Annotated in this window: 35 protein-coding genes and 1 pseudogene; 24 read left to right on the top strand and 12 right to left on the bottom strand. The window is 70.4% G+C overall.

What is annotated here, in order from left to right; genetic code table 11:
* Window positions 1-126 precede the first annotated feature (126 nt).
* From ABZ910_RS21750 to ABZ910_RS21715, 8 genes are all read right to left on the bottom strand, one after another.
* Window positions 127-540 carry a rhodanese-like domain-containing protein gene (locus ABZ910_RS21750; protein WP_361367415.1) on the bottom strand — a complete coding sequence of 138 codons (414 nt, stop codon included), beginning with the start codon at window positions 538-540 and terminating at the stop codon, window positions 127-129.
* Window positions 537-1121, bottom strand: coding sequence for a cysteine dioxygenase (locus ABZ910_RS21745; RefSeq protein ID WP_361367413.1), 585 nt, complete (start codon window positions 1119-1121; stop codon window positions 537-539). The genes ABZ910_RS21750 and ABZ910_RS21745 overlap by 4 nt, the downstream gene beginning before the upstream one ends.
* Before the next feature lie 80 nt (window positions 1122-1201).
* Complete coding sequence (locus ABZ910_RS21740; protein WP_309544753.1) at window positions 1202-1273, bottom strand: putative leader peptide; 72 nt, start codon at window positions 1271-1273, stop codon at window positions 1202-1204.
* Between the two features lie 136 nt (window positions 1274-1409).
* A complete protein-coding gene (locus ABZ910_RS21735) occupies window positions 1410-3035 on the bottom strand; it encodes an FAD-dependent monooxygenase (RefSeq protein WP_361367410.1) in 1626 nt (541 codons plus the stop codon).
* Between the two features lie 178 nt (window positions 3036-3213).
* Window positions 3214-4113 (bottom strand): amino acid ABC transporter permease, encoded by a 900-nt coding sequence (locus ABZ910_RS21730; protein ID WP_361367407.1) that lies wholly within the window; start codon window positions 4111-4113, stop codon window positions 3214-3216.
* Window positions 4110-4775 (bottom strand): amino acid ABC transporter permease, encoded by a 666-nt coding sequence (locus ABZ910_RS21725; protein WP_361367404.1) that lies wholly within the window; start codon window positions 4773-4775, stop codon window positions 4110-4112. The genes ABZ910_RS21730 and ABZ910_RS21725 overlap by 4 nt, the downstream gene beginning before the upstream one ends.
* Before the next feature lie 79 nt (window positions 4776-4854).
* On the bottom strand, window positions 4855-5685 hold the full coding sequence (locus ABZ910_RS21720) for a glutamate ABC transporter substrate-binding protein (protein ID WP_361367401.1): 831 nt from the start codon (window positions 5683-5685) through the stop codon (window positions 4855-4857).
* 128 nt (window positions 5686-5813) lie between these two features.
* A complete protein-coding gene (locus tag ABZ910_RS21715; RefSeq protein ID WP_361367398.1) occupies window positions 5814-6590 on the bottom strand; it encodes an amino acid ABC transporter ATP-binding protein in 777 nt (258 codons plus the stop codon).
* Between the two features lie 295 nt (window positions 6591-6885).
* Here ABZ910_RS21715 and ABZ910_RS21710 point away from each other — a divergent pair, with 295 nt between their 5' ends.
* Window positions 6886-7575, top strand: coding sequence for a response regulator transcription factor (locus ABZ910_RS21710; protein WP_361367395.1), 690 nt, complete (start codon window positions 6886-6888; stop codon window positions 7573-7575).
* Window positions 7576-7584: 9 nt separating this feature from the next.
* The gene (locus ABZ910_RS21705) at window positions 7585-8982 is read left to right on the top strand and encodes a HAMP domain-containing sensor histidine kinase (protein WP_361367392.1); all 1398 of its coding nucleotides are present in this window, start codon (window positions 7585-7587) and stop codon (window positions 8980-8982) included.
* 33 nt (window positions 8983-9015) lie between these two features.
* Here ABZ910_RS21705 and ABZ910_RS21700 read toward each other — a convergent pair whose 3' ends face one another.
* Window positions 9016-10014, bottom strand: coding sequence for a TAXI family TRAP transporter solute-binding subunit (locus tag ABZ910_RS21700; protein ID WP_361367389.1), 999 nt, complete (start codon window positions 10012-10014; stop codon window positions 9016-9018).
* A 177-nt stretch (window positions 10015-10191) separates the two neighbouring features.
* On the opposite strand from ABZ910_RS21700, the gene ABZ910_RS21695 reads away from it, so the two are divergent.
* The 6 genes from ABZ910_RS21695 to ABZ910_RS21670 all read left to right on the top strand — a co-directional run bounded on the left by ABZ910_RS21695 (window position 10192) and on the right by ABZ910_RS21670 (window position 15751).
* Window positions 10192-10611, top strand: a complete 420-nt coding sequence (locus ABZ910_RS21695) for a MazG nucleotide pyrophosphohydrolase domain-containing protein (RefSeq protein ID WP_361367386.1) — start codon at window positions 10192-10194, stop codon at window positions 10609-10611.
* Window positions 10612-10675: 64 nt separating this feature from the next.
* Window positions 10676-11425 (top strand): protein phosphatase 2C domain-containing protein, encoded by a 750-nt coding sequence (locus tag ABZ910_RS21690; protein WP_361367384.1) that lies wholly within the window; start codon window positions 10676-10678, stop codon window positions 11423-11425.
* Window positions 11426-11601: 176 nt separating this feature from the next.
* Window positions 11602-12861: an FAD-dependent monooxygenase gene (locus ABZ910_RS21685; RefSeq protein WP_361367381.1), complete on the top strand. Its 1260-nt coding sequence runs from the start codon at window positions 11602-11604 to the stop codon at window positions 12859-12861.
* 28 nt (window positions 12862-12889) lie between these two features.
* Window positions 12890-13168: a hypothetical protein gene (locus ABZ910_RS21680; protein ID WP_361367379.1), complete on the top strand. Its 279-nt coding sequence runs from the start codon at window positions 12890-12892 to the stop codon at window positions 13166-13168.
* Window positions 13169-13326: 158 nt separating this feature from the next.
* On the top strand, window positions 13327-14856 hold the full coding sequence (gene miaB / locus ABZ910_RS21675; RefSeq protein WP_361367376.1) for a tRNA (N6-isopentenyl adenosine(37)-C2)-methylthiotransferase MiaB: 1530 nt from the start codon (window positions 13327-13329) through the stop codon (window positions 14854-14856).
* A gap of 175 nt (window positions 14857-15031) precedes the next feature.
* Window positions 15032-15751: a class III extradiol dioxygenase subunit B-like domain-containing protein gene (locus ABZ910_RS21670; protein WP_361367375.1), complete on the top strand. Its 720-nt coding sequence runs from the start codon at window positions 15032-15034 to the stop codon at window positions 15749-15751.
* 110 nt (window positions 15752-15861) lie between these two features.
* Here ABZ910_RS21670 and ABZ910_RS21665 read toward each other — a convergent pair whose 3' ends face one another.
* On the bottom strand, window positions 15862-16137 hold the full coding sequence (locus ABZ910_RS21665; RefSeq protein WP_361367372.1) for an antitoxin: 276 nt from the start codon (window positions 16135-16137) through the stop codon (window positions 15862-15864).
* A gap of 448 nt (window positions 16138-16585) precedes the next feature.
* Between ABZ910_RS21665 and miaA the strand changes: the two genes are divergently transcribed.
* From miaA to ABZ910_RS21615, 10 genes are all read left to right on the top strand, one after another.
* Complete coding sequence (gene miaA / locus ABZ910_RS21660) at window positions 16586-17524, top strand: tRNA (adenosine(37)-N6)-dimethylallyltransferase MiaA (protein ID WP_361367369.1); 939 nt, start codon at window positions 16586-16588, stop codon at window positions 17522-17524.
* Between the two features lie 108 nt (window positions 17525-17632).
* Entirely contained in the window at window positions 17633-18136 is a 504-nt protein-coding gene (locus ABZ910_RS21655; RefSeq protein ID WP_361367437.1) for a hypothetical protein, read from the top strand.
* A gap of 131 nt (window positions 18137-18267) precedes the next feature.
* Window positions 18268-19137 (top strand): diaminopimelate epimerase, encoded by an 870-nt coding sequence (gene dapF, locus ABZ910_RS21650; protein WP_361367366.1) that lies wholly within the window; start codon window positions 18268-18270, stop codon window positions 19135-19137.
* Between the two features lie 307 nt (window positions 19138-19444).
* Window positions 19445-21721 (top strand): HD domain-containing protein, encoded by a 2277-nt coding sequence (locus tag ABZ910_RS21645; RefSeq protein ID WP_361367363.1) that lies wholly within the window; start codon window positions 19445-19447, stop codon window positions 21719-21721.
* An 83-nt stretch (window positions 21722-21804) separates the two neighbouring features.
* Window positions 21805-23403, top strand: coding sequence for a M1 family metallopeptidase (locus ABZ910_RS21640; protein ID WP_361367360.1), 1599 nt, complete (start codon window positions 21805-21807; stop codon window positions 23401-23403).
* A 223-nt stretch (window positions 23404-23626) separates the two neighbouring features.
* A complete protein-coding gene (gene hflX, locus ABZ910_RS21635) occupies window positions 23627-25120 on the top strand; it encodes a GTPase HflX (protein WP_361367357.1) in 1494 nt (497 codons plus the stop codon).
* Between the two features lie 304 nt (window positions 25121-25424).
* The gene (locus tag ABZ910_RS21630) at window positions 25425-26747 is read left to right on the top strand and encodes an aminotransferase class III-fold pyridoxal phosphate-dependent enzyme (protein WP_361367434.1); all 1323 of its coding nucleotides are present in this window, start codon (window positions 25425-25427) and stop codon (window positions 26745-26747) included.
* A 208-nt stretch (window positions 26748-26955) separates the two neighbouring features.
* Entirely contained in the window at window positions 26956-28881 is a 1926-nt protein-coding gene (locus tag ABZ910_RS21625) for an IucA/IucC family protein (protein WP_361367354.1), read from the top strand.
* Between the two features lie 153 nt (window positions 28882-29034).
* The gene (locus ABZ910_RS21620; protein ID WP_361367431.1) at window positions 29035-29832 is read left to right on the top strand and encodes a GNAT family N-acetyltransferase; all 798 of its coding nucleotides are present in this window, start codon (window positions 29035-29037) and stop codon (window positions 29830-29832) included.
* Window positions 29833-30014: 182 nt separating this feature from the next.
* Window positions 30015-31991, top strand: coding sequence for an ATP-dependent DNA helicase (locus tag ABZ910_RS21615; protein ID WP_361367351.1), 1977 nt, complete (start codon window positions 30015-30017; stop codon window positions 31989-31991).
* Between the two features lie 135 nt (window positions 31992-32126).
* Here the strand turns inward: ABZ910_RS21615 and lexA are convergent, their stop codons facing one another.
* Window positions 32127-32906 (bottom strand): transcriptional repressor LexA, encoded by a 780-nt coding sequence (gene lexA, locus ABZ910_RS21610; RefSeq protein ID WP_361367348.1) that lies wholly within the window; start codon window positions 32904-32906, stop codon window positions 32127-32129.
* Between the two features lie 596 nt (window positions 32907-33502).
* On the opposite strand from lexA, the gene nrdR reads away from it, so the two are divergent.
* The gene (gene nrdR / locus ABZ910_RS21605) at window positions 33503-34054 is read left to right on the top strand and encodes a transcriptional regulator NrdR (RefSeq protein WP_361367346.1); all 552 of its coding nucleotides are present in this window, start codon (window positions 33503-33505) and stop codon (window positions 34052-34054) included.
* 162 nt (window positions 34055-34216) lie between these two features.
* A complete protein-coding gene (locus tag ABZ910_RS21600; RefSeq protein WP_361367344.1) occupies window positions 34217-37111 on the top strand; it encodes a vitamin B12-dependent ribonucleotide reductase in 2895 nt (964 codons plus the stop codon).
* Window positions 37112-37195: 84 nt separating this feature from the next.
* On the opposite strand, the gene ABZ910_RS21595 is transcribed toward ABZ910_RS21600, so the two are convergent.
* Window positions 37196-37729, bottom strand: coding sequence for a TerD family protein (locus ABZ910_RS21595; RefSeq protein WP_361367341.1), 534 nt, complete (start codon window positions 37727-37729; stop codon window positions 37196-37198).
* A gap of 147 nt (window positions 37730-37876) precedes the next feature.
* Between ABZ910_RS21595 and ABZ910_RS21590 the strand changes: the two genes are divergently transcribed.
* The 4 genes and pseudogenes from ABZ910_RS21590 to ABZ910_RS21575 all read left to right on the top strand — a co-directional run.
* Entirely contained in the window at window positions 37877-38482 is a 606-nt protein-coding gene (locus ABZ910_RS21590; RefSeq protein WP_361367338.1) for a YdbC family protein, read from the top strand.
* Between the two features lie 143 nt (window positions 38483-38625).
* Complete coding sequence (locus tag ABZ910_RS21585) at window positions 38626-39285, top strand: histidine phosphatase family protein (RefSeq protein ID WP_361367335.1); 660 nt, start codon at window positions 38626-38628, stop codon at window positions 39283-39285.
* Window positions 39286-39297: 12 nt separating this feature from the next.
* Window positions 39298-40206 (top strand): ADP-ribosylglycohydrolase family protein, encoded by a 909-nt coding sequence (locus ABZ910_RS21580; protein WP_361367332.1) that lies wholly within the window; start codon window positions 39298-39300, stop codon window positions 40204-40206.
* Window positions 40207-40319: 113 nt separating this feature from the next.
* Window positions 40320-40604 (top strand): annotated as a pseudogene (locus tag ABZ910_RS21575) (transposase); the annotation flags it as partial.
* Between the last annotated feature and the right edge of the window lie 170 nt (window positions 40605-40774).

The raw sequence follows: 40774 nt of genomic DNA, 5'->3' as shown, positions 1-40774 counted from the left end.
GGGCGAGGGGCGAGGGGCGAGGGGCGAGGGGCGAGGGGCGAGGGGCGAGGGGCGAGGGGCGAGGGGCGAGGGGCGAGGGGCGAGGGGCGAGGCGCCGGGCACGGAAGCGCCCGGCGCACGACGGACTCAGCGCGTCACCGGGAGCCCCGCCGCCTTCCACGCCTGGAAGCCGCCGACCAGGTCCGTGGCCCGGTGCAGGCCCAACTGGTGCAGGGAGACGGCCGCGAGGCTGGACGCGTAGCCCTCGTTGCAGATCACCACGATGCGGAGGTCGTGGCCGGTGGCCTCCGGAACGCGATGGCTGCCCCGGGGATCCAGCCGCCACTCCAGCTCATTGCGCTCCACGACGAGCGCGCCGGGAATCAGCCCGTCCCGCTCGCGCAGGGCGGCGTACCGGATGTCGACCAGCAGGGCCTCCCCGGTTCGCGCCGCGTCGTACGCCTCCCGTGGCTCGATCCGCCGGTAGCCGTCGCGCACCCGCTCCAGCAACGCGTCGATGCCGGGCGGCTGTTCACCGGTCCCGCGTCCCGCCCCGCTCACTGCCAGTCCTGCGGGCGCTCGACCTGCTCCAGGCGCAGCACCTGGCCCGCCCTGCTGTAGCGGCGGATCTGCGGCAGGGGCGGGTAGTAGGCGTGCACGGAGATCGCGTGCCGATCGGTGGACTCGTTGAGCACCTCGTGGACATGGTGTTGCCCGAAGTCCCGGCCCTGCCCGGCCGGCAGGCGCCGCTCACGGTCCACGCCGTCGGTGAGTTCCAGGGTCGTCCAGCCGTCGGTGGGCAGCCGGGCGGCGAGCGAGTTCTCCGTGAGCTCGCCGGACGCGGTGACGAAGGCGCCGACCGATTCGGCGTGGTCGTGCCAGCCGGTACCGGTTGCGGGTGGCCAGCCGATCAGCCACGCCTCGCTGCCACCGGGACCGTCGAGCCGTACCCAGGTACGCCCCTCCGGGTCGAGCGGAAGCGAGGAGATCAGCTCGGTGTCGGCGGCCGTACGCCGCACGAAGTCGAGGAGTTCGGCCTGCGTGGGTGACGAGGCGACAGACGCGGCGGCCGGCGAGGCGACAGTCGGTGAGTCAGACCGGGAGGCGGCGGGAGAGGTAGACGGGAAGGGAGAGACAGACACGTGCACCGTCCTGATGTGCGTTCGCGGAGGGGCCGCGCGGCGACGCGGAAGCGGCGCGCGGCAAGGAGAGGGATGCGAGATCAGCAGGACGGACGACACACGCAGCCCGCGTAGCGGACGAGGTCCATATGGACCCTCCGCCACAGGCGCACACAGGTGTCGGTCACGAAGCGGAGTACACCACGCCGGTGTACCCCGGTCAACTCACCGTCACCATGTGGACCGGAGCGTGCAACCGCATTCCCCGCGCATTCCCAGCGCACCTCGAACTCCACCTCACCGCGCGGCTCACCGAGCACCGGAACCCCCTCCCGCCGCTGCTCCCGCCCGCGCCCGAGCCTCCGTCGTCGCCGCGCCACCGAGCGTCGCCTCCGCGGCCGCGTAGAGGTCGGCCGGGCGGACGCCGCTGAGCGCGGTGACCAGATGGCCGTCGGGGCGCACGAGGAGCACGGTGTGCGCAGGCGCGCCCGGGTAGCTCTCGGTCACCAGCAGTTCGGCGGGGTGCGGCAGCGCGGTCACGGCGGCCGCCAGGCGGGGCATGATCCCGGCGGTCACCCAGTGCTTGCGGTCCCAGACGCCGGTGCCCGGAGCGACGAGGACGACCAGCAGCGCCCCGCGACCGAGCCGGCTGTGCAGCCGTACGAAGGAGCCGTCCTCCGCCGTGACCCGCACGTCGGCGACCTGCGCGCCGGGCGGGGTGTCGACCGGGACCTCCGCCTCCAGATGCCGGGGCGCGAGCGGTGAGCCGGCGTACGCTCCCGGCGCGCCGAGCGCCCCGCGCCCCAGGTGACCGTCCGTGAGCAGTGCGTCGTGGCTCCGGCCCGTGCCGGGGACGTACCCGCGCAGGGCGCCACCGCCGCGCAGTATCGGCAGCGCCTGGTCGGCGGCGCGCAGCCGGGCGGCGACCACCGCGCGCCGCTCCGCCTGGTAGCTGTCGAGCAGCGCCTCGCTCGGGCCGTGATGCCAGGCCGACGCCAGCTTCCACGCGAGGTTGTCGGCGTCCCGGAGCCCCTCGTCGAGGCCCTGCGTGCCGAGCGCGCCGAGCAGATGGGCTGCGTCCCCGGCGAGGAAGACCCGGCTGTCGCGCCACCGGCGGGCGAGCCGGTGGTGCACGGTGTGGACGCCGGTGTCGAGGAGTTCGTACGGCGGTGTGGAGCCGTCCGTCCAGCCCGCGAGGGTCTCGCGGACGCGGGCCACCAGGTGTTCGGGCGTGACGAGGTCCTTGCCCGGCGGCAGCAGCCAGTCCAGGCGCCACACGTCGTTAGGGAGGGGGCGGGCGGTCACCTCCCCGGCCGAGGGCGCGGACGTCCGCCACGGCGGCATCCGATGGAGCAACGCCCGGCGGGGCCACGGAAGTTCCGTGCGCAGCGCGGCGACGGCGTGCCGTTCCACCGCCGTACGGCCCGGGAAGCGGATGTCCTGGAGCTTGCGCACCGTCGACCGGGGGCCGTCGCAGCCGACCAGGTAATTGCCGCGCCACCAGGTGCCCTTGGGGCCACGGGTGTGTGCGGCGACCCCCGTCGGCTCCTGCTCGATCGTGTCCAGGCGGCTGTCGGGGGCGAACTCGACCAGCGGTTCCCCGGCGACGGCGGTGCGCAGGGCGGCCGTCAGCACATGCTGGGCCAGGTGCAGCGGGGCGGCATCGGTGTCGTCGAAGACGATCTCGCGCATCACCTGCTTGCGCCGCACCGACCGCCATCCGGCCCAGCGCACGCCCCGCTCGGCGAGTGCGACACCGGTCAGCCGCTCCAGCAGCGCGGAGGTGTCCGCGCGCAGGACGACCGTGCGCGCCGCACGCGCCTCGTCCTTGCCGGGCCCCTCGTCGAGGACGACGGACGGCACCTCCTGGCGGGCCAGGGCCAGGGCGAGCGTCAGCCCGACGGGCCCCGCCCCGACGATGATCACCGGGTCCACGGCGTGGTGCCCCCTGCCCGCAGCGGTGTCCTGGCGGACGCGTGTGAACAGGAAGTTGGCGCAAGGTGCACGATCACAGAACGTATGCAACCCATTGCCGGTGTTGGCGTCAAGCGATGGAGGCAGTGGCGATCATGCCACTGCCTCCGGGGTGTTGTCGCCTCGTCAGATCATCGGGTCAGGAGGTCTTCGCCAGGTCCTCGTGCTCACCCGGCGCGGACAGTTCGGCGACCGCGTCGACGCCGACCACCGCACCGGTGGACTTCTTGCCCCGGCGCAGCCGGCGCTCGAGCCAGCTCGCGAAGGACGTGAGCGAGAAGTTGATCGCGATGAATATCGCCGCCACGACGGTGAAGCACGCGATGGTGTTGGCGCCGTAGTAGGCGCTCATCGTGTTGGCCGAGGCGAGCAGTTCGGGGAAGGTGAGGACAGCGCCGCCGAGCGCCGTGTCCTTCACGATGACGACGAGCTGGCTGACGATCGCCGGGAGCATCGCGGTGACGGCCTGCGGCAGCAGGACGATCCGCATCGTCTGGTTCTTGCGCAGCCCGATCGCCATGGCCGCCTCCCCCTGCCCCTTGGGCAGCGACAGGATGCCCGCGCGGACGATCTCCGCCAGGACCGAGGCGTTGTACAGCACGAGCCCGGTGACGACCGCGTACAGCGGGCGCTCGTCCGAACCGACGTCGGTGTACTGGGCATACAGCGCGAGCCCGAAGATCATCAGGACCAGCACCGGGATGGCCCGGAAGAACTCGACGAGGACCGAGGCCGGCACCCGCACCCACGCGTGGTCCGAGAGCCGGGCGATACCGAGCACGGCGCCCAGCGGCAACGCGATGATCATGGCCAGCGCCGCGGCCTCCAGCGTGTTCTGCAGGCCGGGCCAGATGTAGGTCACATACGCCTCGGCGCCGAAGAACGGCTTCCACTTCTCCCAGGCCAGCTGCTCCTTGTCGGCGAGCGTGCTGAACACCCACCACAGCAGCGCGGCCATGGCGACGGTGAAGACCGCCGTGTAGAGGACGTTGCGCCGCTTGGCACCGGGGCCCTGGGCGTCGTACAGGACCGAACTCATCGCTTCACCGCCACCTTCTTGCCCACCCAGCCGAGGATCAGGCCGGTCGGCAGCGTCAGGCAGCAGAAGCCGAAGGCGATGATCGCGGAGATCAGCAGCAACTGCGCCTCGTTCTCGACCATTTCCTTCATCAGAGCCGCCGCTTCCACCACACCGATCGCGGCAGCGACCGTCGTGTTCTTCGTCAACGCGATCAGGACGTTCGTCAGCGGGCCGACGGCAGCGCGGAAGGCCTGCGGCAGCACGACGAGGCCCAGCACCTGCGTGAAGCCGAGCCCGAGGGCCCGGGCCGCCTCCGCCTGCCCGACCGGCACCGTGTTGATGCCGGCCCGCAGGGCCTCGCACACGAAGGCCGAGGTGTACGCGGTCAGACCGAGCACGGCCAGCCGGAAGTTGATCGTCTCGACGTCCGCCGCACCGAGGCTGACGCCCAGCGTCTGGTTGAGGCCGAGCGACGCGAACAGGATGATCACCGTGAGCGGGATGTTCCGCACGATGTTCACGTACGCGGCCCCGAAACCGCGCATCAGCGGCACCGGGCCCACCCGCATGGCGGCCAGCAGGGTGCCCCAGATCAGGGAGCCCACGGCGGACAGCAGGGTCAGCTGCACCGTCGTCCAGAAGGCTCCCAGCAGGTCGTAACCTTCAAGAAAGTCGAACACGATCTCCCGCGCTTCCGCGTGTAGGGGTGCGTGCCCCGGTGCGCCGCCCCGGGGGACGGCGCACCAGCAGGGCGCTGCCTCAGCTCTTGACGTCGCCGATCTTCGGAGCGGGCTCGTTCTTGTACTGGGCCGGGCCGAAGTTCTTGTCCACGGCCTTCTGCCAGGACTTGTCGGAGACCATCTCCTCCAGCGCCTTGTTGATCTTGGCCTTGAGGGGGCTGCCCTTCTTGACGCCGATGCCGTAGTTCTCGTTCGTCATCTTGAAGCCGCCGAGCTTGAACTTGCCCTTGAACTGGGGCTGGGCTGCGTAACCGGCGAGGATCGAGTCGTCGGTGGTCAGGGCGTCGAGGGCCTTGTTCTGCAGACCGGTCAGACAGGCCGAGTACGTCGGGTAGTTCTGCAGCTGGGCCTTAGGGGCCAGCTTGTCCTTGATGTTCTGCGCCGAGGTCGAGCCCGTCACCGAACACAGCTTCTTCTTGTTCAGGTCGGCCGGCGACTTGATGGAGTTGTCGTTCGAGCGCAGCAGGACGTCCTGGTGGGCCAGCAGGTACGGGCCCGCGAAGTCGACCAGCTTCTCGCGCTCCGGGGTGATCGAGTAGGTGGCGGCGATGAAGTCGACGTCACCGCGCTTGAGCATGGTCTCGCGGTCGGCGCTCTTCGATTCCTTCCACTCGATCTGGTCGGGGCTGTAGCCGAGCTTCTTGGCGACGTACGTGGCCACGTCGACGTCGAAGCCCGCGTAGCCCTGCGGGGTCTTCTGGCCGAGGCCGGGCTGGTCGAACTTGATGCCGATGGTGATCTTCTTGCCGCCGGAGGCGCCGTCGTCGCTCTTGCCGCCGCCGCAGGCCGTGGCGGAGAGGGCGAGGGCGAGCACGGCGGCCGAGGCGGCGGTGACCTTGCGGAGCTGCATGGGGAACATCCTTCGAGGAAGAACGAGTGGTGAGGAAACGCCGGCCGTCACCGGACGGTTGATCCGACGAGTGGGCCGACGGTCGAGCCGGCTGCTGATCCGTCTGCGAGGGGCGCGGAAGGGCGTCGTCAGTGGTGCAGGATCTTCGACAGGAAGTCCTTGGCACGGTCGCTGCGCGGATTGCTGAAGAACTGGTCGGGCGCGGCCTGTTCGACGATGCGGCCGTCCGCCATGAAGACCACCCGGTTCGCGGCCGACCGCGCGAAGCCCATCTCGTGGGTGACGACGATCATCGTCATGCCGTCACGGGCGAGCTGCTGCATGACCTCGAGGACCTCGTTGATCATCTCGGGGTCGAGGGCCGAGGTCGGCTCGTCGAAGAGCATCACCTTCGGGCCCATCGCCAGGGCCCGCGCGATGGCGACGCGCTGCTGCTGACCACCGGAGAGCTGCGCGGGGTACTTGTCGGCCTGGCTGCCCACACCGACCCGGTCGAGCAGCGCGCGGGCCTTCTCCTCGGCTTCCTTCTTGTCGGCCTTGCGAACCTTGACCTGACCGAGCATCACGTTCTCGAGGACGGTCTTGTGCGCGAAGAGGTTGAAGGACTGGAAGACCATCCCGACGTCCGCCCGCAACCGGGCCAGCTCCTTGCCCTCCTGGGGCAGCGGCTTTTCGTCGATCGTGATGGTGCCCGAGTCGATGGTCTCCAGGCGGTTGATGGTGCGGCACAGCGTGGACTTTCCGGACCCGGAGGGTCCGATGACCACTACGACCTCACCGCGGGCGATCGTCAGATCGACATCCTGGAGCACGTGCAACGCACCGAAGTGCTTGTTGACATCCTTCAGGACGACCAGATCGCCGGTCGCGGCCACGTCTTCCTTGGCCACCGATACTTCGGTCATCGCTCTCGGGCTCCGTCCTCCTTGGTTCCGGAGGACAGTAGTAACCCTATGCGACCAGCGTCATTACATCTGAGGTGAATCTGAGCATCACGATCCGGTAGCGACCGGCCACCAGTCGTAGCGGCGGTGACCAGGGCGCGTATCGGCCGCATAACGGAAGCGGCGGGCGGCCCGAACCCTCTTGACGCCGTCCTTGTCCATCGGCGTGACTGCCATGGTGCACGCGTGCGTGCACGTGTTTTCCGCAAGTTCTACAAGCCCGGGCCGTACGCGTGCTGAACAGGAGGGGGCCGAAATGAGACTGCTGCTCGTCGAGGACGACAACCACGTCGCCGCCGCCCTGTCCGCGATCCTCGCGCGGCACGGATTCGACGTCACGCACGCCCGCAGCGGGGAGGAGGCCCTCCAGGCGCTCGTCGCCGAGAGCGACGGCTTCGGGGTGGTCCTGCTCGACCTGGGCCTGCCCGACCAGGACGGCTACGAGGTCTGCGGCAAGATCCGCAAGCGCACCGCCATCCCGGTGATCATGGTCACCGCGCGCTCCGACGTCCGCTCCCGCATCCACGGCCTCAACCTCGGCGCCGACGACTACGTGGTGAAGCCGTACGACACCGGGGAACTGCTCGCCCGCATCCACGCCGTCAGCCGGCGCACCGTCCACGAGGACGCGGCGGCCGGAGCGGAGGGGAGCGCGCTGTGCCTCGGCCCGCTGTCCATAGAGCTGCCCACCCGCCAGGTCACCGTGGGCGGTGCGGTCGTCCAGCTGACCCGCAAGGAGTTCGACCTCCTCGCGCTGCTCGCCCAGCGTCCCGGAGTGGTCTTCCGGCGGGAGCAGATCATCAGCGAGGTGTGGCGCACCAGTTGGGAGGGCACGGGGCGCACGCTGGAGGTGCACGTCGCCTCCCTGCGCGCCAAGTTGCGCATGCCCGCGCTCATCGAGACCGTGCGCGGCGTCGGCTACCGGCTCGTCGCCCCGGCCGCGTAGCGGGCACGGGTGCGCACACGTCTCCTCCCGCTGCTCATCGTCCTGATGGCGGCCGTCCTGCTCGCGCTCGGCGTCCCGCTCGCCGTCAGCGTGGCCGGCGCCCAGCAGCAGAAGGCGGTCGTCGACCGCATCGACGACACGGCTCGCTTCGCGGCGCTCGCCCAGTTCGTCACCGACGGGCCGCGCACCGGATCCCGCCGCACCAACGAGGACGAGCGCAAGGAGACCCTGCGCCGCGAACTCACCAGCTACTACGGCGTCTACGGCATTCGCGCGGGCGTCTTCTACGCCAACGGCACCGCGATGGCCAACGCTCCCGACGACTGGCTGCTGCCGGAAGCGGGGGAGGTGCGGGACGCCTTCGCGGAGGCGCTGCTCAGCCGACGCAGCCACGACCCGGCGCAGGTCTGGCCCTGGCAGCGCAGCCGCCTCGTCGTCGCGTCACCGGTGATCCGCGACGGCGACGTCGTGGCCGTCGTGGTCACCGACTCGCCCACCGGGGCGATGCGGTCGCGGACACTGCGGGGCTGGCTGCTCATCGGCGCCGGCGAGTTCGCGGCGATGCTGCTGGCCGTCGGCGCCGCGCTACGGCTGACCGGCTGGGTGCTCAGGCCCGTACGCGTCCTCGACGCCACCACCCACGCGATCGCGAGCGGACGCCTGAAGTCCCGGGTCGCGGCGGCCGGCGGCCCGCCGGAACTCCGCAGACTGGCCCGCTCGTTCAACGAGATGGCGGACAACGTCGAAGAAGTGCTGGAGCAGCAGCGCGCCTTCGTCGCCGACGCGTCGCACCAGCTGCGCAACCCGCTCTCTGCGCTGCTGCTGCGCATCGAGCTGCTCGCCCTCGAACTGCCCGAGGGCAACGAGGAGATCGCCTCGGTCCGCACGGAGGGCAAGCGCCTCGCGCGCGTCCTGGACGATCTGCTCGGCCTCGCGCTGGCCGAGCACGCCGAAGCGGACCTGCGGCTGACCGACGTCGGCCGGCTCGCCGGCGAGCGCGTGGCCGCCTGGGCGGCGGCCGCCGAGGCCAAGGGCGTACGGCTGACCGGCGACTGCCCGCCCACCACCGGGTGGGCCGACCCCGTCACGCTGTCCAGCGCCCTGGACGCGGTGATCGACAACGCGGTGAAGTTCACGCCCGAGGACGGCACCGTCGAGGTGGCCGTCGCCGCCCACGGCGACAGCGCGACGGTCGTGGTCACCGACACCGGCCCCGGTCTCACCGACGAGGAACTCGCCCGCGTCGGCGACCGCTTCTGGCGCAGCGGCCGCCACCAGAACGTCAAGGGCTCCGGCCTGGGCCTGTCCATCACCCGGGCCCTGCTCTCGGCGGGAGGCGGCTCGATCGCCTACGCCCACCACGAGCCGCGGGGACTGCGGGTGACGGTGACGGTGCCGAGGAACTGACCCCGGTCCGGGAGGCGTTCGGCTGCGGGGCCGTCACGGCTTGACCGACCGGTAGTAGCGCCGTGCCCCTTCGTGCAGCGTGAGCGGATCGGTGTAGATCGCCGTCCGCAGGTCGACCAGCTGCGCGGAGTGCACGTGCGCGCCGATGTCGTCGCGGCTCTTGATCACGGTGCGGGTGACCCACTCCGTCAGCCGGGGATCCATGTCCTTGCGGGTCATCAGCAGGTTGGACACCGCGATCGTCGCCACGGTGGACCCCTGCTGGGCGGACGGGTAGGCCGACTCGGGCATGTTGGTGGCCCGGTAGTAGCGCGCCGCGTCACCCTGGTCGTGCAGTTTGGCCACGAGGTCGTCCTCGATCGGGACGAACCGGAAGTCGAACCTCCTGGCCAGATCGACCAGACCGTTGGTGGGCAGCCCGCCCGACCAGAAGAACGCGTCGATCTTGCCCTGCTTCAGCCGCTCGGGCCCGGTGTCGATGCCCTCGGACCTCGCCGTGATGTCCTTCGCGGGGTCGATCCCCGCGGCCCTGAGCACCCGGTTCGCGATCAGGCGCACGCCCGAGTCGGGCACCCCGGTCGCCACCCGCTTGTGCCGCAGGTCCGCGACGGTCCTGACGTCCGAGTCACGCGGCACGATGAGCTGCACGTAGTCGTCGTAGAGCCGGGCCACGCCGCGCAGGCGCCCCGCGCCCTTGCGGCCTCCCAGTTCGTACGTCTCCACCGCGTCGGCCGCCGCGATGGTGAAGTCGGCCTCGCCGCTCGCCACCCGCTGTACGTTCTGCTGCGAACCCGCGCTGTCCCGCAGCTTCACGTTCAGGCCCGGCATGTCCCGGTTGAGCGCGCCGCGCAGCCGCTCGCCGTACTCCTGGTAGACCCCGTGAGGCGTTCCCGTGCTGAAGGTGATCGTCCCGCTCGGCGCCTCCTCGCCCAGGGGCACCAGCCACCACAGCAACAGCCCGAAGGCGACGAAGCCGGCGGCCGAGCCCTGGAGGGCTCGGCGCCTGCCGATACGGGGGAGCACCTTGGACACGCCCGCGATCCTGCCAGCCCGCCCGCGGTCCTGACCAGGGTCTCCGGGGCTGTGCGTTCATCCCGGGGCCGTACTGTCACGGACCGGGCCCGGCCGTACTCACGAATCGGGCCTGGCCGTGCGCTCAGGGACCGGGACGGTCGGAGACGGCCATTACCGGCCGTTACAGTCGGGCGTATGACCTCCTCGCCCGCCCACCTCGTCCGTGAGTTCCACCGCGCCTTCGGCCTCGACGTCCGCAGTACGCCGACGGAGGTGTCCGCCGAGCTGGCCGCGCACCGTGGCGAGCTGCTCGCCGAGGAGGCCGCGGAGGTCGCCGAGGTCTCGGTCGCCGGCCCGCTCGACCGGCTCGCGCACGAACTGGCCGACGTCGTCTACGTGGCGTACGGCACGGCGCTGGTCCACGGGATCGACCTCGACGCGGTGCTCGCCGAGGTCCACCGCTCCAACATGAGCAAGCTGGGCCCCGACGGCCAGGTCGCCCGCCGGGCCGACGGCAAGGTGCTCAAGGGCGACCACTACGAGAAGCCGGACGTGTCGGCCGTCCTGCGCCACCAGGGGTGGGCCCCGGGCGCGTTGCCTACCCTGGAGGCATGACCGGCCGCGGCGACCGGAGCCCGTCAACGGGTGTTCGGGCGCTGCCGGAAGGCGGTGGCGTTCCTTGCCGTACCTCGCTGTGAGTGCGCTGAGCCATCCCGGGCTGCTCCGCGAACGGAACGAGGACAGCCTGGTCGTCGGCCCGTGGACGCTGTGCGCGACCGTGACCGAGAATCCGCAGACCCTGGTCTTCCCGCTCGGCACCCCCCTCGTCGTCGCCGTCGCCGACGGACTCGGCGGGCATCCCGGCGGCGACGTGGCCAGCGCCCTGGTCGCCCGCCGGATCGCCTCGCTCGGCCCCCTCCTCACCAGCGAGGACGCCGTCCGTGACGCCCTGAACGCCTGCAACCGCTTCCTCTACGAGGCCGCCGGCGGCGACGAGGAGAGCGAGCTCACCGGCATGGGGACGACGATCGCCGGAGTCGTCGTGCAGCCCGACTCGGTCATGGTGTTCAACGTCGGCGACAGCAGGGTCTTCGCGGTCTCGGACGATGCCGTGCGCCAGGTGAGCGTGGACGACAGCCCCCCGCTCGAACCCGGGCAGCGCACCACGTCCCTCGTCACCCAGTGCCTGGGCGGAAGCCCGAGCTACCGCCCCATCCGCCCCCATGTGAAGGCCGCGCCCCTCTCACCCGGCGACCGCTGCCTCATCTGCACCGACGGCCTGACCGACCCGCTGACGACGGACGTCCTCGACGACGTGCTGCGCGTGCACGACGATGGCCGGGCGGCCTTCGAACTGTGGAAGGCCGCCATCGCGGCGGGCGGCCCCGACAACATCACGCTGGCGGTCGTACGCCTCGGGGAGGAGTAGAGCAGGCCCCTGCGGGGAGCGTCCGGGCGTATCCCGCTGCGGTGCGCGAACCAGGGCAACAAAAGGCTGAAAACACGCGCTACGTGTGCGCCCCGCCCGTTGCTAGCTTCGATGGTCGTGAAGCCTGTGACGGCCATGACGGCCATGACGGCCATGACGGCCATGACGGCCTCGCGATGAGCAGGTCGCGCGTTCAGGTCGCCGTCGTGGGTGCAGGGCCCGCGGGCCTCGTGCTGGCCAATGTCCTCCACCGGGCCGGGGTCGGCGTGCAGGTGTGGGAGAGGCATCGGCGGGCGCACGTGGAGCAGCAGGCCCGGGCCGGAGTGCTGGAACACCGCGTCGTCGCGTACCTGCGCGAGCAAGGACTCGCCGACCGCCTCCTCACGGAGGCGAGCCGGCATGGCTGGTGCGACATCGTCTGCCTCGGGGAACGCATCAGGGTCGGCTACGGAGAGTCCTCCGGCGGTGCGCATCACTGGGTTTATCCACAGCAACTGCTCGTGCGGGATCTGATCGCAGAACTGGCCCGATCCGGGTGCCCGATGCACTTCGTGTGCCCGGTCACCTCGGTCACGCACGACACCGGCCACCGGCCGGTCGTCCATACCGCGGAAGGAGACGTCGAGAGCGACTATGTGGTGGGTTGCGACGGCGCCCAGGGGATCGTGGCCGACACCTTTCCCTCGCATGCGGTCCGTGCCGTTCAGCGGCGCTACCCCTACGACTGGATCACCGTTCTCGCCGAGGCCACGCATCCGGTCGGGGGCGTGCTGTACGCCGTCCACGCGTGCGGTTTCGCGGGCATGATGCCGCGGGCCGGGAACATCGCCCGGCTGTATCTGGAAGCACCGCAGGACGTCGATCTCGCGCACTGGCCCGAGCAACGCGTTCTCGACGAACTGGCCGTCCGCCTCACGCCGGGCCCGTGTGACCCGGCGGTCACGCGTGTGCTGGAGGCCGGCGTGCTGCGGCTGCGCAGTCGTGTCATGAGCCGCCTGCGGCACGGGCGACTGTTCCTGGCCGGCGACGCCGCCCACGTACTGACCCCCTCCGGAGGCAAAGGGCTCAACCTCGCCGTGGCCGACGCCGCCGACCTCGCCCAGGGCCTCATCCACGCCTGCCTGCACGAAGACACCGCCGCTCTGGACGGCTACGAGGAACGGCGGCTGTCCGGGGCCTGGCGGACGCAGGAGTTCTCGGACCGCCTCCTCGGCCTGCTGCACGTGCCGCAACGCGACGCCGCCGACCGCGAGTTCGAGCTGCGGCTGCGGCTCGACCGGATCCGTCGGATCAGTGAGCCGGGGCCCGCCGCCACAGCGTTCGCAAGGGAGTACGCCGGTTCCGGCACCCTCTACGAACCCGATCCGGGAACCCTCCACCTGGAACCGACCCGTGCCGAGCCCCCAGACCATGATCATGGTCCGTCCCGGAGCTGAGAGCTGGGCGACCGCCTACGGTGGAGACATGAGCGAGATCGTCGTCTACGAACTCGACAAACCAGTGGCAACGCGCCACTCGCCGGGACCGCCGAGTGGGGCGGAACGGCGTGTCCGCCGGGTGCACGCGGCACCCGCGGCCCCGGGGGCGCGCACCACTGCGGGACCTCGGACCCTCTGCGGCAAGGACACCTTCGCCATGGAGACGGCTCGCTGGAATCCCTCTGGGCACCCTGGAGAGCCCTGGTATCCCATGGAGTACGCATCCCTGGTCTGCCCGGACTGCGACGCCGTGATCGAAACCTGACCGGAGTAGCGGCTGCCGGACGTCGCCGCGCCCGGTGTGTTCCTTCCGCTCACGCGCGAGCGCAGCGCGGCGCCTCTGAGTGGCGACACCCTGCCGACCGAGGAAGCCCCTGAGGGAGCGCGGAGAACGGTTCTCCGGTCAGCACCTACCCTTGACCCATGACCAGCAGCAGCGACCGGAGCCCCGCAGTGGACGTTCAGGCCCCCAAGACCTACGAAGTACGCACCTACGGGTGCCAGATGAACGTCCACGATTCCGAGCGCTTGTCCGGACTGCTCGAAGAGGCCGGTTACGTGCGTGCGCCCGAGGGTTCGGACGGTGACGCCGACGTCGTCGTCTTCAACACCTGCGCGGTGCGGGAGAACGCCGACAACAGGCTGTACGGCAACCTCGGCCGCCTCGCGCCGAAGAAGGCGAGCCGTCCCGGGATGCAGATCGCGGTCGGCGGCTGCCTCGCGCAGAAGGACCGCGACACCATCGTGAAGAAGGCGCCCTGGGTGGACGTCGTCTTCGGCACGCACAACATCGGCAAGCTGCCGATCCTGCTGGAACGCGCGCGCGTGCAGGAAGAGGCGCAGGTCGAGATCGCCGAGTCCCTGGAGGCGTTCCCCTCCACGCTGCCGACGCGGCGCGAGAGCGCGTACGCGGCCTGGGTGTCGATCTCCGTCGGCTGCAACAACACCTGCACCTTCTGCATCGTCCCGGCGCTGCGCGGCAAGGAGAAGGACCGCCGCCCCGGCGACATCCTCGCCGAGGTCGAGGCGCTGGTCGGCGAGGGCGTCTCCGAGATCACGCTGCTCGGCCAGAACGTCAACGCCTACGGCTCCGACATCGGCGACCGCGAGGCCTTCAGCAAGCTGCTGCGCGCCTGCGGCAACATCGAGGGCCTGGAGCGCGTCCGCTTCACGTCCCCGCACCCGCGCGACTTCACCGACGACGTCATCGCCGCCATGGCCGAGACGCCGAACGTGATGCCGCAGCTGCACATGCCGCTGCAGTCCGGTTCGGACACCGTCCTGAAGGCGATGCGCCGCTCCTACCGTCAGGAGCGCTACCTCGGGATCATCGAGAAGGTCCGCGCCGCCATCCCGCACGCGGCGATCACGACCGACATCATCGTCGGCTTCCCCGGCGAGACCGAGGAGGACTTCGAGCAGACGATGCACGCCGTGCGCGAGGCCCGCTTCACCCAGGCGTTCACCTTCCAGTACTCCAAGCGGCCCGGTACCCCCGCCGCGACCATGGAGAACCAGATCCCCAAGGAGGTCGTCCAGGCGCGTTACGAGCGTCTCGTCGCCCTTCAGGAGGAGATCTCCTGGGAGGAGAACAAGAAGCAGGTCGGCCGCACCCTGGAGCTGATGGTCGCCGAGGGCGAGGGCCGCAAGGACGGCGCCACCCACCGCCTCTCCGGCCGCGCCCCCGACAACCGCCTGGTCCACTTCACCAAGCCGGAGCAGGAGGTGCGCCCCGGCGACGTCGTCACGGTCGAGATCACGTACGCCGCACCGCACCACCTCCTCGCCGAGGGCCAGGTCCTCGACGTGCGCCCCACGCGCGCGGGCGACGCCTGGGAGAAGCGCAACGCCGCTGAGGCCGCCAAGCCGACCGGCGTGATGCTCGGGCTCCCGAAGATCGGTGCCCCCGAGCCGCTCCCGGTCGCCACGGGCAGCGGCTGCGGCTGCGACTGAGGCACCGCACCGGCATCTGCTGACGTACGGCCAGGCCGTGCGTTCCCCGGCCCCGCTGCCATAGCCCTGGCAGCGGGGCCGGTCGCTGTCGCACCGTCTTCCGCACCTGGGAGGGGGGTGAGGCATGGCGGCCTGGAGTGCCGTCTCGTCGCCGTAGGGGGTTACGCTGCCGATCATGCTTGTCGCCGCCGCAGTCTGTCCCTGCCCACCGCTCCTCGTGCCCGATGTCGCCGAGGGTGCCGCATCCGAGCTGGACGCCGCGCGTGCCGCGTGCACGGACGCGCTCGGCGTGCTGGCAGCCGCCCGCCCCGACCGGCTGGTCGTCGTCGGGCCCGCCGAGCAGAGCGGTCGCGGGGCCCATCCCCAGGGCACCCCGGGATCTTTCCGCGGCTTCGGGGTGGACCTCGACGTACGGCTGGGCCGGGACACCGGAACGACCGCGCCGTCCGAGCGCGAGCTGCCGCCGTCCCTGGCCGTCGCCGCCTGGCTGCTGGAGCGCACCGGCTGGGCAGACGCCCCGATCGAGGGACTCGGCGTAGGGGAATCGCTCGACGCCGAGCGGTGTAGTGAAGTCGGAAGGGAGATCGGCGCACAGGCCGCGCGGGTGGCACTGCTGGTGATGGGCGACGCCAGCGCATGCCGCACGGTCAAGGCGCCGGGTTATCTCGACGAACGGGCGGCGCCTTTCGACGCGGAGGTCGCGCGTGCGCTGGGCGCGGCGGACGTGGCGGCACTCAAGGCACTGGACGCCGAGCTGGCCCACGAGCTGAAGGCCTCAGGCCGCGCTCCCTGGCAGGTCCTCGCGGGCGCGGCCGAGGGCGCCGACCTGACCGGCGCGCTGCTGTACGAGGACGCGCCGTACGGGGTGGGCTACATCGTCGCCTCCTGGTCGTAGGCCGACTTCGGGGGAGGGGCCTGGGGAGAGGGAGAGGGGCAGGAAAACGGCAACGGCCGGGAGCGTCGCGCTCCACGGCCGTCCGTTCACCGGTCGCTGTGCCGTTCGGTTCAGGAAGTCGGCGGCGGTGGCGTGTCCGGGGGCGTGGGGTTCGTGCCGTGGCTCGCCTCGTGACCGTCATTGTGCGCAAGCCGGTCCATGGCGTGCTTGGCCTTGTCGGAGCCCGTGTGGATCTTCTCGCTGTACTTGCCCTTGGTCTTCTCGTCGACGACGTGCGCTGCCTTGTCGATGCCGTGCTGGATCCTGTCGCCCTGCTGGTGGGCGAGATCCGACATCTTCTCCCTGACCGGACCGATTTTGGCCTTCAAATTGTCGAAAAGGCTCATGGTTCACCTTCCCTCGCGGGACAGTTGCGTACGGCGCCTTCACGGTCCGCGCTCCCGGCCGCCGGCCGCGTCGCCGGCGATCTCCGCGCCTGACCGCTGTGCGGGGGCCGGGAGTCCCGGAGCTTCGGCGCCCTCGCTCGGCGACGGGCACAGCGGGTGCGACGCCTGTGACGGCCAATGCCGTGCCGTGCCGTGCCGTTCCGGCTCCGCCGCCGTGTCCTCGGTCGTCTACCCTCGGCCGCCCGCAGCACACCAGCCGACTCCTCCGCGGCTTCCCACGCCCTTCCCGAGCGGTCCTGCGAAAACGCCCATACCCGCTCATTACGTTACTCGTGCGGACGAAATCCCGCGTTGCCCTGGGGATTCCCGATCGGGCGGTACCAGGGGCCCGAAGAGTTCTCCGTCCGGGCCGCTCAAGGCAGCGTCCGGGGTTTGCGAGACTGGTGCGGTGAGCAGTGCATCCTCCGCCCCCCGAGTCATCGCCGTCGTCGGACCCACCGCGGCCGGAAAGTCCGATCTGGGCGTTTTCCTGGCTCAACAGCTCGGTGGCGAGGTCATCAACGCCGACTCCATGCAGCTGTACCGAGGGATGGACATCGGTACCGCCAAGCTGACGCTCGAGGAGCGCGCCGGCGTTCCGCACCACCTCCTGGACATCTGGGACGTCACCGTCACGGCATCGGTCGCCGAGTACCAGAAGCTGGCCCGCGCCCGGATCGATGCACTGCTCGCCGAGGGGCGCTGGCCGATCCTGGTCGGCGGTTCCGGCCTGTACGTCCGGGGAGCGGTCGACAACCTGGAGTTCCCCGGTACCGACCCCGAGGTCAGGGCCCGGCTGGAGGAGGAACTCGCGCTGCGCGGCTCCGGCGCGCTGCACGCGCGTCTCGCCGCCGCCGACCCCGAGGCCGCGCGCGCGATCCTGCCCGGCAACGGCCGCCGTATCGTCCGGGCCCTGGAGGTGATCGAGATCACCGGCCAGCCCTTCACCGCCAACCTCCCCGGCCACGACTCCGTCTACGACACCGTGCAGATCGGCGTCGACGTGGCCCGCCCCGAGCTCGACGAGCGCATTGCGCTGCGTGTCGACCGGATGTGGGAGGCCGGGCTCGTGGACGAGGTGCGCGGGCTGGAGGCGCGGGGCCTGCGCGAAGGGCGTACGGCGTCGCGTGCGCTCGGCTACCAGCAGGTGCTCACGGCGCTCGCCGGGGAGTGCACCGAGGAGGAGGCGCGGGCCGAGACCGTACGCGCCACCAAGCGCTTCGCGCGCCGTCAGGATTCATGGTTCAGGCGCGACCCCCGGGTGCACTGGCTGAGCGGGGCCGCGGCGGACCGCGCGGAACTTCCACACCGTGCGATGACATTGGTCGAAGGGCCGGTTACAGCCTGATCACGTGATGGCATCGGGATGCGCCGCCGGTCATCGAGGCCTTCGGCGCCGTGCCATCATCGACCTTCGATCGACCAAGTGGAGTCCGAGTTGGGAGGGCGCGTGGCGATGGAGGCCGGCCCTCGCGACACCGCACAAGGCACCGAGCACGTCACCACCGACGCAGGCGAACCGGAGCAGGGCGAGGACAGCCTGAGCTCCGACGGCCCCGACGAGACGCCGGGTGGCGTCACCGACGACGGTCCTCGGCCCGAGGAGATGTTCGCGGGCGGCCCGGAGTTCGAGGTCGAGCTGCGCCCGCAGCGCCGCCTGCGCCTCTGGCAGCTCGCCCCCATCGTCGGCCTGGCCGCACTCGGCTCGCTGATGTTCGCCTTCCCGCTGGCCTTCGACTTCGGCGACAGTGGCGCGGTCGTCGCCATGCTGGGCCTGCTGATCTGCAGCTGCGCGGCAGGCTGGGGCATGATGGCCGCCCGCCGCGTCGGCTACACCTGGCCCGGCCTGCCCCCGCGCGGCTCCGGACGCCGGCCCGACTGGCGGGTCGTCCTCGGCTACGGCCTCGTGGTGGCCGTCGTCGCGATCCTTGCCGTGTGGCGCGTGGCGCGCCTGCGCTGAGCAGCTTGCGGCCCAGCGCGTGGCCCGCCTGTGTTGAGCGGCGTGCGGCCCGCGACCGCGCCACGGGCGGCTGACTGGTGCGGAGCCCGCTGACGAGTGGGGATGTCGCACCGAGCCCGTACGATCGAGGAATGAGCACGCGGATCGCATTCCTCAAGGGGCACGGCACCGAGAACGACTTCGTGATCGTCCCGGACCCCGAGAACGCCCTGGACCTGACTCCGGCCGCCGTCGCCGCCCTGTGCGACCGCCGTGCCGGCATCGGCGGTGACGGGGTGCTGCACGTCGTGCGCTCCTCCGCGCATCCGGAGGCCCGGGCGATGGCCGACGAGGCGGAGTGGTTCATGGACTACCGCAACGGCGACGGCTCGATCGCGGAGATGTGCGGCAACGGCACGCGTGTGTTCGCGCGCTACCTCCAGCACGCGGGACATGTGGCCGAAGGGGACATCGCGATCGCCACGCGCGCGGGAGTGAAGACGGTGCACATCGCCAAGGACGGTGACATCACCGTCGGCATGGGCAGCGCCCGCCTCCCCGAGGGCGACGTCACGGTGAGCGTCGGCGAGCGCAGCTGGCCCGCACGGAACGTGAACATGGGCAACCCGCACGCGGTCGCTTTCGTCGACGATCTTGCGCACGCGGGCACCCTGTTCACCCCGCCGCCCTTCAGCCCGGCCGACGCCTACCCGGAGGGTGTGAACGTCGAGTTCGTCGTCGACCGCGGCCCCCGCCACGTCGCGATGCGCGTGCACGAGCGCGGCTCCGGTGAGACCCGCTCCTGCGGCACGGGCGCGTGTGCCGTCGCCGTGGCTGCCGCGCGGCGTGACGGTGCCGACCCGGCCGCCACCGGGACCCCGGTGACGTACACCGTGGACCTGCCCGGCGGGAGCCTTGTCATCACCGAGCGGGCCGACGGCGAGATCGAGATGACGGGCGCCGCGGTGATCGTCGCCGAGGGCGAGATCGACGCCGAGTGGCTGGAAAACGCGGTCCGCTGACCTGGTGCATCCCGGTCTCGACCTGGTGAATCACCGCTCCGGCGGTCTTGGACGCGCGTATCCGCGGTGGCGAGACCGCCGGGGAGGCTTCGAAACCACGGCCCACCGCCGGGCCCGTGGCGCAAAACCGTAAACCTCCCGCCTCGTCGCTCGAATGGGTGATCCGTTTCACGCTCGGCGAGAGGCGGTCAGTCGCACGTGATGGGCTCGGTAGCATCAAGCACCGGCACGGACGGGGGAACGTAGCCTTCCCCGAGTCGCGCACGCCCCGAGGCCCCGTCCGCCGGTCCACGAGCCGGAGGTGCCCATGAGTGCGGAGGCCACGAACCCTGCGACCCCTGGCCCTGTAGCCCCTACAGCGCCCCGCAGGAAGGCCCGCCCCCGGATCGACCTGCGCCGCCTCGGCCGGGCCGCGCTGCTCGGCACCACCTCCCGCGACAGGCTCCCCGACGCCATCGGCCACGTCGTCGAGGCCCACCGCGCCCACTACCCCGACGCCGACCTCGAACCGCTGCGCCGTGCCTACGTCCTGGCCGAGTCCTCGCACCGCGGCCAGATGCGCAAGAGCGGCGAACCGTACATCACGCACCCCCTCGCGGTGACCCTGATCCTCGCCGAACTCGGCGCCGAGACCACGACGTTGACGGCCTCGCTGCTGCACGACACCGTCGAGGACACGGACGTGACACTCGATCAGGTGCGGGAACAGTTCGGCGAGGAGGTCCGTTATCTCGTCGACGGGGTGACGAAGCTGGAGAAGGTCGACTACGGGGCGGCCGCCGAGCCCGAGACCTTCCGCAAGATGCTCGTCGCCACCGGCAGCGACGTGCGCGTGATGTCGATCAAACTCGCCGACCGCCTGCACAACATGCGCACGCTCGGCGTGATGCGGCCCGAGAAGCAGGCCCGCATCGCCAAGGTCACCCGCGACGTCCTCATTCCGCTCGCCGAACGCCTCGGCGTCCAGGCCCTCAAGACCGAGCTGGAGGACCTCGTCTTCGCGATCCTCCACCCCGAGGAGTACGCCCACACGCGCGGGTTGATCGACGACAACGCTGCGCGCTCCGACGACCCGCTCGCGGCGATCGCCGACGAGGTACGCACGGTCCTGCGCGATGCCGACATCCAGGCCGAAGTCCTCATCCGGCCCCGGCACTTCGTCTCCGTGCACCGGGTGGCACGCAAGCGCGGGCAGTTGCGCGGCGCCGACTTCGGCCGTCTGCTGGTGCTGGTGAACGAGGACGCGGACTGTTACGGCGTCCTGGGCGAGCTGCACACCTGTATGACGCCCGTCGTCTCGGAGTTCAAGGACTTCATCGCCGTACCGAAGTTCAACCTGTACCAGTCGCTGCACACCGCCGTCGCGCGCGCGGACGGACAGATCGTCGAAGTCCTCATCCGCACCCACCAGATGCACCGGGTCGCCGAGGCCGGAGTCGTCGCGCTCGGCAATCCCTACGCTCCTCCTTCGGAGGAGCAGTCGGCGAGCGACGGCGAGCGCGCCGACCCCACCCGCCCCGGTTGGCTCTCCCGCCTCCTCGACTGGCAGGAGGCCGCGCCCGACCCCGACACCTTCTGGTCCACCCTGCGCGAGGACCTCGCCCAGGACCGCGAGATCACCGTCTTCCGGCCCGACGGCGGCACGCTCGGCCTGCCCGAGGGCGCCACCTGCGTGGACGCCGCCTACGCCCAGTACGGCGAGGACGCGCACGCGTGCATGGGCGCCAGCGTCAACGGCCGTCTGGCGACGCTCAGTACGGTCCTCAGGGACGGCGACACGGTCCAACTCCTCATGGGCCAGGACCCGGCCTCCGAGCCGTCGAGGGAGTGGCTGGAGCACGCCCACACCCCGGCCGCGCGGATCGCCATCCAACGGTGGCTGGCAGCACATCCGGCGGGCGCCGACGGCGAGACGACCGTGGCAGGCGAGACGGGAGCGGCAGGAGCGGGAGGAACGACGGAAGAGGCAGGAAAGACGGGAGAAGCGAGCGAGGCGAGCGGGTCCGGCGCACACGGCCCACGCAACACACACGGCACGAACCGAGCCACCGCCCCCCGCGGCCCACACGCCACCCACGCCCACCCGCCTGCCGGCACGCCCCTCAGCCGCCCGGCGTCCGCCCGCCCCCGCTCCGCCAGCGCCGTCGTGGACCGGCCGGGCGCGACCGTACGTCTCGCCGGATGCTGTACGCCCGTACCGCCCGACGAGGTCACCGGGTTCTCCGTGCGCGGGGGAGTGGTGACGGTGCACCGCGCGGAGTGCGCCGCGGTGGCGCACATGAGGAGCGGGGGGCGTGCCGAGATCGGTGTGCGCTGGGGTGACACCACCGCGTGCCGGGTCACGCTCGTCGCCGAATCGTTCGGCCGCCCGCATCTGCTCGCCGACCTCACCGAGGCGATCGCCCTGGAAGGCGCCGAGATCGTCTCCGCGACCGTCGCGCCGCCGAGCCAGCAGCGCGTCCGCCACACGTACACCCTCCAGCTCCCCGACGCGGCCCGCCTCCCGGCCCTCATGCGCGCGATGCGCAACGTGCCCGGCGTGTACGACGTGGCCCGGGCGCAGTACCAGGCCCCGGCCTCCTGAGGGACGCGCCCCGACCCACCCCTTCGGGTGGATTGGGCGCGCGTCGTCGCCGGAGCGCCCGCGCGCGCTGGTAGCGGTGGTCCATGTTGCTCACCCCCCGCGTCCGGCCGTCCCGGCCGACCAGCAGGTTCTCCCGGCGCCGCGCGGCGGCGCTGCTCGCCTCCGCCGTCTCCGTCAGCCTCCTCGCCGCGAGTGCCCCCGCCGTCCCCCTGGGGATCGGCGACCGGATCTTCCCGTACCTGGGCAACCCCGGATACGACGTCGCGTCGTACGACCTCTCCCTCACCTACCCGGGCACGAACGACAAGCCCCTGAAGGCCGTCACCACCATCGACGCCTGGACGACCGCGTCCCTGGAGCGCCTCAACCTCGACTTCGCGCACGGCAAGGTCGAGTCCGTCGAGGTCGACGGCCGGCCCGCCGCCTTCACCAGCGCGGGCGAGGACCTGGTCGTCACCCCGAGCAGGAGGCTGCTCAGAGGCAGCTGGACGCGGATCACCGTGCACCACACCAGCGACCCGGTGTCCGCCAAGGACCAGGACGGCGGCTGGGTGCGCACCTCCGACGGTCTCGCCATGGCCAACCAGGCCGACGCCGCGCACCTGGTGTTCCCGTGCAACGACCACCCCTCCGACAAGGCGATGTTCACCTTCCGGATCAACGCCCCCAACGGCTACACGGCTGTCGCCAACGGAGTGCCGACCGGCGTGGACAAGGTCGGCGGCTCCACCACCTGGACGTACCGCACCCAGCACCCCATGGCCACCGAACTCGCCCAGGTGTCCATCGGCCGCTCCACCGTGGTGCGCCGCGCCGGACCGCACGGACTGCCCGTACGCGACGTCGTACCCACCCAGGACCGCAAGGCCCTGGAGCCCTGGCTGGCGAAGACTCCCGACCAGATCGCCTGGATGGAGAGCAAGGTCGGTCCGTACCCGTTCGAGACGTACGGTCTGCTCATGGCCCGGGCCGCCACCGGCTTCGAACTCGAGACGCAGACCCTCTCCCTGTTCGAGAAGAGCCTGTTCACCGAGCCGTCCTTCCCCAAGTGGTACGTCGAGTCGATCATGGTGCACGAGCTGTCCCACCAGTGGTTCGGCGACAGCGTCAGCCCGGCCACCTGGTCCGACGTGTGGCTGAACGAGGGGCACGCCACCTGGTACGAGGCGCTGTACGCAGAGGAGAAGGCGAAGAAGCCCATGGTGGACCGCATGAAGGCGGCCTACGGCTCCTCCGACAGCTGGCGCGCCTCCGGCGGACCGCCCGCCGCCCCCAAGCCGCCCAAGCCGGGCCAGAAGATCAGCATCTTCCGCCCGAACATCTACGACGGCGCGGCGCTGGTCCTGTACGCCCTGCGCCAGGAGATCGGGCGGCCCGCCTTCGAACGGCTGGAGCGCGTCTGGGTGCAGTCGCACCAGGACGGCAACGGCACCACGGCCGATTTCGAGAACCTCGCCTCGGGGATCGCAGGCCGTGACCTGAGCGGGTTCTTCCGGGCATGGCTGTACGGCGAGAAGACCCCGCCGATGCCCGGCCACCCGGACTGGAAGGCCACACAACCGGCCAAGAACGCCCCGCACCCGATCAAGCCGATGAAGCTGGCCAAGCCAATGAAGCCGGCCAAGCCGAGGAAGCCGGCCAAGTCGACGAAGCCGGTCAAGGGAAAGCGAGCCTCCGGCTGACGCAGTGGGCCGCAGGTGCGACGGGCCGCCGGATAACACGGTGACGGGACGGCCCGTCACGTGCGACCATTTTCAGGTCGGCCCGGCGTTCCAGACCGGCGTTTCAGACAGAATTTCCGCTCGGCGGGGCACGGAGCACGGGAATCTCCCGAGGTGCTCGGGCGTTGTGACAATTGACGACGACCGGCCGCCGTATCGGAATCCCCATCGACGTAAGGATCCAATGACCTCCTCTTCTTCCCCTTCCCAGGACACCAAGCGCTTCGCGCACGCCTATCCCGAAGGTCTTCGGGCCGATGCCCTGATGGAAGAGGACGTCGCCTGGAGCCACGAGATCGACGGAGAGCGGGACGGCGAGCAGCTCGACCGCTCCGAGCGCGCGGCTCTGCGCCGCGTGGTGGGCCTCTCCACCGAGCTCGAGGACGTCACCGAGGTCGAGTACCGCCAGCTCCGCCTGGAGCGGGTCGTGCTGGTCGGTGTGTGGACCACGGGGACCGCGCAGGACGCCGACAACTCCCTCGCGGAGCTGGCCGCCCTCGCCGAGACCGCGGGTGCGATGGTGCTCGACGGCGTGATCCAGCGCCGCGACAAGCCCGACGCGGCCACCTACATCGGCTCCGGCAAGGCCGTCGAGCTGCGTGACATCGTCCTCGAGACGGGCGCGGACACGGTCATCTGCGACGGTGAGCTCAGCCCGGGTCAGCTGATCCAGCTCGAGGACGTCGTCAAGGTCAAGGTCATCGACCGTACGGCCCTGATCCTCGACATCTTCGCCCAGCACGCCAAGTCCCGGGAGGGCAAGGCGCAGGTCTCGCTGGCACAGATGCAGTACATGCTGCCGCGGCTGCGAGGCTGGGGTCAGTCGCTGTCCCGCCAGATGGGCGGCGGCAAGGGCGGCGGCCTCGCCACCCGTGGTCCCGGTGAGACCAAGATCGAGACGGACCGGCGCCGGATCCGCGAGAAGATGGCGAAGATGCGCCGGGAGATCGCGGAGATGAAGACCGGCCGCGAGATCAAGCGCCAGGAGCGCCGCCGCAACAAGGTGCCGTCCGTCGCCATCGCGGGCTACACCAACGCGGGCAAGTCCTCGCTGCTCAACCGCCTCACGGGCGCGGGCGTCCTGGTCGAGAACGCCCTGTTCGCGACCCTGGACCCGACCGTCCGCCGGGCGGAGACCCCGAGCGGCCGGCTCTACACGCTGGCGGACACCGTCGGCTTCGTCCGGCACCTCCCGCACCACCTGGTCGAGGCGTTCCGCTCCACGATGGAGGAGGTCGGCGACTCCGACCTGATCCTGCACGTGGTGGACGGCTCGCACCCGGCGCCGGAAGAGCAACTGGCCGCCGTACGCGAGGTGATCCGGGACGTCGGCGCCACCGACGTACCCGAGATCGTCATCATCAACAAGGCGGATGCGGCCGACCCGCTGGTGCTGCAGCGGCTGCTGCGCATCGAGAAGCGCTCCATCGCGATCTCGGCCCGCACCGGCCGGGGCATCGACGAGCTGCGCACACTGATCGACGACGTGCTGCCCCGCCCGTCCGTCGAGATCGAGGCACTCGTCCCGTACACCCACGGCAAGCTGGTCGCCCGCGCCCACACCGAGGGCGAGGTTCTCTCCGAGGAGCACACCGCGGAGGGCACCCTGCTCAAGGCGCGCGTACACGAGGAACTGGCAGCGGAGCTGACGCCGTACGTGCCTGCGTCGGCGCTCTGATACGGATCAGCAACTCGAAGGCCCGTCCCCTGCGGCATGCAGGGGGCGGGCCTTCAAGGTTGAGAGGAGTTCCCGCGTGCGGGGAACGGTTCCATCACGGCAAGGATCTTGAGTCAACCCGTAACCCGGTGGGCGGTCCCGGGTTGTAGCCGTGAGGGGTCTGCTGTCTGCACGCGGTCCCCGCGTGCGGAGGTCCCGCATCAACTCGCCTCTGGACAGCGGGAGGACAACAGCCGTGGCCGTAACCGAGTCGGTGGCCGAGGGGACGTTCGCGTTCGGAGGGGCACGCGCCGCGCAGGAGGGGATCCTGAGGCGCGAAGCAGTGCGCCAGGCAGGGCAACGTTCAGGGCATCAGCCAGGGCGCGAGCCTGCGGTGCGCAGCTATGCGGACGCCCTCCCCATCGTGCCGGTCCGGGCCCGTGGGTTGACCGTCGAGGGCGCCGACGGCCGCCGCTACCTCGACTGCCTCTCCGGAGCCGGAACGCTGGCCCTCGGCCACAACCACCCCGTCGTCCTCGAGGCCATCCGCAAGGTCCTCGATTCCGGTGCCCCTCTCTCCGTTCCCGACCTGGCGACCCCCCTCCAGGAAGCCTTCATCACCGAACTGTTCCGCACGCTGCCGCCCGGCCTCGCCGACCGCGCACGCGTCCGGTTCTGCGGGCCGGCCGACAGGGACGCCGTCGAGGCCGCGTTCAGTCTGGCTCGGAGTGCCACGGGGCGTACCGGAATCCTGGTCTCCACCGGAGCCTCGGCCGAAGCCGAACTCGACGCCGGTCGGCCCCAGTTCCTCCTCGATGACGCCACGCCGGGTCGGCCGCTTCCTGCCGCGGTGGTCCTCGAACCGGTTCGGGGGGACGGCGGCACAATCCCCGCGTCGGACGACTGGCTGCGCCGCATCAGGCAGATCACGGCCGACCGATCCATCCCGCTGATCGCCGACGAGATCCAGACCGGAGTCGGTCGGACCGGGGCCTTCTGGGCCGTGGAGCACAGCGGCATCACTCCTGACCTGATGATCCTGTCCAAGGCCATCGGCGGCAGCCTCCCGCTGGCCGTCGTCGTCTACCGCGACGACCTCGACGTCAGTGATTGCGATGCTCCCGTCGGCGCCTTCCGCGGCAACCAACTCGCCATGGCCGCAGGCACGGCCACCCTCGCCCACGTCCGCGAGAACGGCCTCGCCGAGCACGCGGCCCGGCTCGGCTCCCGCATGCTGGGGCAACTGCACCAACTGCAGGGGGAGTTCGCGTGTGTGGGGGATGTGCGAGGGCGCGGGCTGATGATCGGCGTTGAGCTGGTCGACCCGGATGACGGGACAGATGGCGGAACGGATGACGAGACGGACAGGGCGGCAGGAGCCGCGTCCAGTCGCATCCCAGGTCCCGGCCCGTCCCAACTCGCCTTCGCCGTCCAGCGGGAGTGTCTGCGACGCGGTCTGATCGTGGAGCTCGGCGGCGCCCACTCGACCGTCGTACGCCTCCTCCCTCCGCTCACGATCAGCGACGAGCAGGCCGCGGCCGTACTCGATCGCCTGACGGACGCCGTGGCAACGGTGGCCCGCGGCAACGGGGATGCGGTTCGCCGGTCCCCGCGGCCACGAGGCGGCTGTACCGGTCGGGCGGTGTAGGTCGTTCGCGCAACCCCGTCTCAGCCGTCCTCGTCAACGACGGTCCTCCGGCAACAACGGCCAGCCACCAACGGTCCGTTACATCCCCCCGAAGATCCCGCAGGTCCGAAGTTCCCGATCGCTCAACGTCCGAACGTCCCGAGGAACAGTCTTGAACGCCACCTCCACATCAGACTGCCGCTCCCACACTCCCGATGACGTGCCCCGGGTGACACAAGCCCCACCCGCGCCGGCGAGCGAGTCGGTACCTGAGCAGCAGGTCTGGACTCCGGAAGCGGCTGGAGCGCGTGCCACCGTCACCGATCTGCTGCGGCACCCCGACCCGCACACCGCCGCCCAGGCCGCGGCCGTGGAGAACCTGCTCCGTTGCTGGGTACGAGAGACGGGGCTCGCCACGACCGAGGGCGACACCCTGCGTATCCCGTTGCCCAGCATTGGCACGGCCCTGATCGTGCCGGTCCGGTACTGGTCCCCGACAGGCTGGCACCGCTTCGGCCTCCCACGCCTCACCGGCACACCCGAGGATGTACCACCGGTCGACGCGGTCATGCTTGCGGCGCTGCTGGACCGGGAGACACGTGGGGGAGCGGGCACAGTCATCGGCGGCGGTCCGGGCGCAGACCCGAGCCCGATCAGTGAGGGCGGCGATCTCGTCGCCAGGGTGGCCGACTCCGTTCGCCGTACCGCCTCCTTCATCAGCGAGCGGCGGCAACGCGTCGACGACGGACCCGATCTCTTCCTCAGTGCCGAGCAGGCCCTCCTGCTCGGGCATCCGCTGCACCCGACCCCGAAGAGCCGTGAAGGCCTGACCGAGGGCGAAGGCCGCCTGTACTCACCCGAGTTGTGCGGCTCCTTTCCTCTGCACTGGATGGCCGTCGCTCCTTCCGTGCTCGCAGCCGACTCGGCCTGGACCGAGCGCGGTCGTACCGTTCCGGCGGACCACCTCACGGCGCGGCTCGCCGGAACCGGGCTGTCCGTGCCTGAGGGATACGCTGCTCTGCCCCTGCATCCCTGGCAGTCACGCGAGGTCCGGCACCGCGACGAGACCGCGTCCCTTCTCGACGCCGGACTGCTCCGGGAGCTGGGGCCGTCCGGTCTCGCGTGGCATCCCACCTCCTCCGTACGAACCGTCCATCGGTCGGGCGCTCCGGCGATGCTCAAGCTGTCCCTCGGCCTGAGGATCACCAACTCCCGCCGGGAGAACCTCCGCAAGGAGCTCCACCGTGGTGTTGAGGTGCACCGCCTTTTGCGCAGTGGGCTGTCCCAGCAGTGGCAGGCGGTGCACCCGGCCTTCGACATCGTTCGCGATCCGGCCTGGCTGGGCGTCGACGGACCGGACGGCCTGCCCGTGCCGGGGCTTGACGTGGTGATCCGGCACAACCCCTTCCTTCCGTCCGATGACGTCTCCTGTGTCGCCGGCCTCGTTTCACCTCGCCCCTTTGCCGGTTCGGCGGCGACGATTGGCCAACCGGCAGTGACGACCGACGACGCCGCGTCCGCGGGGACACCGCCCTTCGGGTCCCGCCTGGCCCACGCCGTCACTCGGCTCGCCGAGCGGACCGGCCGTCCTGGTGCAGCCGTCGCCACGGAGTGGTTCCTGCGCTACCTGGAACACGTCGTGCGTCCCGTGCTGTGGCTGGACAGCGAGGCGGGAATCGCCCTTGAGGCGCACCAACAGAACACGCTGCTTTTGCTGGACGCCGAGGGCTGGCCCGCGGGCGGCCGCTACCGCGACAACCAGGGCTACTACTTCCGTGAGTCCCGGCGTGCCGAACTCGACGCCCGCCTGCCCGGCATCGGCGAGCAGAGCGACACGTTCGTCTCCGACGAGGTCGCCGACGAACGCTTCGCGTACTACCTCGCCATCAACAACGTGCTCGGTCTGATCGGCGCGTTCGGCTCCCAGCGCCTTGCCGACGAACAGTTGCTCCTCGCTGCCTTCCGCCGCTTCCTTGCGGGCCTCGCTTCAGGGTCGGACCCGCTGCGCACCTCCCTGCCCACTCACCTGCTCGACTCACCCGTGCTGCGCTGCAAGGCCAACCTGCTGACCCGCGTGCGCGGCCTCGACGAACTCGTCGGCCCGGTCGACACCCAGTCCGTCTACGTCACCATCGCCAACCCCCTGCACTCCTGAACCGGATCACTGCTGACCGTCTCCCGACTCGACTTGCGTTCCCTCCCGTTCCTTCATGACCGACCCCATTCACCTCCGAGGAACATGCCCCGCCTCGCCGCCTGAGAGGAGCGCGCCGTGCCGCCCACCGACGCGAGCGCCGACGCCGAACCCGTGCCCGTACCCGTTCACTTGGGCTGCTTCCGCCCCGGCGGAGACGGGGAGGACACGCTGGAACTGCGGCTGCCCGACGAACTCATCGCCCTTCTCGCAGGGGAGACACCCACAACCGGAAGCGGTGACGTAGAGGCGACGGCTCGCCTCGCCCCGACCGATGAAGAGATCGATGACGGGACCGATGACGGGTCGCCCTCGCTCGCCGACGGCTCCGCCCTGGACGGTGACCTGCTTGATCGTGTCGGCGACTGGGGCCCGACCGTCACACCCGTAGGCCTCTTTCACCTGGTCCCCGTCCGCCTCGACCGCGATCTTCCGCTCATCACCCGCTGGATGAACGACCCCGCCATCGCCGCGTTCTGGAATCTGGCCGGAGCCGGGTCACGCACCGAGGATCACCTGCGCGCTCAGCTCACCGGCGACGGACGCAGCGTCCCGTGCATCGGCATGCTGGACGGCACCCCCATGAGCTACTGGGAGATCTACCGGGCAGACCTGGACCCCCTTGCCCGCCACTACCCGGCCCGCCCGCACGACACCGGGATCCATCTCCTCATCGGCGGGGTCGCCGACCGCGGGCGGGGAATCGGTTCAGCCCTGCTCAGAAGCGTGGCCGACCTCGTGCTGGACCACCGTCCCGCCTGCGTGCGCGTCGTCGCGGAGCCCGATCTTCGCAACACCCCCTCCATCGCCGCTTTCCTGAACGCAGGGTTCCGATTCGCCGAGGAGGTCGACCTGCCCGCCAAGCGAGCCGCCCTCATGATCCGTGACCGGTCCCTGCGCGATCTGCTGTAGCGCCGCGTGACGACGCCTTCACATGTGGTACACCGCTCGAGCCGTTCCGGTTCCCAGCCGGCCGATGCGGCTTCTCGCCGTACGATCCGAGGAGCTCCCCTGGTGATCCCACCCTTCGTCCAGCCGCCCGTCCAGCTGGTGATGCGCCGGTTGTCAGTGCCGGGCCGTAGGGTGGTCGCGCTATGACGAAGCCCTCACTCCCCGAACTCCTGCATGCCGCTGTCACAGCCGTCGGCGGTACGGAGCGCCCCGGCCAGGTGACCATGGCCGAATCGGTCGCCGAGGCGATCGACGACGGATCCAACCTGCTGGTCCAAGCCGGCACCGGCACGGGAAAGTCGCTGGGCTATCTCGTGCCCGCGCTCGCGCACGGGGAGCGCGTCGTCGTGGCGACGGCGACCCTCGCCCTCCAGCGCCAGCTCGTGGAGCGCGACCTGCCGCGTACGGTCGAGGCGCTGCATCCGTTGCTGCGCCGCCGCCCGCAGTTCGCGATGCTCAAGGGCAGGTCGAACTACCTGTGCCTGCACCGCCTCCACGAGGGGATGCCGCAGGACGAGGAGGAAGGCCTCTTCGACCAGTTCGAGGCGGCGGCGCCCACCAGCAAGCTGGGCCAGGACCTGCTGCGCATGCGCGACTGGGCGGACGAGACCGAGAACGGCGACCGCGACGACCTCACACCCGGTGTCTCCGACCGCGCCTGGGCGCAGGTGTCGGTGTCCTCCCGGGAGTGCCTGGGTGCCTCGAAGTGCGCGTACGGCGCCGAGTGCTTCGCCGAGATGTCTCGCGAGCAGGCCAAGCTGGCGGATGTCGTCGTCACCAACCACGCCCTGCTCGCGATCGACGCCATCGAGGGCGCCCCGGTGCTTCCGCAGCACGAGGTACTGATCGTGGACGAGGCGCACGAGCTGGTCTCCCGTGTCACCGGCGCCGCCACCGGCGAGCTCACGTCCGGCCAGGTCAACCGCGCGGTGCGCCGCGCGGCGAAGCTGGTCGACGAGAAGGCCGCCGACCAGCTCCAGACCGCCGCCGAGGGCTTCGAGCGGCTGATGGAGCTGGCCCTGCCGGGTCGCATGGAGGAGATCCCGGAGGATCTCGGCTACGCCCTGATGGCGCTGCGAGACGCTGCTCGCACCGTCATCTCGGGTATCGGCGCGACCCGTGACAAGTCCGTCCAGGACGAGGACGCGGTCCGCAAGCAGGCGCTGGCCTCCGTGGAGACGGTGCACGACGTGGCGGAGCGCGTCCTGAACGGCTCCGAGTGGGACGTGGTCTGGTACGAACGCCACGACCGGTTCGGCGCCTCCCTGCGCGTCGCCCCCATGTCGGTCTCCGGCCTCCTCAGGGAGAAGCTCTTCGCGGACCGCTCCGTGATCCTCACCTCCGCCACCCTCAAGCTGGGCGGCGACTTCAACGGAGTCGGCGCCTCCTTGGGGCTGGCCCCCGAAGGCACGGAGGGCGATGACCTCCCGGCGTGGAAGGGCGTCGACGTCGGCTCGCCCTTCGACTACCCCAAGCAGGGCATCCTGTACGTCGCCAAGCACCTCTCCCGCCCCGCTCGGGACGGCGACCGCGCCGACATGCTCGACGAGTTGACCGAGCTCATCCAGGCGGCCGGCGGTCGCACGCTCGGCCTGTTCTCCTCGATGCGGGCCGCCCAGCTCGCTGCCGAGGAACTGCGCTCCCGGATCCCGGAGTTCCCGATCCTGCTCCAAGGCGAGGAAACCCTGGGCGAGTTGATCAAGGGTTTCGCGGCGGACCCCAAGATGTGCCTCTTCGGCACGCTGTCGCTGTGGCAGGGCGTGGACGTTCCCGGTCCCAGCTGCCAGCTGGTCGTCATGGACAAGATCCCGTTTCCGCGCCCCGACGACCCGTTGATGAGCGCCCGTCAGAAGGCGGTCGAGGAGGCCGGCGGCAACGGCTTCATGGCGGTCGCCGCCACGCACGCGGCGCTGCTCATGGCGCAGGGCGCCGGGCGTCTCGTACGGGCATCGGGGGATCGGGGTGTGGTGGCCGTCCTGGATCAGCGGCTCGCCACCGCGCGCTACGGGAGCTATCTCAAGGCGTCACTGCCCGACTTCTGGTACACCACGGACCGTAACCAGGTCCGGAAGTCGCTCGCGGCGATCGACGCGGCCGCCCGGCAGACGGAGGCGAAGTGACGGCGGCCCCCTGTGCCGCACGCCGACCGTGACACCCGTACAGCTGTGAGCCCCGTACAGCAGGGCCCCGGAACCGGCGCAGGGGTTCCGGGGCCCGGTCAGGGAGCGAGCCTCCGGGCCCGCCCGCCGCAGCCGTCACACGCGCCGCAGCACCGCGACGACCTTGCCCAGAATGGTCGCGTCGTCGCCGGGGATCGGCTCGTAGGCCGCGTTGTGCGGGAGGAGCCAGACGTGGCCGTCCTCGCGCTTGAAGCGCTTGACCGTGGCCTCGCCGTCGAGCATGGCGGCCACGATGTCGCCGTTCTCGGCGACGGGCTGGCGGCGCACGGTGACCCAGTCGCCGTCGCAGATGGCGGCCTCGATCATGGAGTCGCCGACGACCTTCAGGACGAACAGCTCGCCGTCACCGACGAGCTGCCGGGGCAGCGGGAAGACGTCCTCGACGGATTCCTCGGCGAGGATCGGGCCACCGGCGGCGATGCGGCCGACCAGCGGGACGTACGACGCGGCGGGCTTGCCCGCGGTGTCCGTCGGCTGCACCGTCACCGCCTGGTCGGAGCCGCGCACCTCGTACGCGCGCGGGCGGTGCGGGTCTCGGCGCAGGAAGCCCTTGCGCTCCAGTGCCATCAGCTGGTGCGCGACCGAGGAGGTGCTGGAGAGTCCGACGGCCTGACCGATCTCCCGCATCGACGGCGGGTAGCCGCGACGCTGCACGGAGTCCCGGATAACCTCGATCACCCGGCGCTGCCGGTCGGTGAGTCCGGAGCTGTCCGCTCGGATACCTGGAGGTCGACCCGGCAGGGAGCGCTTGTGCCCCTCGGGATTCGTGGCTTCGTTCATCACATGCACCGGCTCGAGTCGTCCCTGGGAGCGGTCCTGGGCGGTGATGGTGGCACTGTCTGCGGTGGTGGTCACGTCGGCCCCTCTCGATGGTCTCCCTGCTGGACAACGGTAGTTGCTTTCGAAAGGTTGCGCCAAACACACGTTCGAGTGAAAAATCGCGATTCGCCCGGCGTGATCATGTCTTTGGGTGTATGGCTATCGCGGTACCAGGCCGACAAAGCGACTCATTGCGGTACTCCTCGCCGCCGGGCTGTCGGCCTCGTGAGCCGGCCCCCAGTCTGCCATCCGTGGCCTCGTCGGTCGGGATCCCGTCTCCTTCTGTGCCGCAGCCCCACGCGTCCTCCGTGCGGCGCCCACGGTATCTCCGCAAGTGCCGCCGACGGTACGGCCGTCCGGGTGGGCGTTCCGGCGGAGGGTGCGGCCCTGTCCCTGCGCCTCGCGCTCCCGTGCGTCCGCGCTATGCGCGTCTGTGTGTACGCCTGTGACACGCGGTTGTGTCGTTGCGTGAGCCAATCCCCACATCTAGTGGTTGGATTGCGACAGCAGCCCACAAGTTGTGGTCCCTGAGGTCTGAGATGCCTCTGCGATCGCCTATGCTTAAGGCTGCTCCGGGAGGCCCATGAGGTCTCTTGGGGCTGTTTAGTCTGCTGTGAGGAGGGTTGGAGATCATGCACTGCCCCTTCTGCAGGCACCCCGACAGCCGTGTCGTCGACAGCCGTACGACCGATGACGGCACGTCGATCCGCAGGCGCCGCCAGTGCCCGGGCTGCTCCCGTCGTTTCACGACCGTGGAGACGTGCTCGCTCATGGTGGTCAAGCGGTCCGGAGTCACCGAGCCTTTCAGTCGCACCAAGATCATCAATGGCGTGCGCAAGGCGTGCCAGGGGCGGCCCGTCACCGAGGACGCACTCGCTCAACTGGGCCAACGGGTCGAGGAGGCGGTGCGGGCCACCGGAAGCGCCGAGCTGACCACCCATGACGTGGGACTGGCCATACTCGGCCCGTTGCAGGAGCTCGACCTCGTCGCCTATCTGCGATTCGCCTCCGTGTACCGGGCGTTCGACTCGCTCGAGGACTTCGAGGCCGCCATCGCGGAGCTCAGGGAAGCGACGCGGGACCACGTCGCGGACGACGAGGACACGGGATCGGGGAGCCAGGAGGACGACCGCGGGTGCGGCGAGACCACTCAGGTCCCCGTGCCCGCTCACGCCGCCGACTGACCGGTGGACCGGGACCGGGCGAAGAGCCCGGCACCGGCCGGCAGGCGGCGACCCAAGACCTGTTGCGGGTGTCAGCGAGGGTGCCCGCAACACACGACAGAACACCGTGCCACGGGAACATCGGGGCACTTCAGGGCGTTTTAGCCCGTACAGGGAGGCGGCATGACAGAGACGGCGAGCGGTCCGGCGCGAGGTTCCCGGGCCAAGGGAGCCAAGGCCACCAAGGGGCTGCGTATCGAGCGCATCCACACCACTCCCGGCGTGCACCCGTACGACGAGGTGGCCTGGGAGCACCGTGACGTCGTCATGACCAACTGGCGCGACGGCTCGGTCAACTTCGAGCAGCGTGGCGTCGAGTTCCCCGACTTCTGGTCGGTGAACGCGGTCAACATCGTCACCAGCAAGTACTTCCGCGGAGCCGTCGGCACCCCGCAGCGCGAGGTCAGCCTCAAGCAGCTGATCGACCGCATCGTGAAGACGTACCGGCAGGCCGGCGAGGACCACAAGTACTTCGCGTCGCCCGCCGACGCCGAGATCTTCGAGCACGAGCTGGCGTACGCCCTCCTGCACCAGATCTTCAGCTTCAACAGCCCTGTCTGGTTCAACGTGGGCACCCCGCAGCCCCAGCAGGTCTCCGCCTGCTTCATCCTGTCCGTCGACGACTCCATGGAGTCGATCCTCGACTGGTACAAGGAAGAGGGCATGATCTTCAAGGGCGGCTCCGGCGCCGGCCTGAACCTCTCCCGCATCCGCTCCTCCAAGGAGCTGCTGTCCTCCGGCGGCAACGCCTCCGGCCCGGTCTCCTTCATGCGCGGCGCCGACGCCTCCGCCGGCACCATCAAGTCCGGTGGCGCCACCCGCCGCGCGGCCAAGATGGTCATCCTCGACGTCGACCACCCCGACATCGAGGACTTCATCGAGACCAAGGTGAAGGAAGAGGAGAAGATCCGCGCCCTGCGCGACGCGGGCTTCGACATGGACCTGGGCGGCGACGACATCACGTCCGTCCAGTACCAGAACGCCAACAACTCGGTCCGCGTGAACGACGAGTTCATGAAGGCGGTCGAGGAGGGCGGCAAGTTCGGCCTCCGCGCGCGGATGACCGGCGAGGTCATCGAGGAGACCGACGCCAAGGCCCTGTTCCGCAAGATGGCCGAGGCCGCCTGGGCCTGCGCCGACCCGGGCATCCAGTACGACGACACCATCAACCACTGGCACACGTGCCCGGAGTCCGGCCGCATCAACGGCTCGAACCCGTGCAGCGAGTACATGCACCTGGACAACACGTCCTGCAACCTCGCCTCGCTGAACCTGATGAAGTTCCTCAAGGACGACGGCAAGGGCAGCCAGTCCTTCGACGTCGAGCGCTTCGCCAAGGTCGTCGAGCTCGTCATCACCGCGATGGACATCTCCATCTGCTTCGCGGACTTCCCGACGCAGAAGATCGGCGAGAACACGCGCGCGTACCGCCAGCTCGGCATCGGCTACGCCAACCTCGGCGCCCTGCTGATGGCGACCGGCCACGCGTACGACTCCGACGGCGGCCGCGCCCTCGCCGGCGCCATCACCTCCCTGATGACCGGCACGTCGTACCGGCGCTCCGCCGAACTCGCCGCGGTCGTCGGCGCGTACGACGGCTACGCCCGCAACGCCCAGCCGCACCTGCGCGTCATGAAGCAGCACGCCGACGCCAACACCGCGGCCGTCCGCATGGACGACCTGGACACGCCGGTCTGGGCCGCGGCCACCGAGGCCTGGCAGGACGTGCTGCGCCTCGGCGAGAAGAACGGCTTCCGCAACGCGCAGGCGTCGGTCATCGCCCCGACCGGCACCATCGGTCTCGCGATGTCCTGCGACACCACCGGCCTCGAGCCCGACCTCGCCCTGGTCAAGTTCAAGAAGCTGGTCGGCGGCGGCTCGATGCAGATCGTCAACGGCACCGTCCCGCAGGCCCTGCGCCGCCTGGGCTACCAGGAGGAGCAGATCGAGGCGATCGTCGCCCACATCGCCGAGCACGGCAATGTGATCGACGCCCCCGGCCTGAAGCTCGAGCACTACGAGGTGTTCGACTGCGCCATGGGCGAGCGCTCCATCTCCGCGATGGGCCACGTCCGCATGATGGCCGCGATCCAGCCGTGGATCTCCGGCGCGCTGTCCAAGACGGTCAACCTGCCGGAGACGGCGACCGTCGAGGACGTCGAAGAGGTCTACTTCGAGGCGTGGAAGATGGGCGTCAAGGCGCTCGCGATCTACCGCGACAACTGCAAGGTCGGCCAGCCGCTCTCCGCGAAGACCAAGGAGAAGGAGAAGGCCGAGATCACGGAGAAGGCCGAGGCCGCCATCCGTGAGACGGTCGAGAAGGTCGTCGAGTACCGCCCGGTCCGCAAGCGCCTCCCCAAGGGCCGCCCCGGCATCACCACCTCCTTCACGGTCGGTGGCGCCGAGGGCTACATGACCGCCAACTCCTACCCGGACGACGGCCTTGGTGAGGTCTTCCTGAAGATGTCCAAGCAGGGCTCGACTCTCGCGGGCATGATGGACGCCTTCTCCATCGCGGTCTCCGTCGGCCTCCAGTACGGCGTGCCCCTGGAGACGTACGTCTCGAAGTTCACCAACATGCGCTTCGAGCCGGCCGGCATGACCGACGACCCGGACGTGCGGATGGCGCAGTCGATCGTCGACTACATCTTCCGCCGCCTGGCGCTGGACTTCCTGCCCTTCGAGACGCGCTCGGCGCTCGGCATCCACTCCGCCGAGGAGCGTCAGCGTCACCTCGAGACCGGCTCCTACGAGTCGAACGAGGACGAGGTCGACGTCGAGGGCCTGGCCCAGTCGGCGCCGCGCCAGACGGACCTGAAGGCCGTCGTCGCGCCGCGGGCCGAGTCCGAGGCGGCCCAGCCCGCGCCCAGGCAGGCCCACACCAGCGCCGAGCTGGTGGAGATGCAGCTGGGCATCCAGGCCGACGCCCCGCTGTGCTTCTCCTGCGGCACCAAGATGCAGCGCGCCGGCTCCTGCTACATCTGCGAGGGCTGCGGCTCGACCAGCGGCTGCAGCTGACCCTGAGGGACAGCCTGTGAGGTGAGGGGTGCCGGCCACAAGGCCGGCACCCCTTCTCCGTTGCGCGTCCTCACGGCCGGAAGGTCAGGGCCGATCCGCCTGTCCCATGGTCCTGGTGAAGGTGGCGGGGTCGTCCTCGAAGCCGTGGACACCGGGACGGAAGTTCCACGCGCCGGACTCGTCGCGCACGAACTCGGCGACCGTCGCCGCCGTCGCCCCGAGGACCGAACCGAAGTCGTCCTCGGCGAGGACGGTGTAGCCCTCCCGTATGCGCACGGACGGATTCAGCACTCTGACGAAAGTCCGCTCCACCGGCCGCTGTTGTATGACGACACCGACCACCACGCGCGCGTACCGGCCCGCGAGCCGGTCGAGTTCGAGCGTCATGACCTCGTCCCAGCCGAAGCCCCTGCCGTCCGTGCTGTCCCGGTTGAGGAAGATCGTGCCGTCGGGAGAGCGGCTGTCGAAGTGCACCACATAGGCCGGCGCCCCGTACGGCTCGTCCGCCCCGTACGTCGCGGCCACGATGTCCAGGTCGGTGGGAGGCTGACCTGCCGGGCTCGGATCCCACTTCAGTGCGACCTCGACCTTGCGGATCCCCTTGCTGAAGCCGTTCACCCGCGTCCCCTCCCCAAGCGCGCCCCTGCCCCAACACCCCAGCGGTCAAGGCTCGTTGTCCATCGTGCCACGCGCGCGGGGGCGTGCGCGCGCATGATCTCCGCCGGAGCGTGACGGCTGCCGTGCCCATGGCCTTACGATGGCGCGGTGCTGGTCAAGTGGATTCGCTGCACCGTGGTGGACCGCCGGGGCTTCGAGCGGGGGCAGCGTAAATGGGCGGGGCTTCTGGGCGAGCCGGGGTTTCGAGGACAGGGCGGTGGCTGGAGCCGGCAGCGGCCCCGCGTGGCGCACATCTTCGCCTTCTGGGAGAGCCGTGCCTTCTACGACTCCTTCATGGCCCGCTCGCACGACCGGCTGGCGGCGTCCCAGTCCGGCACGTTCAAGGACACCCAGGCCAAGCTGTTCGAGTACCGCTTCGACGTGAAGACCGGCTTCGAACCCCGGTTCACGGACAGCGACCTGGTCCGCGTGGCCCTCTGCCGCATCCACGAGGAGCGCGTCGAGAACTTCATCCTGATGCAGGAGAAGGTCTGGAACCCCGCGATGGCCGGCTCTCCCGGGATGATCCGCGGGATGTTCGCCGAGGCCCCGGAGCACGAGTTCCTGGTCCTGTCGATGTGGCGGTCTGCCGCCGAACACGGCAAGTACCGCACCGAGCGCGTGGAACGGCTGGCCCTGCGGGCCCAGACCGAGGCGGACGTCGCCTCGCTCACGGGCGACATCGTGGATCTGGAACCCAGCTGGACGGTCTGAACAGTCCGACACCGGACGAGGCCCCCTGCGCCGCATGTGACCTGTGTGGTCGATGTGGTCCGCGGTACAGGGTTCGTGTGAGCTGCGCCGTAAGGGCCCCGTGCGACTGCTCGAACGGCCGTCGCCCGATCTAGGGTTTCGGCATGGCACGACCACGGCGCATCGTCCTTGTCCGGCACGGCGAGTCGATGGGCAACATCGACGACTCCGTGTACGAGAGGGAGCCCGACCACGCCCTCGCGCTGACCGAGCGGGGCCGGCAGCAGGCGGAGGACACGGGCAAGGAGCTCCGGGAGATCTTCGGACGGGAGCGCGTGAGCGTGTACGTCTCCCCCTACCGCCGGACGCTCGAGACCCTCCGCACCTTCCACCTCGACCCCGATCTCATACGGGTGCGCGAGGAACCCCGGCTGCGCGAGCAGGACTGGGGAAACTGGCAGGAACGCGACGACGTACGGCTCCAGAAGTCCTACCGCGACGCCTACGGGCACTTCTTCTTCCGCTTCCCGCAGGGCGAGTCGGGCGCCGACGTGTACGACCGGGTCGGCGGCTTCCTGGAGAGCCTGTTCCGCAGCTTCGAGGCCCCCGATCATCCCCCGAACGTGCTCCTGGTGACCCACGGTCTGGCCATGCGGCTGTTCTGCATGCGCTGGTTCCACTGGACGGTCGCGGAATTCGAGTCGCTCTCGAACCCCGGGAACGCCGAGATACGCATGCTCGTTCTCGGAGACGAGGGCAAGTACACACTCGACCGGCCCTTCGAGCGCTGGCGGGACCCGGCGCCGAACTGGATCACCGAATAGAGTGGCAGGGCGATGACCGCTGACTCCTTTCATCTCGAGCGCCTGGACCGCGCGCTCAGCAGCTTGCGCGGGCTGGCGGTGGGGGATGCGCTGGGCTCGCAGTTCTTCGTCCCGGGCAACCACCCCCTGCTGAAGCGCCGCGAGCTGCCGCCCGGCCCCTGGCAGTGGACGGACGACACGGAGATGGCCTGCTCCGTCGTCGCGGTCCTGGCCGCCCACCACCGCATCGACCAGGACGCACTGGCCGCCTCCTTTGTCGAGCACCACGACTTCGACCGGGGCTACCGCCCGGCGATCAACCGCCTGCTGCGCCTCGTGAGGGAGGGCGGCGAATGGCGTGAGCTGGCCGCCGGACTGTTCAAGGGGCACGGGTCCTGGGGGAACGGCGCGGCCATGCGGATCGCCCCCCTGGGCGCCTGGTACGGCGACGATCCGGAACAGGCGACCCACCAGGCGGAGATCTCGGCGTACCCGACGCACCAGCACCGCGAGGCCGTCGTCGGCGCCATGGCCGTCGCCGCGGCCGCCGCGCTGGCCGCCGCTCCCGATGGGCCGCCCAGTGCCGAGGAACTCCTCGACGGCGTCATCGCGCTCGTCCCGCGGAGCGCGGTCGGCGCGGGCCTGCGCCGGGCCAAGGGCATGCTCGACTACGAAGACGCGGGCACCGTCGCGGCGGTCCTGGGCTGCGGACGGCGTACGACGGCCCACGACACCGTCCCCTTCGCCCTCTGGTCGGCCGCGCGTGCCCTCGGCGACAGGTACGAAGCGGCCTTCTGGACGACAGCCCAGGTCGGCGGCGACGTGGACACCACCTGCGCCATCGTGGGCGGCGTGCTCGCCGCCTGCAAGGCGGGGGCGCCGCCCGCCGAGTGGGTGGAGCGCACGGAGCCACTGCCGGAGTGGATGTCCGCGACCCGCTGACGTTCGGAGGTCCCCCGAAAGTTGCCGGACACTCTCTGTGTCCATCGGGAACTCAGCGTGACTGCCGCGCGCTGCTGCGCATCAAGGTCGAGATTCGTAGTGTCGTGCCGACGATGACGCACGGAAAGCCGTGTCCGGTGCGGCAGTGGTTTACCGAGACGGGCCGGCGGGTGCCTGTGGAAGTGCCGGACGAGGTGTGGGAGAAGATCCGGCCGCTCGTTGTGAAGACCGGTCGGGGGCACGGGAGGAAGACCGCGTACGACCCGCGGCAGGCGCTGGAGGCGATGCTGTGGAAAGCGCGGAATCAGGGGACGTGGGAGCGGGCGGCCGAGTCCATGGGACGGTCAGGGAAGTCGCTGAGCCCGCGGTTCAACACCTGGGTCGCTGAGGGCGTCTGGGAGCAGATCATGGACCTGTTGGACGGCGTGGAGAGCGTGGAGTTGCCGCCGCCGCCCACCTGGGTCCTGCCGGATCTGCTGGTCACAGGGGAGATCGACCCCCGTCTCCTTCTCAAGGAGAACGATATTGCTGATCACGCAGTCGCGTCGAGTGCCACCATGAGTTGGCA

Source organism: Streptomyces sp. NPDC046805, assembly GCF_040645355.1.
Taxonomy (GTDB): Bacteria; Actinomycetota; Actinomycetes; order Streptomycetales; family Streptomycetaceae; genus Streptomyces.
The sequence above is the reverse complement of the archived record's forward strand: the minus strand, read 5'-3'. Positions and strand labels throughout refer to the sequence as shown.

Bases quoted from the DNA above. Each gene is read 5' to 3' on its own strand.
- ABZ910_RS21730 (WP_361367407.1), bottom strand. From the start codon at position 4,113: ATGAGTTCGGTCCTGTACGACGCCCAGGGCCCCGGTGCCAAGCGGCGC.
- ABZ910_RS21615 (WP_361367351.1), top strand. From the start codon at position 30,015: ATGACGAAGCCCTCACTCCCCGAACTCCTGCATGCCGCTGTCACAGCC.
- ABZ910_RS21680 (WP_361367379.1), top strand. From the start codon at position 12,890: ATGAGCGAGATCGTCGTCTACGAACTCGACAAACCAGTGGCAACGCGC.
- ABZ910_RS21655 (WP_361367437.1), top strand. From the start codon at position 17,633: ATGGAGGCCGGCCCTCGCGACACCGCACAAGGCACCGAGCACGTCACC.
- ABZ910_RS21640 (WP_361367360.1), top strand. From the start codon at position 21,805: ATGTTGCTCACCCCCCGCGTCCGGCCGTCCCGGCCGACCAGCAGGTTC.
- ABZ910_RS21670 (WP_361367375.1), top strand. From the start codon at position 15,032: ATGCTTGTCGCCGCCGCAGTCTGTCCCTGCCCACCGCTCCTCGTGCCC.
- ABZ910_RS21695 (WP_361367386.1), top strand. From the start codon at position 10,192: ATGACCTCCTCGCCCGCCCACCTCGTCCGTGAGTTCCACCGCGCCTTC.
- hflX (WP_361367357.1), top strand. From the start codon at position 23,627: ATGACCTCCTCTTCTTCCCCTTCCCAGGACACCAAGCGCTTCGCGCAC.
- ABZ910_RS21580 (WP_361367332.1), top strand. From the start codon at position 39,298: ATGACCGCTGACTCCTTTCATCTCGAGCGCCTGGACCGCGCGCTCAGC.
- ABZ910_RS21685 (WP_361367381.1), top strand. From the start codon at position 11,602: ATGAGCAGGTCGCGCGTTCAGGTCGCCGTCGTGGGTGCAGGGCCCGCG.
- ABZ910_RS21720 (WP_361367401.1), bottom strand. From the start codon at position 5,685: ATGCAGCTCCGCAAGGTCACCGCCGCCTCGGCCGCCGTGCTCGCCCTC.
- miaB (WP_361367376.1), top strand. From the start codon at position 13,327: ATGACCAGCAGCAGCGACCGGAGCCCCGCAGTGGACGTTCAGGCCCCC.
- nrdR (WP_361367346.1), top strand. From the start codon at position 33,503: ATGCACTGCCCCTTCTGCAGGCACCCCGACAGCCGTGTCGTCGACAGC.
- dapF (WP_361367366.1), top strand. From the start codon at position 18,268: ATGAGCACGCGGATCGCATTCCTCAAGGGGCACGGCACCGAGAACGAC.
- ABZ910_RS21715 (WP_361367398.1), bottom strand. From the start codon at position 6,590: ATGACCGAAGTATCGGTGGCCAAGGAAGACGTGGCCGCGACCGGCGAT.
- ABZ910_RS21600 (WP_361367344.1), top strand. From the start codon at position 34,217: ATGACAGAGACGGCGAGCGGTCCGGCGCGAGGTTCCCGGGCCAAGGGA.
- ABZ910_RS21710 (WP_361367395.1), top strand. From the start codon at position 6,886: ATGAGACTGCTGCTCGTCGAGGACGACAACCACGTCGCCGCCGCCCTG.
- ABZ910_RS21645 (WP_361367363.1), top strand. From the start codon at position 19,445: ATGAGTGCGGAGGCCACGAACCCTGCGACCCCTGGCCCTGTAGCCCCT.
- ABZ910_RS21665 (WP_361367372.1), bottom strand. From the start codon at position 16,137: ATGAGCCTTTTCGACAATTTGAAGGCCAAAATCGGTCCGGTCAGGGAG.
- ABZ910_RS21585 (WP_361367335.1), top strand. From the start codon at position 38,626: ATGGCACGACCACGGCGCATCGTCCTTGTCCGGCACGGCGAGTCGATG.